Source organism: Gemmiger sp. An50, from assembly GCF_002161595.1.
Classification (GTDB): Bacteria; Bacillota; Clostridia; order Oscillospirales; family Ruminococcaceae; genus Allofournierella.
In genome coordinates, this window is record NZ_NFID01000001.1 from 281,776 (window position 1) to 338,850 (window position 57,075).

The window sequence follows — 57,075 nt, forward strand, 5'->3', positions numbered from 1 at the left end:
GGCAAAATGGATGAAGGCATACACCGAAAAGGGATATGCCTGCGCGGTTCATGTGCCGCATTTGAACGACTTTAACACCGACCTGGTGGAAATGCGGAAGGGGCGTTCTGTGGAGGATTTAGACCGTCAGCGTATGGCGGAGCTGGAAACCGCATTTGAACAGAGCGCCGAGGAAGAACCGGAACAAGGTATGGAGGTGTAAAATTGGCAAAAATCAAAACCTTTGAATTGGATCGCTGGAGTGAGCCGGATGAAAAGCGGCGTGTCCGGCACATCGGCATGGCCGACGCAAAAGAAACCTTTGACAGACTGCAAACGCACCTGGAACTGAAAGGTCTGCTCCCGGATGAGTATTTCCTGTTCTCCGATGAACTGACGGGCGAGCTGCCTGAATTTGACCAGGCGCTCTGTATTCCCAATTTTGGTGCCAGTGAAGGTATCTATCTGGACATTTCTCTGGCCTGCCGCGATAAGGACGGCAAACGCTGTTTTCAAAACTTTGCCACCGGCAAGACATTGGGAGAAACTGCGGACGACTATTACAGGATGTTCCGCATCGCTGCTGAATGTTCCCTGATGCTCAATGGCCGTGGAAATACCTATGAACAGAAAAAAGTGGACATCGTTCTGACCGAGCAAGAAGCAGAGGCCGTGGGAACTGTGGTGGATATGGAACTCTGCGGCCACCATCCGCCGGAGGCCGAGGCCATTTTGAACTCTGCGCTGGAGAAGATCGACCGGATCGCCTTTGCAAAAGTCCAGACTATCACCTGTCATGGGAAAGACGATTACTCTTTCTGGTCTGCGGAGATTCCCAAAGATATGCTGCACTCCATCCTGCACGAAGCCTGCGAACGGGTTGGAACCCTGGATGAACTGATGGGCGCAATGAACCCGAAGGACGGGTATGAAATGCGGCTGTTCATTCAGACACCGGGACGGCAGTTTGCGTTCTACCGTATCCCTGAACGGCTCTCCAATCTGGAGGACTACGCCAATGAGGGCTGCTCTGTCCGAGGAACAAAGGACGAAATCATGGCGGAGATTTTTACCGAGTGGGCGCCCGCCCAAGAAGATCTGGAAGATGACTTTGAGCTGTGACAGCCCGCACTTTTCTTTTCATCTGTACCTGCCCGCCCCCCCTGCGGGGGCGCCCCGCAACCGGAATCCGCAGGCCACGCCCTGCGGTTCTCGGTTAAGGCAGGAATAGCCGTCATACCTGACGGCGGGCTGACAGCTTGAAAGCAGTGCTTTCAACGGGTTTGCGGGTTTTTGAATCGGTATGACTTTCAAGTTCCGGTGTGATTTTTGTCACACCTCTCTTTTCAGCCATTCTACCCGCCGATTCTAACCATTCTAACGCCGAGAATGTGAGAAGTATTGGTTGGGGCCTGTTGTCTGGCACTCACTCATTTGAAAGGAGGATTGATTTGAAGGAATCGCCCATTAAAACAGAGCGCAAGACGCTCCATCTGCCGGAAGATACAGTTCGGGCGCTCAATAAACTGGCAGCCAAGAATGGGACGGACTTTTCCAAAGAAGTGCGCAGGGCGATTGACGAATATCTGGATTTGGAAACCACCGCCGAAAATATTGACATGATAAACGGGGTCATCCGGCAGGAACTCAGCGGGCAGCTCAAAGCCCTGGGAAACCGATTGGCCGGACTGATAAATCGCCTGACGATCATATCGGCTGCGGGCTATTATGCCAACATTGCCATTATTGCAGACCTCATTGACCAAGATCGCTATTCGTCTTTTGAAAAAATTGAGTCGGCGGCCCGAAAGCGGGCATTAGCATTTGCCAATCAGAAAAACGCGGATGCGCTGCGTACTTTCATGGATGACGAGGAAATGCAGAAAGCCATCCATGCCGTACAAGGAGGTTCCCGTGTCGATTCTGATTTATAAGCAGCGCCACCGGCACCCTAACTATAAGAAAACTCCAAAAGGCAACTATGCCCATATCGGCTACATTGCAACTCGTCCCGGTGCCGTGAAGAATGAGGGGATGCGCCACGGACTGTTTGGCAAGCTGGAGCCGGGGGCGGTCAAAGAGTTTGACACCTGGCAGGAAGCCGCCCGCCTGGTTCGGGAGCTTTCCTATCGTCGGGTCAATATGTATCGTGGTATTATCTCTTTTTCACCTGAAACGGCTGCTGAATTGGGACTGTCCGATCATAAAGCGTGGGAGGACTATATTGACCGCCACATTTTGACTCTGGCAAAGTTCAATGGAATCCGGGTGCAGGATTTGCAATGGGTGGCCGCCCACCATAACGAAAAAGGCCATCCCCACATCCATGTGGTGTTCTGGAATAAAAATCAGCGAACAATGATCCCTTTTGTGCATCCAAGCATCCCGGATAAAATCCGTAAGCAGCTCATTCGAGATACCTTTGCCGAGCGTATCAAAGAGTATTGCGAGGCCAAACAGCGGGCAAAGGAACACCTGTCGGCCATCACAGACGAAATGATTGACGAGTTTGAGAAGTACATGGAGCATCTTCACCCGCAGGAATATCGCCGCCTGCGTGAAGCGTTTGGGCGTATCACGGATGATGAGCTGGGGACTTCCCCTTTGGATAGCGTTGTTGGTGCAATGAAGATTGCCCCCTTTATCTCACGCCTGTTTGCGTTGAAGGAGAAAATGCCGAAAAAGGGGCGGCTGTATTACAAATTGCTTCCAGAGGATGTGAAGGCCGAATTGGATGCCTTTGTTGCCTTCTTAAAGGAAAACAACGAGTACATCCGCAATTTGGTACAGGACTACGCAGAGAGCAAGACCCGTCTTGCCATGCTCTATGACACCGACCCGGCGCACATCAAAGAACAGCAGGAAAAGGCTGTGGCGGAGGCCGATAAGCTGATTGCCAATAAAATTCTTGACGTGATCCGCACCATGCTGTGCAAAGACCGTGAGGTCCAGTCTTTTGAATATACAGAGGCCCGCAAAGCCTACTTCACCGAACAGATGATTTGCGAGATTCTGATTGCTTTGGAGCAGACTGCCATGAGCCTTGATATGGAATATGATGACCGGCAAAAGGCGATGAGTACAGATTTGTCAAAGGCAGCCCGAAAAGAGTGGTATCTGCGGCACAAAGATAAAGGTATGGAGCCATAGTGACCCGCAATCAAATATATTGTCGAAAAGTTTTGCGGTTATAAACCGCAAAAAAATTGACCACCTGCTTGTTTTGCGGTATAATAATTACAAATGGAGGTGGTCACAATGATTGATAGACCGTTATATGTGGATAAGATCATGGCCTATGTAGATACTCCCTTTGTAAAAATCCTTACAGGAGTGCGCCGCTGCGGAAAATCTACCATATTGAAAATGATTATGGAAAGGCTGAAAACGGAACGAAACATTCCAGAAGATCGCATTATAAGCTGTCGTTTTGATTCTATGGAATATGAGGATATGACGGCAAAGCAGATCTACACACTCTTGAAAGAAAAACTCTCCCCTGCGGGCAAGACCTATTTGTTTTTGGACGAGGTTCAAGAAATCAAGGGATGGGAAAAGATTGTTAATTCGCTGGCGTCCGATTTTGATGTTGACTTGTATATTACAGGCTCCAACTCCAGAATGATGTCCTCTGAAATAGCGACCTATCTTACTGGCAGATATGTTTCCTTCCGCATTTTCACCCTGTCTTTTGGCGAATATCTGATGTTCAAAAGCAAATTCGCCAATGTTGGGGAGCCGAAAACAGAACTTGCCAATTATGTCCGCTTGGGCGGGTTCCCAGCAACTCATTTACAGGCGTATTCTCAGGATGAAATCTATACGATTGTCCGGGATATATACAACTCCACAATTTTTTCGGATATTGTAAAACGAAATCAAGTTCGGAAGATCGACCAGTTGGAGCGTGTTGTAAAGTACACATTCAGCAATGTCGGTAACACCTTTTCCGCAAAGTCGATTGCGGATTACCTGAAATCAGAACGGCGATCCCTTGATAACGAAACCGTTTATAGCTATTTGGATAAGCTGGAAAAGGCGTATCTGCTTCACCGTTGTTCGAGATATGATTTACAGGGTAAGGAAATCCTGAAAACGCAGGAAAAATTCTATCTGGCTGATGTTGCCTTGCGGTACAGTGTTCTCGGCTATAACGCGGACAGCGTTGCTTCCAGTTTGGAAAATATCGTGTACTTGGAACTTTGCCGACGGGGATATACAGTCTATGTGGGGAAAACCAGTGATGGTGAGATTGATTTTGTAGCAGTCAGACAAAACGAAAAAATTTATGTTCAGGTTACGCAGGAAATCAACTCAGAAAAGACAGAAAAGCGAGAATATAACCGCCTGCTTGAAATACCCGACAATTATCCCAAATTTGTTCTCACAACAGACGAATTTGCCGGTGGGAACTATGAGGGAATCAAGACAATGCACATAGCGGATTTTCTGCTTAGTGTGGAGTATTGACATCTGAAAAAATTGATATTGCCATACAGAAAAGCAGTCCTGCGGGGCTGCTTTTTCTGTTTTCAAATGATTGTGGAAATCAAAAAGTGACCGGCCGCCCGGTTCCAGAAAGGAGAAAGGATGATAGCAGCGAACACTTCCTATAAGCAAAATGGTGTGCCGGTGTCGATTCCGAGCGGTTCGTATGGCATTGCCCATTTGACGGTTCACCAATATGAATACCCCAAAGGACATCCCTGCCATAACTGCCCTTATACCCTGCGCACCTCTGTCCCGTCCTGTATGTTCCCTGAACGAAGGGATGGCGGCTGTCTATGGTACGATCTGAAAAAACAGCGGCGCCCTCCGCTGCCTGCGGTTTACCCCAAAAATCAGGCGGCGGCAGAGCGCATTTTTGCTTTCATTGAAATTCTCAAAGATGTGATGAAGCGAAAAGGTTATCAGGAAAGGAGGAAACCGATTGCGAAGTAAAACCGATTTTTACAGGCTGTTCTTTGAGCAGCTTGCCCGGCGCGGCTTTGATGTAAAGCGGTCCCAATCTTCCGATTACATCGCTGATATTTATTTCAAGAACCAGCTTGTGGCCTATTTCTCCAAAGCCGATACGGTGATCCAGAACCCCTTTGTCACAGTCAAGGACAAACTCATTCGCCTTATCAACGATACGGCCCAGGACACAGCGAACAAAGCGGGTATCTGCCGCGACTGTCCTTATACTGACGCCAATGAGAAACTTCCCAATGGCTCTTATAAGCTGGCAGAATACAATGGCGTGACTCTCGCCTGCAAGGAACATCATCTGTTTGGCTATGTGTTCTCCACCTACCGCACCGCCCCGGATTCCGGCGAAATGATGGCCCGCCAGATTTTTTACAACAAGGAATTTGCAGGACAGGATTTTGCCAAACGGAGCGGTTTAGTGGATGAACGTGCGCTGTTCACCGAAGAAGAACTCCGGGTCCTTCATGCGGGTTTGGTCAAAATGAGCATACTCGATCAGGATGTTTCCAACGAAGCCCGTGAATCTGTGGAACGGATTCTTGACAAAATCGAGGACATTATCCCGGAGCTGCGGGAGCAGGAAATGGAGTTTGACTTTGATATGGAGTTCGGCCAGCAGGAAGAAATGGAGATTGGAGGATAGCAAGCATGAGCAGCAAGAGAAATCAGACCATCGCTATCGCCCGTTTCCTGATGTATAAATACGGGCTGAACCAGCAGCTTGAGGGCATGACGGACGAAGAATACCTGGCGCATCCCATTGGCTTGGATGTGGGGCAATATGTAGCCGACCTGATGAAATACTGCCCGGAGCATATCGTCGATCAGGTCATGGAACATCAGGATGCTCTTTTGCGGCGCCTGGGTACGGATTACCTCACCGTCATAGCTTATATGCCTTATGAGGAAGATGGAGGGACAAAGTATGCGTGATGGACGCCCGAATCCCGATATTTGGGGAAACATCATCACTTGCGGAGAAATCGCCGTGGGTATTTATGAGATCGTCGGCACAAAAAAACGAGGGCTGGAAGTGCCGAAGGCCGTTGCCGAAGAAATCTTGCCGGAGTCTGTGCTGGAACAGGCTGCGCAGGACGGTGAGAACCTTTGTTTTACCGACCCTGTTTCCAACGCCATCGTTGCGGACGCTCTGCTGGAACAGGAACTTGTTACTGATCCGCAGGCGGCGGCCCGCCTGGACGCAATCCGGCAGCTTGATGATGTGACCTATGATACGGCCTTTGAACCGCCTGTTTCAGACTATGAGCTGGACGGGCTGGACTTGGAAAGATAGGAGTTTGCAATGAAAATCCTGGATTTCGATCTGGAAGGAAGTCACTTCATCATCGAAGCAGACATTTCGCCGCGCCAAGAGGCGGATGATATGGAGTGTCAATGGCTCCGGTACGACTTTGATAACACGCAGGTTTATAAAGAAACGGATGGCGTTGTTTCGCCGTTCCAAATTACAGCCGTCGCCTGGGCTGGCTATCAACTGACTGCCGATCATGCGTTGAAAGATGTGATCGGACGAATTTCCCGCAATGAAACCGGTAAGCTGACCGTGCATTATGTCTGCCCTGAACTTCAAGAGTTTTTTGATGAACTCAAAAAGTATCCGGCAATCAACGGGGAACGAACGATTCCATATTTCATTTTTCACGACGGCGACATTGCAAGACTGGCCTATGCAACCAATGAGTTTCTGTATTACGAGGACAGTAACTATATGCCGCTGATGTTCCGTACCGTTGACGGTACTCTTGTTTCCGATAATGAATTTGCCGATATGGGCCTTTATGAATCCGAGGAAAATGTTGAGAACGGCACAGAACACATTTTGCCGTTCACAGATTACGGTTCCGATGCGGAAAGCGCCTGTGATTTAGAGGACGAGGAAGATCTGGAAATTTGAAGCTCAGAGGTTTGGGGCTATGTCCCGTCGCCGGTGGGCAGTTTTCAGCGACTTTTGCACCGTCCGTCTGTTGGGTGGATGGGCTTAATTGGGAAAGGTAGGTGTTACTTTGAGGCTGGTCTATATTTCTTCCCCTTTGCGGGGAGATATGGAAAAAAACATGGAAAAGGCAAAGGACTACTGTGCTTATGCGGCATCCTGCGGCGTGATTCCTTTGGCGCCGCACACGATTTTCACGCAATATCTGAATGACACAGTGCCGGAGCAGCGGGAACAGGGCCTGCGAATGGGTCACGAACTGCTGGAACGCTGCGATGAACTCTGGGTTATGGGTGATACCATCTCTCAGGGGATGAAGGACGAAATCGGTCTGGCTACTTTTCTGCAACTCCCGATTCTCTATGTATCTGACGATATGGTGAAGAATCAGACAATGATCCGCCAGTTGGATCGCCCTCTGGACATAAATGACTGCATCCCCGACAGTAGCCAGTACAACTACGAAAATCAATTTCTGGTTCTCAAGCCTGGGGTGAGCAGCAAGGGCGAGGACATGACTGCCGACGACTCCATCTGGTATGCCCGTGACGGTTTTGGATGTATTTATGGAGCCAGAGGTCAGGCCGTGTATGCAGAAAGCTTGTTGACCGGCAAATACATTCATTGGGAACGACATGACTTCTGTGGTATTGTCAAGCCGGAAAGTTTGAAAGAATGGCTTCTGGATAAGCCGGTCAGAAATGAGGCTGCCGAAGAACTCACCAAGTTTGTCACCCCTGAACTTATCAGCGCAGCCAAACAGAACCATACTGCCTGCGGCTATCCTTTTCTGATCGGGTATACCCCTACGGAGGGCGGCCTGCATGAAGCGTTCTGCCTGGACCCCGATCCGGTCAATCTTGCATCTTTTATTGTGAAAATGGGGAAAGAGCGCGGCGACCTGATGATTTGTACTCCGTTGGATACACCGTTTTTGAACACCTTCGGGACATTCATTGACCGCTGCGAGGATCAGGACTTTTTGCAAAAGCATCTATTGCCGGTCCTGGTTCCCATGCAGATGGGCGAAATGGAACCGCAGGAAATCAAGCTGACCGAGGATCAAGACAATGAAGCGTTTCTGGATGATTTTGCGGTTGAGGATGATATGGAATTATGAAAACAAAGCCTAAACTGATGGTATGTGCGCTGATCTTCGTTTCTGGCGCAATTCTCAATCTATTTTTCTCCACAGCGGTTCATGGCCTGCTGACAAGAGAGATTACCCGGCTGTCGCTTCTCCCTATCGGGGACTGCCTTGCCAGTCTGTTTTCCAACCGCCAGCACATGATGTTGTATCTGTGCCTGCAAGGGTTTGTGAGTGTGCTGGCGGTAATGTTCTTTCTTACCAACATGAGGCCGTATGAATCAGACCTGGACACGATCACCCCGGAGATTCAGACACCCAGAGCCGTGGGCCAATACCAGCACGGTTCGGCCCGGTGGATGACCGACTCCGAGAAGGACAAAGCATTTGATAGCTATATTCTTGACCCGCACAATCCAACGATCCGGCAGCTCTTAGATACCGGATACGATGGTTTGGATTTTCTCAAAGAAAAATAAGGAGGCGATAAATTGAAGTTGAACCTTCATCCCAAAGGTATTCCCAAGCAGGAACCTTTGGGAGCGGATACTCCGCTGAAAAAAGGCGGCGTGGTGGTAGGTATGCGAAAGGAGGGCGATAAAGAAAAAATCTATTTTGTCGGTGATGACTGCCACCTGCTCTGCGTTGGCGCCACTCGCTCCGGTAAATCAAGGTGTCTGGTTTTGGAAAGTATCTGCCTTTTGGGACTTGCTGGTGAATCCATCTTCTGCTCCGATCCCAAAGCCGAATTGTTCCACTACACCGCTGACTTCCTAAAAAAGTTGAGCTATGAGGTTTTGGTGCTGGACTTCAAAAACCCTGAAAAGAGTATGCGCTACAATCTGCTCCAGCCCATCATTGACGCCATCAACGAGGGCGACACCGACCGGGCAGAAATGCTGGCCTGGGACTTGACGAACAATCTGGTTGGTAAGCCGGAGGGCGAAAAGATTTGGACAAACGGCGAATGTTCCATCATAGCGGCCGCCATTCTTTGCGTGGTGTGTGATAACCAAAAACGACCGGAATTTCAGAACATGACCAATGTGTATTGGTTCATCTCGGAAATGTGCCGCACCATCGGAAATAAGATGCCGCTGTTGGAGTATGTCAAGAAACTCTCTCCATCCCACCCGGCACGGGCGCTTCTGTCCATTTCCGATGTGGCTCCGTCCCGCACCAGAGGCAGCTTCTACACCTCTGCTCTGACCACCCTGCGGCTGTTCACCTCGAAGTCCATCTATGCTATCACTCATACCAGCGATTTTACCCTTGCGGATATGGGCAGTAAAAAGCAGGCGTTGTTCGTAATCCTGCCCGACGAGAAAACCACCTTTTACCCCATTGCTTCTCTCATTGTGTCGCAGCAATATGAACTTTTGGCAGAGGCGGCAGACCGGCGCGGCGGGCGCCTGGAACGCCGTGTCAACTTCATCCTTGACGAGTATGGCAACTTTACTCCCATCAGTGACATGACCAACAAACTGACCGTGGCGGCTGGCCGTGGGATGCGATATGCGCTGTTTGTGCAGGGCTTTGACCAACTGAAAGAAAAGTACAGCGACAATATCGCCAACACAATCAAGGGCAACTGTCAGGTGTGGGCATACCTGCAAAGTGATGACCCGGAAACGCTGCGGGAGATGTCCGACAAACTCGGCAGCTACACCACATCCAGTTACCAGCTTTCGGCCAGTAACGGCAAATACACAACCCCCTCTAACTCCCAGAGCGTCAGTCTGACCGAGAGAAAACTGCTCAATACCGATGAGGTCCGGCGCGTCAAGCGTCCCCACCAAATCATCACCAGCCGCGACCACCCCGCTATGATGTATGCGCCCGACCTTTCTCAGTGGATATTCAACAAGATGTTGGGGTTGGGTGACATGGAGCATAACCGCAGGCTGCGGGAAAAACGGGAACAGAAACGGCCAATCATCACCGACACGAAACAGGAAATCGCATTGTGGAACATCTGGATTTACTACCAGAAAGACATCATGCGCCGCCTTGCACAGCAAAAGGGCGCTATGGGCGGCGGCCTTGATGATGATTAACTCATAGGAGGTCTTGAATGAAAGAGAAAATCAACCAGACGGCGGGCAGGCTGAAACAGACTGTCCGGGCGGCAGGTGCTGGAATCGCCACACTTGCCGCCTCTTTTTTTATGTCCGCACCGGCTTATGCGGCTGGGGTGCAGGACAGCCAGATCGTCAAGGGAACCGAGCAGTTGATCGGTGATGTGACAACTTGGTTGATGGTGCTGGCGCCGGTTGTGGCCGGTCTGCTTATCATCTATTTCTGTATCCGGCGCGGCATGGCTGACGAGATGGATCAGAAAAAGTGGAACAACCGCATTGTGGTGGCGGTGGTGTCCTGCATTGGCGCCGTACTCGGTTCCGCCACCCTGAACCTGATTCTCGGCTACTACCAGTAAGCTGGGATACATTCCGTAGTACAGGCGATTTCCGCGCCTTACTAAATAAATCACTTTATTAACAGGAGGAAAAAACTATGGCTAACTTCATCCGCAACACTCAGGTTAAGGCTATGACTTCTATCTGGACTGCCAAGCAGAAGGCCCGTGAGCTGGCCGACCGCACGGCGACGGCGCTGACCGACCGCACCGGTCAGGGAACGCTGGATGTGGCAATCACTGTGCTGATCTCTATCGTCCTGGGCGCCCTGATCCTGGCCGGTCTGTACCTGATCGTGGACGACACCGTGCTGCCCACCATCACCCAGCGCATCAAGGATATGTTCAACTACGGCGGCTGATCGGAACAAGCAGCGGCGGGGCCACCGGCCCCGCCCTAATTTTTAACAGGAGGTTTTTCAATGGAGTTCAAAGCGGAAATCAAAAAGACTTTTACCGGTCCCGACAAACTGCGGGCGGTGTGCAGCGTGATCCTGGATGACTGCTTTCTGGTGAAGAATGTGCGGGTTGTCGAGGGCGAAAAGGGGCTGTTCGTGTCCCTGCCCAGCCGCCGGAATGTCAAGGGCGAGTGGGTGGAGCATTGCTTCCCCATGACGAAGGAGCTGCGGGCGAAACTCTCCGCTGCCGTACTGGAAGCGTATGAGGCTGCCGTGCAGAACGAAGCCGCCGCCGTGTCCTGATTGCCCGCCATATTCCAATCCCTATTGGGGGCGGCCGAGTGCCGCCCCCAGAAAGGAGGTGGTTGCTGATTGGAATATATCTTAGTGCTGCTGATCGTGGCCCTGCTGAATGGAGCAATCGCCTATATTGATGGGCTGATGGAAGGGATTATCCCCCTTACCCTGTATGCAGAGCAGTATATGTCCACTTTGGCTGGGGTCGATCTATTTCAGTCCCTGTTCGACATTGTGTTCGGCTTTGGTGTGTCCCTGATTGTGCTGAAGTTCCTGAAAAAAGGCTTTGAAACCTATGTGCTGTGGTCAGACGGGGATGCCGACGAGGAGCCTATTGCCATTCTCACAAACTTCTTCAAGGCAATGGCCGTGGCAATCTGTTTTCCCACCATGTATGACTGGCTCGCCACGATTGTAGAGGAAATGAGCAACAAAATGTTGGAGGCTATCGGCCTTGCCACCGCTTACGATTGGGCGGGCTGGGTATCCGGCATTTCGACAATGGGACTTGTGACGGCTATCTTTGGCCTGGTATTTGTCATCGTCTATTTCATTCTTTATTTCCAATTCCTGATGCGCGGGCTTGAAATCCTGATTTTGCGAGTGGGTATTCCGTTGGCCTGCGTAGGTCTGATTGACAACGACAAAGGCGTGTTCAAGCCCTACATGAGCAAGTTCTTCCAGTCTGCGCTCTCTGTGGTGATTCAGGTTTCTCTTGCGAAATTGGGGGTTGGCCTGATGATGAATATGCACATTTTCTGGGGCGTGGCCTGTATGATTCTTGCGGTTCGGACACCGAAGTTCCTTCAGGACTTCCTCATTACGACCGGTGGCGGTGGCGGCGGTGCCATTGTCAACAACGCATACCATTCTGTGCGGCTGGTGCAGATGGTCAAGGGCATGGGAAAGTGAGGTGATGGCCGATGGTGACAATGGACGATATTTCAAATGCCATCATCCTGCTCGTGCGAGTTGGTGCGGTAGCCCGTTTTATCTACTGCCTGGTACGCTTGACCGCAGCCGAGGAACAGGCGGCGCAGTACAAAAAGCGCGCCCGTAACACGGTGATCTTCTACATCATCGCAGAATCCATCTGGCAGATCAAAGACATGATTCTGTACTACTATTCCTGACAGGAGGTGCAAATGGACGAAGATCTGAAACTTTACATTCCTCTGGGCGTAAAGCCGGAGGCCGAGCTGTTTACCGGTTTCGGGAAAAAGCAACTTTTTCAATCCATTGTGGGGTCCCTGGTGATGGGCGGCATAGCGGCGCTGGCCTGGCTCTTTACCGGGAATGTGACCACCACCGTTATCCTGGCTCTGGCCGGTATCTTTGGCTCTGTGATGATGACTACCAAAGACCAGAGCAATTTGTCCGTGGTGGATCAGGTGCAAAATCTGATCCGCTTTTTACGCGGACAGAAAATCTACCCGTATCGTTACGGGGATGAATGGGGGCTTGAGTGATGTACGCAACCATTCCGGTCTACTACCCCTCGCTGGAGGAAGCCGCCCGAAAGGATGAAGCGGCTCTCTGGTGTGACAGCTACAACATCAATATGTCCTGCCGCAACTTCATTCAGGATAAGGCCATGACTGCCTTCAATACCCGTGAACTGGACGCCTTTATCGAAGAATTAGTGCGCTGTTATGGAACAGAGCGGGCGATGTATGTGCTGTCCCGTACCATCCAGTTTTCCGATTGGGACGCGCGGTTCGATCAGGCCGTGCTTGACCGAGCGGGCAAAACGGACTTCCCCGACACAAGAGAGCCGAGGGAGGCACATCAGGTAGACCCGACCACCCGATATGTCACGGAGATTGATCCGTGTGTTGTAAATGCCGTCTTTGTGAAGCTGATGGAGCTTGAGGACGAACAGGAAGAAACCAACCACATGAATGAAATCGAGCAAGATGAGCTTGACGAGGATATGACGGCAGAACTGTGAGGCTGCCGATGGAGCAGATGACATTCCTGGATTTCTTCGCAGGCATCGGCGGTTTCCGCAAGGGCTTTGAGCTATGCGGGATGCGCTGTGTGGGGCATTGTGAGATTGATAAGTATGCCGACCGCAGTTACAGAGCCATTCATGATGTAAAGGAGGATGAATGGTATGCAGCCGACATCACAAAAGTCGCCCCCGCAGATCTCCCCAGAGCAGACCTGTGGGCAGGAGGATTCCCGTGTCAAGATATTTCGGTCGCTGGCCGCCAGCGAGGGCTTGACGGAGCAAGAAGTGGACTCTTTTTTACACTTGCTCAACTCATCAAAGGCCAAAGTCCTGAAAATCGACCCACATGGATTGTCCTTGAAAATGTTAAGAATCTCCTATCCATTCATGGAGGATGGGACTTTGCGACCGTTCTCGATACGCTGGCCTCACTCGGCTATCATGTCGAGTACGGACTGCTCAATACAAAGTATTTCGGCCCCCCTCAAAATCGTGAGCGAGTGTTCATTGTCGCTTGCCGACATCCTGGAGCCGGACGCAGACCCAAAATATTTCCTGTCCCCGCAGGCAGTGGCAAAGCTCTTATCCAACTCATAGGGGGGATACAAGGGAAACGGGTGTATGACACAACAGGTATCAGCTGCACATTGACCTCGGAAGGCGGCGGATTTGGGGTAAAGACTGGCCTGTACTTTATTGACCTCTGCAATGGCAATCCCAAACTGACCGATCATGCCCGTTGTATCAAAGCCAAGTATAACAGCGGCATTACCAACCGTGGCGGAGACAATTCCGGTGTTCTGATCTCTCCCGCAGGGATGGACAAGGATGCGATTTTGTCCTTTGTGGACATTTGCACTGGAAAGGCGAAACTTACCAAAGAAGCCCGTTGCATTCTCTCCGCCTATAACCGCACCATCAGTAATTGGGGCGGCAGTTCCGGGGTGTTCTATGGCTGCCGTGCTGTCGTGACCCCGGATCGGGAAGAAAAACGGCAAAACGGACGGAGAATCAAGAACTGCGGAGAGCCGTCCTTCACCATTACGGCGCAGGATCGGCATGGGGTGCTATTTCAGGACTGCGATGAGTGTCCCTACGGTATGCAGATTCGAGAAGCAACAAAGAAAGGCTATGATATTGCCCGCTGCGGCGACAGCATCAACCTCTCTTTCCCAGAGAGCAAGACACGGCGTGGACGGGTTGGCAAAGACCTTGCCACGACGCTGGAAACCTCTTGCAATCAAGGCACGGCGTTTGCCGGGTGCGGCCTGATCCGCAGGCTGACGCCCCGTGAGTGCTGGCGGCTGCAAGGCTTTACGGACGAGATGTTTGATAAGGCGCGGGCGGTCAACAGCGACAATCAACTATACCGGCAAGCCGGTAATTCCGTGACGGTTCCTGTAATCTACGCCATCGGGAAGCAAATCCTTGCTGCACAGAAGGCGTTGGAATGTGGAGAATAAAATGTTTCAGAAAAATTGGAACCCGTGGCCTATTATCATCGGCATGGCGGTCGCAATGACCGCCATCGCCGTATTCTATCGACAAATCCTGTGATGGAGGTGATTCATGCTGGAAACTGACACATTAAAAGAGAAACTGGAAATGGAAATCCATCGCTTTGCACGACCGCCGGAGGGACTTCCTTCCGGCGATCCGTATTTTGAGCAGCTTCAGACCATGCTCGCAATCCGAGATGAACTGGAAAATATTCCGCTGTGTGATATTCAGCGGAATATGCTGCTTTCGATGGAAAATGTATTGGAATCGGCATGGTCGTTCCGCAACACCCCCGTCCCGGATCGCTGCATGAACCCGAACAATATCAGCGAAGTGGTGTACTACTTCCTTCAGGACAAAGGCACCGAGTACCGGGGCGACCTGCTCTATGAACGGGCCAAAGCGGAATTTGACGCCCGTATGGAAGAACTCACCGCTCTGCCGCCCAAAGAAATTCTTGACCACGCTTACGAGAAAATCATCAAAGAAGATTTCCTCTGCCATCTGGAGGAAGGGTTGGACGAGTGGGAAACGGACGCTCTGTTGTCTTATCCGCAGCCTTTGGCGGCTCTCTACACAGAATGGATGGGAGCCGATTACTCCTGCCTGGACATAGACAGAATCCAAAGCACGGTCAAGCAAGTGGCGGGAAAACGGCTAAACGAACTTCGCCACCATGAGTTTGACATCAACGGTGAGCCACCTGCGGAATTGCGGTACTTCTATGATTTGCATAGCGAGATACTGGACAACCCGGATTTGGAGTGGGTTGGTGATATGGAGCCATGAATCCGCTGATTGTTAAAGGCGTGGTATTCGGGTTGCTGTTGGCTTGTGCTGCGCTCTGGGATATGAAAGAACGAGAAATTCCCAATCTGATTCCTGCCATGATTTTAGTCTGTGGCTTGATAGAGCTGCGCCCCGCCGCTTCTGTGGCGGGGCTTCTTGTTACGGGAGGCCCGTACCTGTTGGCCGCATTGCTGACACATGGGAAAGCCCTTGCCATTGGCGGCGGGGACATTAAGCTGATGGGGGCTTGCGGCTTTGTCCTGGGAGTGTGGCCTGGTCTGCTGCACAGCATTTTATCTCTGTTCCTGGCCGTGCTTACAGGGGTAATGCTGTTTGGGTTTCGCAGGCAGGACTTTTCTTCCATCCGGCTACCCCTTGCCCCGTTCTTCTGCATTGGCGGCGTAACTGCTTATTGGCTTGCGGCTGCGGCCGCTGTAATTTGAACAAATGGAGGTATCAACTTGAACAAGAATATTTTCAGGAACCGGACGATCATCGGTGCGGTTTGCATCCTGCTGGCCGTTCTGGTTTGTTTTGGCATCACGCCCCTTTTCAATGCGGGTTTGAAGGCCCAGACCGAAGCGGTACGGGTAAAAGCCGAGGTGATTCCCCGTGGTACTTATATCACGGCGGATATGGTTGAGGTCTACACCAGAGGCGCATCCGGTATGCCCGACAGCATTGCCACATCGCTTGACGAGGTAGTTGGCCGATATACCGATGTGGAACTTCGCAAGAATACGGATGTAAACACCGGCTGGCTTTCTTCTGAACCACTGACTCAGTACGAGTACCTGACCAAGCTGGACGGTTCCAAAGTGGCGATCTCCGTTACCATTCCCACCTTTGCCAAAGGTGGTTCCGGCAAGGTGGAAGCTGGTGACATCATCATGCTCTTTGCAACCGATAAGGACACAGGAGAAACCACCCAGCCCCCGGAACTCAAGTATGTAGAGGTCCTGGCCGCAACACAGAGTTCCGGCGCCGACAAGGAATATCAGGCGCCCCAGGATGACGAGGAAGAAAATCCCGAAGAATCGCTCCCGTCCACCATTACCCTGCTGGTAAATACCGAACAGGCACAACTCCTTGCGCATTTGGAGGAATCCAACAGTCTGCACCTGGCGTTTGTGTACCGTGGAACCCGTGAGAACGCCGAAAAGTTCCTGGCAGCTCAGGATCAGTTCTTTGTGGAGCCGGAGGAAGATACCGCAGCTCAGGATGGCGAACAGGGTGAGGTATCCGATGATAACAATGTGGCCGACAACACCGGTGATAATGCGGCCGGCAATGAACCCGCAGAGGAACAGGAGGTTGAGAATACCGATGGCGAATAAGCAGAAACAGATGCTTGCTGTGTGGGGCAGCCCTGGGGGCGGGAAAACCGTAACTGCGGTCAAACTGGCCCTGGAATTGTCCAAGCGGAAGAAAAATGTGGTGCTGGTGTTTACCGATGTGACGGCGCCCACGCTTCCGGCTGTGGTCAGCGAGAAGAAACTGCCGGATGTGTCCGTAGGCGAACTGCTGGCGGCTCCCGGAATGACGCAGGAACAGGTTCTCAAGACCTGTGTTCCCTGTGAGAAAAACCCCTATATCAGCTTTCTGGGCTACAAGGCCGGTGAAAATGTCTTTACCCATGCGGAGTACAGCAAGGAAAAGGCGGTGGATATGCTGGTTCTGCTGCGGCACATCGCAGACTATGTGATTGTGGACTGCACCAGCCTTTTGACCGGCAATGTGCTGGCGACCACCGCACTGGAGGTGGCGGATGATGTGCTGCGGGTGTGCAGCTGTGACCTGAAGGCCATCTCCTACTTCTCGTCCTATCTGTCGCTGGTTGCTGACAGAAAGTTCAAACCGGAACAGCACATCAAGGTGCTGTCCAACACGCGCCCTTATCAGGGTGGCAGCGAATACGAGAACTCCTTTGGCGGTGTGAAATACCGGCTGCCGTATCTTCCTTCGTTGGAGGAACAGGCGGCGACGCTGAAACTGCTGGAACCGCTTTCCGGTAAAGAGGCCAAGACCTATGAGCCGGTCATTGCCGCTATTGCCGGGGAGGTGTTCGGAGATGGCAAGTAATATTGACCTGTTCTTCAATACCAGCAGGAACAAGCGGACATTTCCCGAAGTGCTGGCGGAGATTCAGGAATATCTTGCCAGCAAGTATTCGACCCTGATTACCGACAACCCGGAGGAACAGCACCAGCAGATCACCGCATACATCGCAAAGTATCTCAACGATTACAGTCTGGGCGTTGAGGGCATGAGCCATGAGGAACTGATCGACAAACTCTATACGGAAATGGCTGAGTTCTCCTTCTTGACGCCCTATCTTTTCGCAAATGATGTGGAGGAAATTAACATCAATTCGTGGAAAGATGTGAAAATCACTTATGCGGACGGGCGTGTGGTTCCCACCAAAGATCGGTTCCAGACCCCACAGCACGCTGTTGATGTAATTCGCAGACTCCTTCATAAGTCCGGCATGATTCTGGATAACAGTCAGCCGGGTGTGGTGGGCCATCTCTCCAATAAAATCCGTATCACGGTTCTGGGCAATCCGCTCACGGACAAAGAAAAAGGTGTGGCTGCATCCATTCGTATCGTGAATCCCAAGAAGTTGAGCCGTGATGATTTCATTGGCTACGGGACAGCCACCGCCGAAATGCTGGACTTTCTGGCCGAAGTTCTCCGGTTCGGTTTGTCCATCTGTGTGACTGGTTCCACCGGCAGCGGTAAAACCACGCTGATGAGCTGGATTCTCTCCACCATTCCCAACGAAAAGAGAATCTTCACCATTGAAAATGGGTGCCGCGAATTTGACCTTGTGAAAGAGAACGCCGAAGGAAATGTCATCAACAATGTAGTCCATACCGTTACCCGTTTTTCTGACGATCCCAAGCAGAACTACGATCAGGAGCGCCTTTTGGAGTTTGCCCTGACCTGTAACCCGGACATTGTGTGTGTCGGTGAGATGAAATCGGCCGAGGCTTTCGCCGCACAGGAGGCGGCCCGCACCGGCCACGCAGTTATCACCACCACCCATGCCAATAGCTGCAAAGCAACCTATTACCGCATGGTGACGCTGTGTACTCAGAAATACGACATGGGCGATAAGACCCTGTATAACCTGGTGACAGAAGCGTTTCCTATCGTTCTGTTTGTGAAGAAGCTAGAGGACAACAGCCGCCGCGTCATGGAGATCACTGAATGTGAGATTCTGGAGGACGGCACCCGGCAGCTCCACACCCTCTACCGCTATCATGTGTCGGAAACCTCTATCCAAGATGGCAAGGTAAAGGTGCATGGCGAGTTTCAAAAGGTATCCACGATCTCGGCCAGCCTGCAAAAGCGGCTTTTGGAAAACGGTATGCCGCCCCGTCTGCTGGAGCGTATCGCTGGTGGCGGTGTAAAACTGGATACTGGAAAGGAGGAAACTGCGTGATTGTATTGATTTTGCTGGCCTTTGTCGGGATGCTGACCGGCATCTTCTTGATTCTGGGCATGACCCCCTTTACATTTGCGGAGGAACTGACCAAGCCGCTTTCTGGGCGGCAACAGCCGATTTCCAAGCGAATCCAGCAGGTCAACCACCCCAAAGAGCCGAAGGGCATCCGTAAAACCGTGCTGGAAGCACGGGAGATGTTGATTCTCACCGGAAAGGGTGGGAAGTTTGCCGCCATTTGTGCTTTCTCTCTGTTCCTGGCGGCAATGGGTGCTGTGATCTGTATTGTGATTCAGAACTACTTTATGCTGCCGGTTTTGGCGGCCGGGATGGGCTTGCTCCCGTTCTGGTATGTCCTGTTCACCTCTCACAGCTATAAAAAGCTGATGAACAACGAGATTGAAACCGGACTGTCTATCATCACAAGTTCCTATCTGCGCAGCGAGAGCATGATAACCGCTGTGGAAGAAAACATTCATTACCTGAACCCGCCTGTGGCAGATGTGTTCCGGGGCTTCTTGGCCGAAACCAATATGATAAGCGCCGATGTGAAACAGGCACTCTCCAACATGAAGCCCAAACTGGACAACTATGTGTTTCGGGAATGGGTGGATGCCGCTATCGCCTGTCAGGACGATAAGAGCCTGAAAAGCACGCTCACCCCGATCATCGGGAAACTCTCGGATATGCGGATTGTTGCGGCGGAACTGGACTACCTGCTTTATGAGCCTTTCAAGGAATTTATCACAATGGCGTTCCTGCTCATTGGCAACATCCCATTGTTATACTTCCTGAATAAAGACTGGTACGATGTGCTTGTAAATACGGGCTTTGGCAAAGGGATTCTGGCGGTGTGTCTGCTGGTGCTGCTGATCTCGTTTGCGGCGGTGATCCGGCTCACCAAGCCCGTAGAATACAAGCGTTGATCTCGTCAGGAGGTGATACCATCGAGAGTGCTACCGATCTCCCTGCGGGATGCCAATGCGTTTGTTCTGGCGCATCACCGGCACAGTGGGCAGGTGCGCGGCTGTAAATTCTGTGTAGCTGTCGTAGATGATTTGGACGCCGTTCATGGAGTTGCGATTGTTGGGCGCCCCGTTGCCCGCCGACTGGATGATGGGAAAACAGCGGAAGTGACCCGGCTTTGCACCGATGGTATTGCCAACGGGTGCAGCTTCCTTTACAGCCGGTGCGCCCGGATTGCGAAACTGATGGGCTATCAGAAAATCATCACCTACACCCTGGCAACCGAAAACGGAGCCAGCCTGCGAGCTTCCGGCTGGCAATGTGCGCCGGGACTGCGAGGCGGCGGGAACTGGAATGTGCCGGGGCGCCCCAGAGCCGACAGCCGCAACACCGGCCCCAAACGGCTCTATTACAAAGAATTGAGGTGACGCGAGTTTTGTATCTCATTTTGCTATGCTTTGGGACGCTCTTTGGCCTGGGAGCGTTCTTTTTGTTGGCCGGACTGCTCCGGCTGCCGACTTCCGCAAGCACAAAGGCGGTTCTGACCGTGACGAGCCGTGGAAAGTCACAGAAAGGCAGCATCAATGCTGTCCTGTTCGATATGGCCGCACGGCTCTCTCCGCTGGTACATCTGGACGGCTATAAGCGGAAGAAGCTGGAGGCACAGTTGAAATCCGCCGAAATTAAAATGTCCCCGGAAACCTATATTGCGGCGGCCTGGGTAAAGGCTGGTCTGATTGCTCTGCTGATAATTCCGGCCCTTCTGATTTTCCCGATCCTTGCGCCGGTCATTGTGTTTCTGGCGGTGGCAGTTTACTTCAAAGAGCAGAAACGAGCGGACGAGATCGTTCAACAGCGCCGGGAAGAAATCGAAGCCGAGCTGCCCAGATTTGTAAACACCATTGAACAGGAACTCAGGGCATCCCGTGATGTGCTGAACATCCTGAAATCCTACCAGAGAAACGCTGGTCATGCCATGAAGCGGGAACTGGAAATCACGATTGCGGATATGGCATCCGGCAACGAGGAAAACGCACTCACCCGCATGGAGAGCCGGATTGGAAGTACCATGCTGTCCGATGTGGTGCGCGGCTTGATCTCGGTCAAGCGCGGTGACAACGGTATCATGTATTTCCAGATGCTTTCTATGACCTTTAAGCAGTTGGAACTTCAAAAACTGAAACTGGAAGCCATGAAGCAGCCGGGAAAAATGCGTAAGTATTCCTTTATGCTGCTGGGCTGTTTCCTGCTGATGTATCTGGGTGTCCTGGGCTATGTGGTGTTGGAAGCCTTTGGCGAACTGTTCTAAAGGAGGTGGAGAAACCGTGAAACGACTTCTGAAGGACAAACGGGGCGAGGGCTTTGTGGATGTGTGTGTCCTGGTTCTGGCGATTGCAATGGTTCTGGCTTTGGTGGTCCGCATTGCACCGGTATTCGTGGCAAAGCAGAACCTTGATGTCTTTGCAGACGAATTAGTTCGGACAGCAGAAATCAATGGGCAGGTTGGCTCTGCCACAAACGCAAAAGCAGCGGATTTGCGGGAGCAAACCGGACTCGACCCCAATATCTCATGGAGCGACACCGGAAAAATCCAGCTCGGCAACGAGGTGGAAGTGACCCTCACAACCACCGTCAATATTGGGCTGTTCGGTGAGTTTGCATCCTTTCCTGTCACTCTGACGGCAAAGGCCAGCGGGACTTCGGAGGTGTATTGGAAGTGAAGAAAATTCAAGAAGTCCTGAAAAACAAATCCGGGCAAGGCGTACCGATGATTTTGGCCGTTGTCCTCTGCTGCCTGATTCTGGCCTGTGTGACCTTTGAGTATATGCGCTTGATGATCGTTGCGCAGGGGGTGCGTGATTCTGTCCAGTCCGCCATTGTAGATGTGGCCACCGAGAATTGGGATGAAGCCTATGCCGGTTTGCGTGAGGGTTACTCCGGTGGCTATCAACTTGCCGGTTCGTCCTGGTCACAGAATGTTACCAGCGGCAATGTATACGCCCGCCTGCAAGATGTTTTGGGCATTGAATACGAGGGCGGGCAGTATGTAAAGTACAGCGGCGAGAATTTGGAGTATCGACTGTACGACCTGCACCTGGATGTAGAAAATGCTCCGCTGGCCCCGTCTGTGCCGGATGGCATTACGCAGCTCAATGTCACAGGGACAATCACTGTTGATGTGCCGCTTTCCTTTGGGTTCGGGCATCTGCCCCCCATGCAGATCACCATGAAACTCAACGCCAAATATGTTCCCAGGTTTTAATTTTGTGTATTTCGCCCTGCCGCTTTTCCATAGCGCAAAAAAATATTTGGCAGGAATCACACCTGGACGCCGTATTTGTGCAAATGGTATAATGATGGCGAGAAATATCACCATCATTTTAATATAAAATCACCGTACAAGGAGGTTTTCAAATGAGTGCAAAAAACAAGAAGCTGTTGGCCGTTCTTGGCGCAGCCACCGTTGTGGTAATTGTGATTGCCGCAGTGCTGCTGGGCAAGGGAGGGCAGACCACAACCGTTGATCCGGCATCCACCCCCTCGGATGTATCTGCCGAGGATGTGGATAGCAGCAATACCCCGGACAGCAGCTCCAGCGAACCGCTGGTAGTGGTGCCGGACACCTCTAAACCCGAAGCGACTGACAGCCAGAACCAGACCGATGCTGTTTTGAATGTGGAGGAAGAAGATCAGGTAGACGTTAACCTGACCGACAGTGAAAAGAAACCCGAAACCACTCCGCCCCCGGCGCCTTCTCAGGAGGAACAGCAGGCGGCCAGCGAAAAGGATGAGCCGATTGTGCATGAGCCGGACAGCAACCAACCCCAGACCGGCGACACACAGGGCGGTTCCATCTATCTGGAGGGCTTTGGCTGGATCACCGACGAGGGCGGCGGCTCCGTCCAGCACAACATTGACTCTGATGGAGATATAAATAAACAGGTCGGCAACATGGGCTGATAACAAGCCCGGAGAGTACGGTAGCGATACCGTACTCTTTTTTTGTTCTCAACTAATTTGATTGGAGGTGCGTTTTTGAAGCGGATATTTGTGATACTGCTCACATTTGTGCTGCTGTTGGGTATCTGTCCTATGAGCGCCCTGGCAGAAACCGGAGGAAGCGGAAACGTGGATGGCGGTGGCGGCGATATGGGGCAAGGAACCTCGCAGAACTCCTGGAACCCTGGTATGGATGGTGTACGAATTACTGTGGTTGATGCAGAATCCGGTCAGCCTGTGTCGTCCTCTTTTGATCTGACTAATAAAACTCCATCTATCAAGATTCATTTTGGGAAAGTCAGTAAAATTCAATATGCAAATGGGGCAAGTATTTCTCCTACCACGGGGAATTACGACTACTACACCCCCGCAACCCCTATGCCGAGGATCGTCAGCAGTGGCAGCCAGAATGCCAGCATTGAAGCAATCAAGAAATACTTCTGCTCCGAGTATGCGGTAAAACTGGTGGCGCAGCAGACCGGAATCGCATACGAGGAACTGATTGGCGGACAGTACAAGCTGTTTTTGGAGCCAATCGCCTATTTTAAGCACAACGGAATTATGATGGCCATGACTGCCCATGAAGCCGCGCTCTATGATAATCAGGCAGGCGGGTCCTTGCGTAAGACAATGACGAGTTTGACCCATAAAAACCTGCCGCTGGCTATGTTCCTGGAATATGCGGATATGGGATTTCCGGCCTATACAGGGGCTACCAATAAGACCTGTTCCAACGATACTATTATCACCTATCTGGGTATGGGTATTGTATGGTTTACCGACCCGCCCGAACAGCCGGAGCCAACCGACTATGACTACGAGTATCGTGTGGATACAGATGTCATCACGCCGGTAACGCTTTATGCGGGATCGGAGATCAATCCTGATAGCCCTGCTACGGTATCCTTTAGTATCAACGGCAGCACCTACCGGATGAACAATATTGTGATTCCATCGGGAGATAGTCAGATTGCCTGGGTAAAGTGGCATACACCGTCGGAGCCGCAGGATATTACCATCTATGTCAGCACTAACAAAGGTTCGTTAAGCCAAAGCACCATTCACGCAAAGGTGGTAGATCTCTCCGGCAACGACCCGCCCGATCCGAAAGCCACCGATACAATGGGAAGCTGGTCGGCCAGCAGCATTCCCAGCCGAGAAACCAAGACCTATGCAGCATGGAGTGTCTGGTGGGCGAAATGGCACCCCTATTGGGTGTGGCACAGCACAGGGAAAAACACAGGATATTGGGTAGACGATGGATGGTATGATTACTTCCGGGACAATTACTCGGCCAGCATGACCGCCACCACCCGAATCGAGCCGGACGAAAAGGTTCCCACCGCTTCGGGCGATTTGATGAAATCAGGCTATGGCGTAACAAACACTGTAACGGCAACCGTCAGCACCTCTGCCCCGCTATCGCACTATACCTACGGGCAGACAGCCGTATCCTACTTCCCGGAGTTTGGCTATGGAACCTACTGGCGGCTGTTGGAGCGGCTCACCAGCGGAACAACGGCGCGGTTCCAGTTTGCCAAAAACATTTACAGCACCTATAACCAGCGGGTGCATTTTTCGCCGGTTTGGTTCCCGGACGGGAGCTACACAGTCAATACTCATGTGATGGATATTTGGACGCCTGCGGGGATGCTTGCCATGAATCTCACCGATGATGTAACGATCAGCGGCTCCCTCTATGATGATTGGCATATCGCACCGGGCAATCCGTAAAGAAAAGGAGAATGGATATGAACGACAACAGAATGATTCGGATTATGGTGTTTGAACCTGGGCGGGCGCCTTATACGACCATGCTGGAGGATTCTCTGGAACACCGGCAGGAACTTGTGGGCGGGGACATTGAGTGTATTCCTCTGCCCTGCGAAACGGTTCTCTGCTGCAATGCGTCCGGGAAACTGACAGGTCTGCCGGAGAACCGACAGTACGGGCCGGATATCCTTCACGGAACTTTTTTCCTCTATTGCGATACCCCGGAAGGACGGGGCGTTTCTTTGACCGATGAACAGATTGCCGTGTATCAGGAGTATTTTCCGCAGCCGGTCCCCGCAGCGGTATCCTTTGAAGTACGGTCCGCCGCCGACATGAAAGAGTTTATGAACCTCATGTTCGGCAAGGGATGGGACATGGACACCGGAGCCGGAGAGGATATGGAGGCAAGCCGATGAGCAAAATGTTTTCGGTGGTGACTCTGGATGCCTCCCACTCTCTGATGACGGAGCATTTTGTCCCCGGTAGCCCTGATGGGCTGGATGAACTGCTGGACTGTGATGAAATCTCTGAGGTTCTTGCCGAATGGCCCCCTGGGGGATACCATCGAAGCGAAAATTCAGACCTATCTCTATGGAGATGGCGAAACCGTGCGCGCTGACGAGGAGGATTTGGCTTTCTTCCGAGAGCATTTTGACGAGCTGGACGCCAGCGATGCCCTGGACTGCATCTCAGACCACAGCTTTTCTTTTGAATCGGACGAGTTGGATTTTGGGTACGGCGAAGAAAGCGAAGATGAAGAAGATTTGGAACTATAAGACACGGCTCTGCTGAAAAGCAGGGCCTATTTTTATGGCAAAGAAAGCGAGGTCGATAAATTGCTTTTGCCGATTATTATGATCTGCGTCTGTGCGCTGCTGGGCGGTGGGACGCTGATTTTTCTGAAGTTGTCGGCCAAACACAAAAAATCGAAGAACAAGGACAAGGAAGAACTGGCCCAGATCACCGCCAATGAGTTTGTGAATGTGAAAGATATTCGGGGGAACTTCCTCTATACCCGTGACAATCTGGCTCTGGCGTATCTGAAGATCTACCCGATCAGCACAGAACTGTTCAGCAAAAACGAAAAGCGGCTGATTGCCAAGCAGCTTACGGTGAGCCTGTCCAGCGCACAGTACCCGTTTCAGCTTCTTGCTGTATCCCGCCCGGTAGATATTTCTCCGCTGTTGTCGGAGCTGTCTGCCACACTCACTTCTTCTTCCGATGTGAAGCAAAAGGAACTGCTGAAGCAGGAAATCGTGGAAATGGGCGCCTTTGCTCTTTCCGGCGAGGTTGTGGAACGGCAATTCTACATCAAGATTTGGGATAGGGTAAGCGATGGCGTTGAGCGCGATCTGCTTCAGAAGCTCAAGCTGCTCGGCGGATATTTTTCGGACAGCGGCATTCAGACCGAGATTTTAGAGCAGCAGGATATTGTCCGGCTGTGCAACCTGGTCAACAACCCCGCCTATGTGCATTTGGAGGATTCCGGCATCAATGCTGCGATCCCGATTTTGGAAAGTGTAGGTGTTGCCTAAGTATGAAGCACACCCGGCAGGATTTGAAAATCATGCAGGGTTGGAGCCTCGAAAGAAAAATCAGAGTTACGCAGACGAGAATCATGGAATGGTATATGCGGTACGATGGGCAGGTCTTTATCAGCTTTTCGGGCGGTAAAGACTCCACCGTGCTGCTTGATCTGGCACGGCGGGTCTACCCTGATATTCCTGCTGTGTATGTTGACACGGGGTTGGAATACCCCGAACTGCGCGATTTCGTAAAAACGAAGGACAATGTTATTTGGCTTCGCCCGCGCTATCCGTTCACTCAGATTCTTGAGAAGTACGGCTATCCGATCATCTCCAAAGAGGTTTCGGATGTTATCAACGGCGCAAGAAAGGGACAACCTTACCGTCTGGCACGACTCAATGGAGAACTGCTGGACAAGAACGGAAAGAAGTCGATTTACAACTGCGAGAATTACAAATACCTTCTGGACGCTCCCTTCAAGATTTCGGCAAGGTGTTGTTACCACATGAAAAAAGCGCCGCTGAACAAATTTGAAAGGCAGTCCGGGCGGCACCCGATTACGGGTGTCCTGGCCTGCGAAAGCAAGCTGCGGGAGCAATCCTGGATCAAGTTTGGCTGCAACGGCTTCGAGCGCCAGCGGCCTCTCAGCCAGCCCCTTGCGTTCTGGCTGGAAGAAGATATTTTGCGGTATCTGAAAATGACCGGCATTCCCTATGCCCCCATCTATGGGGACATTGTTGAAAGCCGCAAGAAGAACGGCACCCCGATTCTGAAAACCACCGGTGTTTCCAGATCGGGGTGTATGTATTGTATGTACGGCGTTCATCTGGAGCATGAGCCGAACCGATTTCAGCTTATGCAGGTGACGCATCCCCAGCAGTATGATTACTGCATCAATAAATTGGGGTGCGGCGCTGTGCTGGACTACATTGGGGTGCCTTACCGCAATCAACAGTTGGAGGTGGATCATTGTTAGGTTCTAAGAAAAAAGAAGAAGCGTTTCCCGTCAATGAAGCGCTGCTAAATGTCATTACCCCGATGGGGCTGGAAATCAAGCGAAATAGTTTGGTCATCGGTGAAAATCTGGGTAAGGTGTACGGCGCCGTCCGCTATCCGCAGAAGGTGGATATGGGGTGGCTTTCCAAGATCACCAACATCCCCAGCACCATTGTTTCGGTGGGGATTACCCCCATTGACAATGGTTCGCTCATTTCCGCAATCTCCAAAAGCATTGTCCAACAGCGCGGCGCCGCTGACAGTGCCAAAGACCCGCTGACCCGGCAGCGCGCCGAGAAAGCCGCCGAGGACGGCGAGAAAATCATGCAGCGGATCGACCAAGAGGGCGAAACGGTTGCCATGATGTCGCTGACCGTGATGCCGATTGCACAGGATGAGGTCAACTTCACAAAGGTCTGCCGCCGTGTGGAGAGCGCCTTCAACATCCAGAAGTGCAAGGTGCGCACCCTCGCCAATCTCCAAAAGGAAGGGTTCCAGAGCATTTCTCCCACCTATCCGGCCAACTCCACGGTGGACAGCATTGTGTCCCGTATTATTCCCATGAGTACCTTTGTGGGCGGATTCCCGTTTGCCAGCTCCGGTTACAACGATGGTCGGGGCTATTATTTTGCAAAGGACAGCAACGGCGGCCTGGTGATTCTGGATACCTGGGAGCGCGGAAACGACCGCACCAATAGTAGCTTCGTGATTATGGGTGTGGCCGGTATCGGCAAGAGTACCGTTGTGAAGCACATCATGCTTTCGGAATACATGAAGGGGACGAAAATCCTGTGCATCGACCCGGAATCCGAATATAAGGATATGTGCCGGAACCTGAACGGAAGCTGGCTCAATGCTGGCGGCGGAAAAAACGGCCGCTCCAACCTTTTGCAGATCAGACCGGCGCCCCGTGACGATGACGATGAAACCGACAAACTCTATACCGATGAAGGAAACGGAATGTCTGATATGGCGCTGCACATGAAAACACTGGAGATTGAATTTTCCCTGTATCTGCCCAGCCTGACGGATATGCAGAAAGCAATCCTCAAGCAGACGATCATTGAACTCTACAATCAGTTCGGCATCTTCTGGGAAACGGATATTCGGCAGCTCAAGGCCACGGATTTTCCCATTCTGTCCGACCTTCACGCCCTGCTGGAAAAGAAAGCGGAGGCCAACAAGGAGAATCCGGTATATCGTGATCTGGCAATGCTGCTGTACGACGCCGCAGCGGGCAGCGACAGCTTTCTGTGGAACGGCCACACCACGCTGGAGGCTAATTCCCGGTTTATTTGCCTGGATACCCACGACCTGCAAAATGCGTCGGATAATGTCAAACGCACGCAGTATCTGAACCTGTTGAGCTGGTGCTGGGAGGAAATGAGCCGCGACCGGAATGAGCGTTGCCTGCTGGTATGTGACGAGGCATATCTGATGATTGACCCGCAGGTCCCGCAATCCCTGGTGTTCCTGCGTAATGTGGAGAAGCGGGCAAGAAAGTATGAAGCTGGACTGGCAATCATTTCTCATTCCGTGGTGGATTTCCTGGCCCCGGAGGTCAAAATGTACGGGCAGGCCCTTTTGGATATTCCGTGCTATAAAATCCTGATGGGCTGCGACGGCAAAAACCTTCAGGAAACCAAAGACCTCTACAACCTGACGGACGCGGAGCAGGAATTGTTGGAGAGCAAGCGGCGTGGACACGCGCTCTTTATCATTGGGTCCAAGCGGCTTCATGTAAACTTTGAGATTCCAGCTTACAAGTTTTCCTATATGGGCAAGGCTGGCGGCCGGTAATTCGGTGGCGGCCGGGAGCAATCCCGGTCGCCTTACTTATTCCACACAGGAGGTTTTCAGATGAATCATGCGGAACGATACGAATACCTGGTCAACAAGATGGCTGCCATACGTTGGAGGGGCAGTGATTTGGACGCTTCCTACCATGCCGCCCTTTTCCTGATGGCTTCCCATCCGGCTCTCTTTCAGAAGATGGATCGTTACCTCTGCCCGGAGGGAATCGACTTTACCAAGATGATGCGGAAAGAGGAGTTTGAATATGACTGGATGAAGATTACGGCGGATGCCGCCCGCAACCTCTTTTCCTGGAACAGCAAGTGTGCTGCTACTCCTTTTGAGATTTCGCGGATGCCTGCCCCGGCGATTCGGGCGCTCTTTACGGCCTGCTTCATCGCCAATGGGGACTACATGGTATCTGTCCGGAAAAATGACAAAGGAGAAAAGGTGTTTGAAATTGACGACAGCGCCGGTAAACGGCGGGAGGCGTTCAATCTGCAAATGGAGCAGATGATGGAAGCCCCCGGTATGGAACCGGACTGATTATGGAGGTGATTTTTTGGCTGTTGATCCGTTGACTGCAAAAATTCTGGCAAAGGTAGCTGTGCAGGCGGCTACCGACTCCGAGAGCCGGAAAAGAATCCTGTTTATGATCCTGGCCCCGGTTCTGGGGCTTTTGCTTTTAATTGCCTTCATCCTGTACCTCATTACCAGCCCCTTTTCCGTACTGTCCCAATGGTTGATTGGTGATGAGGTAAACGTGGTGGAGGATTTTCAGAAGCAATATGGTTACAACCAGCAGCTCGGCATTTATGAGAAAGACTATATAGATGGTAGTGGTCAGAGCTATGAGGGCATCATCTTTACGGATGGGGTGACCGAAGTCGTCTACTACAATCAGTTGGATGAGCGTTGGGCCGATCTTCCGTATGGAACCGATAATATCGGCGGTTATGGATGTGGCCCGACCTCTATGGCGATTGTGGTATCCAGCCTGACAGACCAGACTGTTGATCCCCCCACAATGGCAGAATGGGCGTATCAGAATGGCTATTGGTGTTCCGGCAACGGTTCCTATCACTCGTTGATACCGGGGGCTGCGGAGGGCTTTGGGCTTCAATGGGAAAGCATCAGCACCGATGACCCGCAGGCCGTGGTGGATGCTTTGGCATCCGGGAAATTGATTGTGGCACTTATGTCAAAAGGCCACTTCACATCCAGCGGTCACTTTATGGTGCTGCGTGGAGTGACCTCTGAAGGAAAAATCCTGGTGGCCGATCCTGCCAGTAAAAAACGAAGCGAACAGGAATGGGATATATCAATCATTCTGGATGAGGCCAGAAAGGGCGCCGCAGCAGGCGGTCCCTTGTGGGCGATCTACTAAAGGGGTGCGATATGAATAACCGAAACAAGCTGATTGAACTGTTTATCTACATCGTGATCGTAGTGGTGGGCATCGTCCTCTTGCTGACCGGTGGGGCGGATGACAAAACCAGTGCTGAAAATATGGGAGGTGAATCCTATGCTGTTGTACTTGACGAGTAACCAGAAAAGCAACCTGATCGACCCCGCCGTGCGGAATATGACTCTGCCCGCCAAGAAGCTGGTCGGCCGGTTCAGCCTGAAAAGTTTCGTTACCAAAGATATGCGCAATTATGCCAACGCCAAATTCTTTGTGGTGGATGCGGCGTGTATCGAGGAAAGCGGCAATGATTTCACCCTTGCCCTGCAATCCTTTCAGATGATGTTCTCCGCCCGGATCATCGTCATCCTCTCCGGCTACGAGGATGTGAACGACGAGGTACAACGGCTACTGTCCATCGGCGTTGTGAATCTGGTTACGGGTGAAACGATGGAGGACGCCCTGGACGAGCTGACAGAAGCGCTTTCCGAAGATGGGATGCAGCGGTATGTGGTAAAGGCTCCCGTCTACGAGCAGCCAGCTACTCAGCGTGAGAAGGCACCGGAGCCGGATGAGATTATTCCGTACCGCTGGAACGCCCGGAATATCCGTATTGCCGTGGCCGGTTCGCAGCGCAGGAGCGGCGTGACAGTGACGGCCTTTAACCTGGCATCTTGGCTGGCGGCCAGAGGTGCGGAGGTGGCGTATATCGAAGTCAATCAGAACCGCCACCTGCAGCTCCTGCTGAACATCTACGAAGCGGCGCCGGATGGGGAGCATTACACCATTGATGGGATCGACTGCTACCTGACCAACGAGCCGGATAAGGCGTATCAGTTTATCATCTATGATTGCGGCGTGATGCAGACGCCCACCTCTATTTTCCGTGACGCGGATCACCGGCTCCTGTGCGGGAGTGTCCTGCCCTATGAGATTCCGGTGTTCCACAAGGCATTGTCCGAGTGCGGCTCATTGGAGGTGCGCCCGGTAGCGATCTGTGTGCCGCAGGAAATTCAGGAATACTGTATGGAACTCTTTGGGGAAAATGTGCAGATTGCGGCGGCATCCCACGACCTGTTTGCGAAACGGGTCAATGGGCAGATCTACCGGCCGCTTGTGGAGAAGTATATTGCAGGAGAAAAGCGCCTGTAACAGTATGACATGATTGGGAGGATTGGAATATGGCAAAGTTTGAGTATATGCAGCGGGCATTTTCTTCTGAACTGAAGCCCAGAGCACGGCTTGTGCTGCAAGTCCTGGTTCTGCATTGCAACAAAGAGGGCGAGTGCTTCCCCTCTATCAAGACCATAGCCGCCAAGTGTGGCTATGGGGTGTCCACCGTAAAGCGAGCGCTGGATGAGCTGGTGAAGGCGGGATATATCGTCAAACAGGCCCGGTTTGACGAGCGTAAGAACGGCGGCCAGACCAGCAACCTCTATACTTTATGCTCTGACTTACTCTGCCCTGACGAGCCGGAAAACGCCCCTGTGCTGGAAGATGATGCGTCTGATGAATCCCCGGCAGTGCAGCCGGAAAGCGCCCCTGCGGATGCCTGTAATGCCTCTGATCCCACACCTGGGGAACAGTCTGCCACTTTGCCAACAGCGGATTCCTACTCCTTTGCAGATGGCTTTGAAACCAAAATCGGGCGGCAATTCTGCCGCCCGATTCGTATGTGGACTGGGGGGCAGTCCATTTTTATACCCCCTTGAACCGTACAGGTGAACAGATACTTACGGATGAAGAAAAAAGTAATAGTTAATCCAAAAATTGCAAAAATAGACGGCCAGGGGTCGAAACCCCCGCCGTCAGTCCTTGGATTGCAGTCGGTTAATAAAGCCAATTAGCATAATCAGATCTTCGTCCTTGAGTTTTCGCATTCCGTCCATCGCTTTACGGATTAACTGTGGATTGACCGCTTCTGCATCAAAAAACTGCAAAGGGGTAATCTCAAAGTAATCACAAATTTTTAAGAACTGAGCCATTGACGGAAGAGATCGACCGGATGAAATCCCCTGAATATAGCTCCGGTTCTGTCCTAAAGCCAAACTCATTTGATATTCTGATGCGCCTTTTTTCAAACGCAATTCGGTGATCCGATTGCGGATAAATTCTTCATCCATATCCTCACCTCGCTATATACAAGGATAACAGATGAAATGCCTGGATTATAAACATAGTATGTGTTATAATATTGAATATATTCCTATTTACGCCGTTTTATTTGCGTTATTTCATTTTTGTATGCGTGAGATTTGAAGTGGGGTGAAGTTTTTGGAAAAAACATACGCTTGTGCCATTACTGGGCACCGTCCAACTCGATTTAAGTTCAAGTATAATGAAGGGTATTCGTTGTGCAAAAAGATAAAAAAAGCAATGCTAAAAACATTTTGTCATTTGCATGATGAAGAAGGTATTTTCCGCTTTTATGTTGGAGGTGCATTAGGGGTAGATATGTGGGCAGCCGAACAACTCTTATATCTCAAAGAACAACCGGGATATCAAGATATTGAGTTAATTGTTGCACTTCCATTTGAAGGGCATGATTCGAAATGGGATGCAATGAGCAAACAGCGGTTGCAGATAATTATTCATAATGCCACAAAATGTATTGTTATAGGACAAAGTGGAACTACATCCGATTATAAAAAGAGAAATTATTATATGGTAGATCATGCAGATTTCTTGCTGGCAGTCTATGATAACAATCGTAAACTACGATCTGGGACAGGCCAAACAGTAAATTATGCTTTGAAACAAAATCTTCGTATAATTTTTCTCCATCCTGATACAGCAGAAATAAGTTAATGGTTTAGTTAGTTCATAAAAAATTTTCACATATACTATTGCATCGTTTTTGGTTGCCTTTTATAATATAAATACCATTTCCTTGTTTTGTATTTTATTGAAAGGGTGGCAGTGAACGATGGCACGAAAATCCTATTCAGATAAGGAACGCGAACAAGTGAAAGAAGCTCTCCTGATAACTGTTCTTGAAAGTATTGTAAATCAGGGACTTGTTCATAGTAGCATTGCTATTCTTTGTGAAAAAGTTGGAATTTCTAAAACTTTCTTTTACAGCTTTTTTTCTTCAAAAGAAGAACTTGTAATGCAGGCACTTCGATATCAGCAGCCTAAATTGCTACGCTATGCACAAGAACTGATGAATGACCCCAAACTCAGTTGGAGAGAAAGCGTCAAAACCTTCTTGAAAAATTGTTGTTATGGAGAAAAAGTTGGGTTTGCAGTCTTATCAATAGAGGAAGAACAGCAAGTATATCGCTGCCTTTCCAACGAAAATTTTCAAGCGTTTCGTAACGACCAGTTGTATTTATATCGCAACTTACTTACAATTTTTGGCGTTCCGATGGACAACATTGATCCACGGTTATTTGGTAATCTGTCCTTAACAATGATGATGAGTTATAAAGCTATTCCTGATACTATGCCTTTCCTGTTTCCCGAAGTAGCAGATGATATGGTAGAATTTCAAATCAACGCCCTGCTGGATGAAATGCAGCGAGCAAAAAAGGAAGCGATAAGGTGACGCGAGATGCACAGAGATAAACTTCCATGTTCTGTGGGATTACAGAGCAAACAAATACATTCAAAGACCAGAACAAGTCGGATTTTTGCAACCGGCTTTAGATTTGCGCGGCCTTTTTATGTCCTGCGTTCGTCTGCCCTTGTGGCAGTGCGGCGCAGGGCATTTTTTATTGTTCGGAAAGAGGTGGCCTGATATGAGTTTACCAAAACGAAATAGTGCGGACGGGCGCTGTTACTGGATGAAGCCCGAGGTGCAGGTGGAACTGCAACCGCTCTTTGACCAGTGTATCCAGGATGCCATTGACGGGAGAATCACGCGGCTTGATGATTCCCACTGGCCGCCGGTAGTGGTCAGCAGTCAAGGTGCACCCTTTGAGGTGTGGCAACTGCTTAGGGCATGGACCGAAATACAGCGGGCCGAGACCCTGGATGCGGAAAAGGCCATCGCCTTCAGCGAAAACCTGCGCCGCCAGAGCCGCTGGGGTGAAATTGACCACCATCTACTTGATATGCTGAAACGGGAGCTACAAGAGAAGTATTTTGTTGCAACAGGCGATGAAGATGATCGCTTCTGGGATCGGGAGTATTCCTTGAAACCAGGCATCCGTGCAGAGCAGATCCCGGAGCCGCTGCTGCGTTTCGCCTGCTATGTGGCGGTGAGCTATAAAGTGTATGGCTTGGACTTTCAGTATCTGGACGCCAATTACCTCTTTGGATTGGTGGAGAAAGTCCGTCCTGATATGGTGAAAAAGCTCCGGGAACACGGGACCGGCAGGCTGCCGCTCTCTCTGCAAAAGAGGAAAACAGAGCACTTCACCGCATCGGCCAACGATGCCTTTGCTGTGATCCGTATTACTGCCAGGGACAACACAGAGGAATGCTGCCACGAAGTGCTGGACTACCTGTGTGAGATTCTGGAGCAGGAGGACTTTCCCCGCAGCTATGCGGTGGAGTTCAAAGGGCCGGAAAAGAGCTATCTTCCCATCACAGGCCTGCCCAAAAAGGGAGTCAATCAGCTTTTTGCCTGTGCTGTGCAGTACCCCAGCCTCCACCCCCTGATGGAACGGTACGCCCGGCTTGCCATGCGGCAATATGAGCAGTACACCAATCTCAGCGATGAGCAGTGCGCTCTCCCTGGAAGTTTTGCCGTGTTCGCCCTGGGAATGCTGGGGCAAGCGTGGCGGCAGCTGGTATGGGATTATCTCGATCTCTGTGATGATGAGCACTCCCGCTTACAGGAAAAATTTCTCCGGGAATATGTGAAACAGTTCGGCTTTACCGCCGATACAGTCCCTATTTTTGTCCGGGGTTTGCTGTCCATGCAGAACATGAAGTATTCCAAGGACTATGCCGCGTGGATGGCAAACGCAGAAAGCCTGGACGCTCTGCTGGAGGCAAAAGTCCATCTGTCCGAGATCGTTCCAAGCGGTTTTTCCTCCGACGAGGATGATGAGGATGACGAGAATGAGGAGCCCACCCAGGAAACAGAAGCCAGCCCGGAGGAAGTGCTGCAATACGCATGGGAGACGGTCTGCTATGTGATCTGGGGCAAAGCCGGCGCCAAGGGTGGTCAAAAAGTGGTGGAAACAGCTTCGGAGGAACTGAAAGAGCGTTGCCGGCAGATTTTTATTCCAATAACGGAGAGCCTGGAAGAAAGAGGTAGCCTGCTATGAGTTTACCGAAACGAGACGGCGTACATGGCCGTTATTACCTGATTCATAAACCAGATACGGACCCCGAAGTGCTGGAACAAGCCGATCAATGCATTCAGGATGTGTTGGATGGAACCGCAAAAGAAAACCATTCCGGCTACCCGGTGGTTGTTCGGAATCAAAACGGAACACCCTTTCTTCCCAGCCAGCTGCTGGAGCGATACCTGTCCAAACTGCCATTGAAAGGATTTCCCTATGCGGATGCGGTCGCCTTCTGCGATGCCCTGCGGCGTCTGGCGGGCTGGAAGGAGATTGATTACACACTACGGCAGTACATCGAAAAGCAGGTGCAGGATCGGTACTTTGAGGTCGGAGAGCGGGAGGATGGTTTTACGGTTTTCCCGCCCTGCACTGTGTGGCCCGAGCTGCGGCCGGAGGATGTGGACGAAGGCCTGCTGCGCTTTGCCTGCTATGTGGCGGTCTGCTATACGGTGTATGGAGCCAGCTACGACTCTCTCACCACCGAGCACATTCTCGGCCTGGTTTCCCAGCTCCGCCCAGACATGGTGAAGCAGCTGAAAACGGACGGCAGCGGCAAATTGCCAACGGACATTCAGAAGCGGAAAACGGAGCGTTTTACCGCATCGGCCAATGATGCGTTTGCCACCATCCGCATCACCGCCAGGGACTCCACGGAGGAGTGCTATGGGAAAATCCTGGACTACCTGTGCGCGGTGCTGGAGCGGGAGGAATTTCCCCGCAGTTACTCGGTGGAGTTCCGTGGGCCGGAGAAGATTTACCTGTCCATTCCCGGCCTGCCCAAAAAGGGAGTCAATCAGCTCTTTGCCTGCGCTGTGCAGCATCCCAGTCTGCATCCGATTATGGAGCGATACGCTCGTCTGGCTATGCGGGAGTTTGAGTGGTACCAAAACCTCGCGGATGAAGCCTGCGCGATGCCCGGCACCTTTGCCGTGTTTGCTTTAGGGCTGGAGGGACCACAGTGGTGTTCGATGGTGTGCGACTATCTGGATCTATGTGATGATGAACATTCCTCTTTACAGGAGAAGTTCATCCACGCATTTTTCAAAAAATACGGATTTACCGTTCAGACACTCCCCGTATTGATCCACGGCGTCCAGTCTATGCAGGGTATGAAACCAGCTAAGGAGTTCCGTACTCTAATTGCCAATGAGGAGAGCCTGAACGCTCTGCTGGAGGTCAAGAGGCATTTAGAGGACTACCTGCCGGAAGAAAATTGCCAGGACAAAAGATCCCAGGACTTTCTCTGGCAAGATGTGCTCTGGGGCATTTGGGGGCAAGCTGCGCAAAATGGCGGCGGCAAGGTGATCAAAGCAGCACCGGCGGAACTGAGAGAACAGTATCAGAAAATTTTTCAATAGAATGTCAGGAGAATTCGGATGAGTGAAGTAAGCTATTCAAATGTACCACCTCTGATGGCTGCCATCCGAGGTGGCGACATTGAGACACTCCGTTCCCTGCTTCATGCGGGGCATTCTCCCAATGAGCCGCAGTGCTATCAGGTAACGATTGGAGCGTGGCCGCGGGAGGAGGAAACCTCTCCACTGGAACTGGCGGTGCTGGAAAAGCGGATGGACATGGTGCGGCTGCTGATCGAAGCCGGAGCGGATTTGACCCATAACCCGGAAGAATTGCTTTACGGTTCCCTGCGCAGTCGAGACCTGACCCTGTTTTCTTTTCTGATCCATGCGGGAGTCAGAATCCCCGCGAAACAAGAGAACATCTACCGGCTGTTTCTCCATCTGGAAAATCGGCGCGATCCTGATATACTCTCCATTTTGGACAGGCTGGGTATGGATTTGAAACAATATGGCGGAGAAGCCCTGCGCAGTGTGGCAAGCCAGGGGAATCAGATGCTGGCGGAGTATCTGATTCAAAACGGGGCGGACATCAACTACCACAAGCCGGACATGGTGTTCCCCTACGCTTCCACTCCTGTCATCGAAGCGGCACGGCACAACGATTTTTCGATGGTGCGCTGGCTCGTGGAGCAGGGCGCAGACATCACCATTTCCGATAAATACGGCGACCGACCCTACACCGTGGCAGTACAGAACAAAAATCAGGAAATGGCCGCCTACTTAAAAGCTCTGGAGCCGGAGGAATGGCACAACGAACAGGAAAAGGTGCGTCAGCTCATGCCTTACAAGCTGCCTGCCAAGCTGGTGGAATACTTAAAGACCGGCCCCTTGCGTTTGGAATTTCCGGAGCGGGAACTGGTGAAATGGGCGGAACTTTACCCCTACATGGATGTGCAGGAGATGACCTGGAAGCGGAAAAAACTGCTCTCCCTGATGGCGAAGATGGACAACTACAGCGACTATCTGCTGCTGTGGAGTCCCAGAGATAAAAAACTGTGGTATCTGGACATCGAGCATGAGGAGTTTCATCCGTTAGCCAGATGGGAGGAATTTATCGCTGACCCCGGAAAATATCTCAATGGAATGATCGAGGGCGAGTTTGAGGAATAAGGGGAGAACGCAATATGACTATGGAACAACTGCCCCCCAAGGGGGTCAAGCGAGAACAGGCCATTTTGGAGTTGGGCAAGGCTGAAGCCAACGGCGAACTGCTTCTCCAGCTTGTGAATATGGAAAAGGGCAAGTGCAAGACGGCTGCTCAGAAGGCTCTGGCGCAGCTGGAGTATGCCCCCGCCGCCCCACTGTGGGCCAAGCTGGTCAAGGGTAAATGGATGGGCAGCCATATCATGGCGGACGCCTGTTCCGACTGCGTGTCGGAGCAGATCGCCCCGGCCATCTTAAAGACCCTCTCCCGGCTGCTGGACGAGGGGGACACAAAGCCCCTGGAAATCGAACAGTTGAACTTCTGTCTCCATCTGATGATGGGGAAAGCCTCGCTCAAAATGCTGGAGGTCTACCGCTTCCTGGCAGAAAACGCCCAGCGGCTCGCCCGGCTTAAACGCGCGCCTGTTTATCCGGATGACGACTGCACCTCTTGGTGGATTACGGACGGACTTCGCATTTGGGATGCCACACCCAGGGAAAAAGAGAAAATTCCCGCTGTGGTGCTGACCGCCTCCCTGATCCGCAACCCGGATGAGCGGCTGCAGGCATTGGCGGATGAGCTGAACGAACGCTGCGGCGGCAGCTGGCTGATCCCGGTCTTTATGAAGGCGATTCTCACCCAGCCCAAGGAGCAGGTGTATGAGACCTATTCGCCCCTTTTGGGGACTCCAAAGGCGAGCTATCTGTTGAACGCCCTGGGGCTGCTGGATTACCGCAGCTATCCGGAGGACTGGGCCTTTGAACGCTCGGGTCCCGACGGGCTGCGCGCCCTGATTTTCTGGGGTGATTACAGCTATGGGACCTATGACACAAGGTTTACGATTGAACGCTATGTGGAGCTGGATGAGCGGTGGCTCTTTGCTCTGGCAAAAGACCCGGAGGGCAAAAAGCCCGCGGTGACATGGCAGACCTATAACCGGGGCGGTGTGCTATACGGGAGCTACGACGAAATGCTCATCAGCCTGCTGCCCCGCAAAGTGGAGAACCCAGAACTCAGGCGCGCCCTGCGGGACTACTTCCGTATTCGCAGCGAAAAAGTGAGCGTGGAAGAAAGTATTACTGTTTACAAAGACGCTGCTGAGCGGTTTGGCGGTGAGTGAGAAAAAAATATCAAGAAGGCAAGTGCCTGAACTGTGAACTACGAAGAAAGGAAGACACAAAATGAAAACCTTTGATCCCGATTACAAACTGCTGGACGAGATGTATCAGGATGATTACTATCCAGTTTTTCTGGTAGACAAGGTAAAGGACGAACTCCAGAAGGTCATCGACCTGCTGGAGAGCGGCGAAACCGACACCGAAGTGGTGCAGGAAAAGCTGGACGAAGCAGTTTGCGGCATCAATGACCTCCAGGACGAATTTTACGAGAACAACAGTGAGATTGAAACGGTAGCCCGGGACTGCATCGGCGTCACTGTAGACTACATTTTGAAGTGGTTTGGCATTCCGATTGACATGGAGGAGGCTATCCGGGAACGGGACTGGTGACTTTTATGAAAATGGAGCCCTCTTTTTGCACGGCGGTCTTTTGGCGTGGCGGAGAAAAGATTGATCTGAATGGGCGAAAGCCGGATGCGGTACGGTGTCTGTCTGTGACGGGAGAGCGGAAGGTGAATCTGTCCTTCCTGCGAGATTATCCCAATCTGGAGGAACTGACCCTGATGGAAAAGTGTGAGGGTGTAGAAGTTCTCTCCGAGCTAAAGCAGCTTCATACACTGTCCCTATGGCTGTCGGCCCCTGTTTCCTGGGACAATGTTTCTCTCCCCGGCCTGCGTGTTCTCCACCTGCGTGGAGAAAAGAATGGCGACATCACCCCACTTCTCACCAGCATTACCTATCTCCATTTGGAGGAAATGCGGAAAACGGAAGATCTTGCCCCTTTCCTGACTCCGGCGACCCGGCTTCAGAAACTCTATCTCCAGTCACTCCCAGCTGTGCAGGAACTACCGGCTCTGGATGGGCTTCCTTCCCTTTATGCCCTGAAACTCTATGAGCTGCATAAACTAAACGATTTGTCCGCCCTCTCCCACAGCCATTTGCGCTGCTTTGCCGCCTCTCTGATCGGGGATAAACTCTCCGCCCAGGCGCTGGCAGATGCTGTGATGGCGATTCCCAATCTGGAGGCAGCCGCGCTCCAGCTGGCGGATCGCTCCGAGCGGCGCTATGGCGGCATCCAAAAAGCCTTTGCCGCCGCTGGGAAATCCGCATTGCTGCGGGAGGAAATCAGTGCTTTGACCACATGGCTGTCGCTGTAACCTGGGGATTGGGGCAAGAATGATATGGAACAGTTTTTTGAACATTCCGATTTGGGATTGGGAGCACTGACCTTTCAGAAAGGACCAGGGACCATCCACTGCTGGACTGGAAGAATCGCAGACACAGAGATCCTGTTTTCCATTATTTTGAACACATCTGAACTCCGGTCGGCAAACCTGGATTTTATCCGTTCTGTGCTTCAAAACTGGCGGGAGTATCTTTCAAAAGCGGAGCATGAGATTCAGGCGCAGATTGGTAAAAGCCCTGAGAAGTTTGGATTGCAGCGCGCTCCATTCCCTGAAACGGAGATTCCCGCCGAGCAGCCGCAATTTCTGTTTTATGATGAGACAGAATGGGGCCTGCACTTTGAGATTTGTACCCTTCCTGTGGGGGAGCCATTTGGACTTATGGTTGAGTTTTCAGGGGACACGCCAACGGATGTATATGGCTTGTCGGAAGCGGAAGAAATAGAAGCGGACATGGAATGATATAAAGGAGCCGATCAGATTGTGTGGGAATGCGAAAATTCTTTGTCCTTACTGTTTGACGAGAGAAATTGACCCGGCACAGGCGATATGCTCTGCTTGTTATTCAAAAGAGGATAAATGGGAGCGAGGCAGTTGGGATGACCTACGCAAGCGCAAGAATGCCGATGAAATCCAGATGTTTACCATAGCCAAAAAAGTAGATGAAGCGTTCCAGATACCAGAAAATGAAGCTTATGCCTGTATAGAGAAACACGAAATGATTCAGGCTAAGGCCTTGGAACGGGAAATGGAGGCTTTTCACCGGCGGCGCATCCTTTGTATGGTGGAGATATTTTCCAAGATTGATTGCGGCATCCTCTTTTCTGGCTATGTAGAACTGGATACCTATTTCAAGAATGTGTGGGATTATGCCCATCAGCGCATTGCCGCAGAACAGCTCAGAGAGGTTCAGGAGTATCTGCGGTCACAGATTCCATGGAAATCCCTATCCAGTCAGCGGATGGATCTGGGGGCAGAACTTCTCAACTTTTGGTGCGGAGAAGATGAGTTGGATTGGGGCTATTCTCAATATTTTGAGATTGCAGCAGGTAATCTCAAGCCGTTTCTTGCAATGACCTTATTCACAGAGATTCTGTGTAAGCATTTTCCAGATGTAATGTCTGCGCCAGTCAAGCGGCTGAGCAGCAAACTTTGAGGCACTAAAAAGGGGGTACTTTCATGCCAGACTGGTCGCAAATCATATCCGATGCGCTGGACATTCTAAAATTTGACGGAGCCGTACAGGACACTCTGGCGGAACTTCGAGGGAAATGGGGCGCGCAGGTCCCGGCGCTGCTGGATGAACGCTTTGATGCCGTTGGCGTTCAGTATATGAAGCTATCCCATGAAAAAGGGGCGGCGGCATTGGGGCAGGAGCTGTCTGCCTTCGGCTGGGCGCTGTATAACCTGGATGATGAGGACGAGTATCTGTTTGCCTTGATCCCAGAGGAAGAACGCAGCGAATGGGAACGCTACTGCAAAAAGCAGGGGCAATATTGCCACCTGATGAAACAGCAAGGGCGAAAATGGGGCGACCATGCCAAGGAGCAGAACCCTGGGAAGCTGATGCCCTGCGAGGAATACATACTTCAGGATGAGTACGATTATTTCTTCAACTCCCTGGCGGGTGATTTTGCAGCGGGCGAATGGAAAAACCAGGATGCAGAAGAATGGAAAAACGGCTGTGTGGCCGATCTGCGCCAGCGTCCGCCCCAGGTGACCCGCGCCCACAGTTTGCCGCACCTTGGGTGCCTCACTTATTCCGCAGAAAATGGACTCTATGCCGCGTCCAGAGCCGCTGGCAGCGGGACTATTGGGCGGGCATTACTGAGCAAGAATCCGGCTACCCTCAACTGGTTCGAGCCGTCCCCCATTGGATATGACGGTCCGCCCCGGACCCTGTGCTGGGCTGACCATTCCCTCTGGGTGGGTGATCCCACCAACGCTACACGGATTGAACTGACAGACCGGGGCGCCTGCCAGGATGTGAAAAACTGGACTCTGCCGGAAGATGGATGGAGCACCAAATACCATTGCGGCATTACGACAGACGGTCTGGGCCGGGTCTACTTTTCCAACGAGTGGTACAAGGGGCAGATTTACCGCTGGGAAAACGGCAAGGTAACAAAACACACCTTCTCTCTGGACGGATACGACCATCTCTCCGAGGCCGTTCCCGTTCCCGGCACAGGCCGCATTACCATGATCCACGCAGTCAGTGGCAAGGGGCGGATGGAAGAATGCCTGCTGGAACTGGACATGGACACCAGGCGGTGCCGCATCGCCCCCCTGCCCGGAATGGGCGAGGGGCTGAAACTACGCTGGTTTACCGGGGACTGGCTGCTGGTGCAGGGAAACGGCGAAATCCTCTCCGATGACTTTGCTCAGCTCATAAATAGGAACACCCGTGAAGTGCTGCGTATCCGTCCGGGAATGTTCGGCGGGGAGAAAATGCAGCACATTGGAATACTCACCGATGGCACGGTGGTCATCGTCACCCGGCGGGATAGGGTTGGGCCGGTATTTCGTTATCCCATCGACTTCTGGGGCTTCCTGCGGACGGCAAACAAGCCCAAAAAGCTGGAATGGCTGGAGTACAAAGAAATGTACCCAAATCTGCCCATCTTCCTACCGCCCAAGGCCACAGAGCGAAAAATCATTCTCAAAAAAGACAGCCTGACCATCCTGGGGTCGGTATTTACGCCGCCGTTTACCCTTTCGCAGCTTTCGGAAAAGCTGGGGCCCGCCCGCATTGTCCTGCAAAATGGAACACGGAAAAGCCCCATTACAGGCCGAGAGAGTCCCTATACCCAGGCCCTTGCTTTGTGGGACGAACTTGGACTCCAGGGCTGGTTGGATGAAGATGAGCAGATTATCAAAACCCTTGGTGTCCGGGTAGCGGCACTGGGAGAGTATGCGGTTCGGCAGACATTTGACGGAGCGGTTTGGATCGGGTCCAAGGACTACCGGGAGGCCAGCTGGAAGGATTTCGCCGGATTTGCCCATACCCTCAAATTAGGCGGCTTTACCGTTTATACCCGCTTGCCGGGTCCTGTTTCAGAGGAGCAGTCAGCGCAGAAAGCAAAGCTGGAGACCCTCTCCGCCATGGTGCAGATCAGCTGGAAAGAGCCAGAGCAAAAGGCAGCGAAAGCGCAGAAATACAAGTTATCCAAGCCGACTGAACCAGTGCTCACCTTTACCAGCTTCAACTTCAAGCTGGCGGTCATGGAAGTCCTGATGTACGAGAAAGGCTTACTGGCTCCTGAACTGGATGCCCATGAGTTTGCCAGAGAGTATAGCCGACGCAAGATCGACATTGGCGCGGAAGGGTATGAACCCATCCCAGAGATTCGGAAGTGGCTGGAAAAATACCCGGTTCCGGCGCGGCTGGCTCCAGAGATCACAGAGATCGAGATGGATGGCGGCAGCGAGATTTATACCCAGCTCTGTCCGTTCTGGGATGGCGAGGATGGAGCCTTTGATCTTAATACCATTACTGAGGCGGAACTGCGCCAGTTCCCCAATCTCAAACATATTACTCTCATGTCCTCCAAGCCGGAACAGGTGCTGCCGGTTCTGGAACGGTGCAGTATCAAGGTAGACTTGCTGTGAGGTAAAAGTATGAAAGCGAAACTAAACGTGATAAAGAACTGGGAGTTCGAGGAATTTGAACTGACGGGAACTTCCTTCAAATACAGCCCGACTGGATGCAAGGGTATGGTAGCCCGCGGTGAGGATGAAATTGTGTTTTGGACCTATCATCTCTCGCAAAAGTGCAGCGGCGTTTTGTGGGTCAAAGGCGAAGTTTCCAGGTGGATTCCCAGCCCAGAGCCGAAAGAGCAGCAAGATGTTTGGGAAGTTCCTGTCTTGCTCTCATGCGACAGAGGAATACTATTGGTTTGCCCGGCCAGTAAATCCCTTTGGTGGATGCCGCAGATGGATGGAGAGTGGATTCCGATCTCCATGGATAACTGGTGTGCCCAGGGTATTCCCAAGCCGGTGGCAGTCACCGGAAGCCAGGGCGTTTTCCCTATTGTGTGCCGAGTGGACAACTCCGCTGATGCGACCAACAGTTTTACCAGCCTGACGGTAGACTTTGAAACCATGACTGCACACTGGGCAGAAAGCGGCTCTTGCGTATACAGCAAAGCAGGAACCCGACAGACCCATTTGGCGGCGGTAGAGCGAGCTGGCGGCAATTTTGCCCAGGCAGACTTTCACTACAACTATCCTATGATTGGCTCCATACTGGAACAGAATGGACAGTTTTATGCCTTTTTGGAAAGCAGCACTATCAATCCGGCGGGTCTTTCTCTCATGGGCTACTATTGGTATCTGGAACTGGAGGAAAACGGACTATTCAAAAAGAAACTGTGGGGTAAAGATAATTTAAGCCGCCTGCCCGGAAAACACGGGATGCGCGGAAAATTCTCCGGTGGCAGGACTTACCTGATCCTATCTCCCATTTTTAAGAATGATGACTGGAAGGGTAAACAAAAGCTGCTGCGCCTTTCGGATTTGGTGCTGATCGACCTTGCCATGCCCCGTGGATACGCTTCCTTTCATGTGCTGGATGTATGGGGGAACCGGGCATTTCTCAGCGATGAGAAAGACAAGCTGGTTCTTTGTGAAATGACCTTGGAGCAGTTATGAGGGCTGAGTATGCTTTTCAAGAAAAAGATTGTATTTACGGAAGGAATGAATGAAACCCTTTGTTCTTTCGGTGAAATACCCTGGTTTTCCTGTTGTGGAGTTCCGTATGATAAACCATCGTATTACCCATATCTTCAGGAAAAGGACCCAAAACGAGCAGAAAAACTACTGCTGCATACAAAGAACTACTCAGGAACCGTCTGCCTTACGAATTTGTTCAAAGAAGGCATTTGTCGTGCAGATACCTTTATTCTGCAAACGGCTGGGTGGAAGTTTTACCAGAATGAATTCATGCCATGTGTGGAGGCCAGTTGGCGCACTTATGAAAAAAGAGTATCGAAGGCAAATGGCCTCGATCTGAACTCGGCGGAAAAAAGATTCCTGCGTGATTGTGGCTTTCCTGACAGCATAGATCTTCAGTTGTGCCGAATGGTGCAATATTTACTGGTTGAACAATACTTCCTTGAAAGGTTTCCTCAGTTCCCTCTATTTTTCAGCCGGATCATTGATATTTACAAGGATGGGCATATCGTGCTCGGCTGGAATGGAAGATTTGCATCGCATGAGACGAATCTGGAAAATGAAAACGGAACCCCAATCTTACCGACAGACGGAAGTTTGATTATATGGTAGGAAAAGAAGAATTTAATTGCTGTGAGACGAGGGAAAATGATATGGCATTACAGGAAAAGAAAATAATGCCTCCCCCTTGGCTGGCTCACCGGGAGATCGAGCGATACTCTATTGGCTGGCGCATGGGCTACGGGGAGGATTACATATACCGATTTGGCGATTGGATGGACACCCTCTCCCCGGATGAGCGGACGGAATACCGCACCCTCTTTCCCGAGCCGGTGACCTGGAAGGGTTGGTGGGATGACGAAGATAGCAGCGAAGTGCTGGAACATGGGGATTTCTGGGTGAATGCGTGGCAGCCGGAAGGAAGCCCTAAGTACACTCGCCAGTGGCTCCAGCAGGAATTTTCCATGGGGAGAAAGCGGGAACTGTGTCTGTTCTGGGGCCATCAGCCTGCCGAGGACGGCCAGCTGACAAAAAGCTGCCTCAGCCAGTGGTGGATGGAGGATTTCTGGTCCGTTACCAATACCTATCTTTGTATGGAGTAGTATATGATGGCAGGCAAGGCGGAACTGTTCAGCGATCAGGAGATTCGGGAGCAAATTTTGAAATGCAGCGACCCGAAACAGATCAAGGCCCTGGGCCGCAAGGTGCGGAGGTTTGACCAGAAGGTATGGGACAAGTTCAAATACGCCATTGTATTGAATGGCAACTGGTGCAAATTCAGCCAGAACCGCAACCTGCGGGAATTTCTCCTCTCCACCGGAGATAGTGTGCTGGCGGAGGCCAGTCCCTACGATAACATCTGGGGCATTCGGCTTTCAGCCAACTCCCTGGAGGCGCAGGACCCGATGAAGTGGCGGGGGCAAAACCTGCTGGGTTTTGCTCTAATGGAGGTACGGGACGAACTGCGCCGGGTCACGCAGAATGAAATGTTGTGCGACTGGAACGCAGTCTGAGGTAAAATGATGGAATTATTTGCAAAAAGAATGACTTGGGAGCTGGACAATGATAAAGGGCTGTCCTGCCTGTTCTTTGAATGGGAGGATGGTTACTTTACACTCTCCCGCAAGACCGGCGCGGACGCACTCCGCTTGGAAATGAATGATCCAGCCAATGGTCAGTTGATTGACCCGGACTGTTTTGAATATGCCCTTGATAATACCAGGTTTCGTCTAAATATCGTGCGGAACAACCGAAAGGTTCTGCGGTATCTGGAAGAACACCACATCAACACGGAGTTGTATGGAGAAATCGTCCTTCACTACACTCCTCTCAGCAAGCCACAGCTTGAAACATTATCTGCCGTGGTTCTTAGACTGTTTTTCGGTGAACTACTTTTTTAGGCGGAAACAGAAGTGTCGTTGGCAGAAATCATGCGAGGGGATAACTATGGTTAAAATTTATCGTATTTGGTTCAATACGGAGAGAATGGACAGAGAGGATCACTACAGAATCACATTATTCAGTCGCCCTCGTGTATCTATTCATGTGGACGAGTACATTTGGAGTTTCATCGAAGAAAACATTGTGAAGCCACACAAGCTTATGCGCAGTGAGAAGCATGGGTATCTGTTGAACATTTCGTTTGACCAGTTTGACCCGGCAAAGCACCGATATTTTCCGCTTTCCCCATACAACGGTCCGCTTCGGGAAGGGGTCGAGATGGAAAGCTCAAAAAGCAGCTATTTCCGCGAGGATTTTGCAGACGCTGAGGAACGCACCACCTGGTTCTCTCCCAATAAAATCTGGACAAACTGCGGCGACAAAGTTTTGAATGTGGATGTCAAGGCCGCCAATGTGAGCGAGAACATCACTCCCAGAGAATACGCGGACTTGCTGTTCGATGGCATTGGAGCGGCGCTGGTGTTCAACTTCAAAAGGCTCAAACGGGAGGAGTTTGATGGGCTGAAGCCCAAGATTGATTGGGGTATCGTCGAAAGTTTTCCCTTTCCCGCGCCCTTTGAGGAGCAGCGGTACATTGGGGATGGTGGCAAAATTCATGTATATTCCTGGGATGGCCGACAGAAAAAGACTCTTGTAGGCCCCTATTCCGTGCGAGAGTTATATCTGGAGCATTTCGGAGAATCGTGAGGAGGAATTTTGCTGTGCAAAGCTGGTCCAGAATGGATTTTGGCACTGGAAAGATCATCTTTCTGGATATCACACAAAAAGAAGATATGCTGCAAGTGGAATATCCGAACTGCTTTCTGCTGGATATGGGCTGGTATCAGGACCGGTACATCATTTCTGTTATTCATAATTTTGATTGGACGCATCCAGTCCAGCAGTATGAAACAGCAGAAAGGAATCAGCTCCCCAAGCTGTTGACGGAGGCGGTTCGCCTTGTGGAAAAGGAATCACAGTCTGCCGGAGCAAATTGAAAGAGGTCTTGTTATGAACGAGAATTTATTTCGACCACAATTTGATACATTGAAACTGTCCGATAAGCTCCGGCTGATGCAGACGCTGGCGACTCGTTATAATTTGACATTCAAGGAGCTATACGCCTTTTCCCGCTGGGGGCAGAGTTGCACCACCGGCGTTTTTGAAAAAAGCGGCCGGGAGTTTGTCTTTGTCCCGGGCGATACCGTAACGCTTGGCTGGGAGGGCTTTACCCAAGGGATGGACAAGGCCAACCGAGAAGAACTGGCGGATATTTTTGCGGAAATCGAATATGAGGGCACTGCGGAGGAATTTCTCCGGCAAGGTATGACCCCGGTACGCCAGGTGACTATTGGCCCCATGTTCGTGGGCAGGAAACTGGAGGAGATCGGCTGGGAAAGTGTACCCATGAACGACCCCCGCATCACCGCCCATCCCGACTGGCTGGAGAACTTGCAGAAGTGGGCCAACCAAAACAGCCAGAGCTTTGAAATCAACCAAACGGTCCGCTTTGAACGCAATGGTGATAGCTGGCGGGCGTGGCTGTGCCATCCAATGACCTACCCGGAGTTTCAGCGGTCCCTATTGTGGGAGCTGACAGCCACACTTCCTACACCGGATGAGTGGGCCTATCTGTGCGGGGGCGGATGCCGCACCCTGTTTCCCTGGGGCGATGGGCTGGACTATACCATGAAACTGTACCACTTTGAAGGCCCAGAGAATCAGGGCAAGCCCTACGACATGGAGCAGGCTAACTTCTTTGGCCTGTCTATTGCCTACGACCCCTATAAGCGGGAGCTGGTAGACGGGAAAACATTGACCACCTGCGGCGGCGACGGCGGCTGCAATATCTGCGGTGGCATGGGTCCTTTGCTTGGATATTTACCCTGTTCCCCTCACTGTAAACCGGAGGTTCGGGAAGATAATGAGATTCACAATGACTATGACTTTTTCCGTCCTGTTATCCGGGTGCAGACATCTGGGTGGAAAATGGTATCATCCAAAAATGAGAGGTAATATTCGCAAATGATCGAAGCAATTACAAGAATCTATACAAATTCTTCATCGGTAACATTTGATTGTAGCGGTGTTACAATTATTGGAAACGGTGAGTTTTGGGCTTCATCAGGAAAGGTGGATGGGTTTATTCTGTATGCCGACACCTTGCACTATGAAAACGGAGCAAAGCTCTCACAGAATGAACAGAAAAATTTGAAATGTTTATATCAGCACTTTATATTGAACCATGAAGATTTCATAGACTGGGATATTTGAAAAGAGATTTTCGCATGAAATGGTAACAGTATAGAGCGCAGGAGTAAGGAGGTAAACTATGGAATGGCCAAAACGAGCACGAACAGTGGATTGGGAAAACGGTGTCCTAACCTTAGATGGAGAAAAGAAATTTGATATTCCGGAGCTGACCGCAGAGATCATGGAGCAGCTGGTCGGTTACACCCTGGTGGGCTTCCATGTGAAAGGGTATCCGGTGACGGATGAACTGCTTACCCCCTTCGCTGGACACAAAAGCATGGCCAACTTTGGCGTGGAGGACGGGGCGCTCACCGATGCCTGCTTCCCCGTCTTTTCCGCTATGCCCAAACTGCGGATCCTGCTGCTGACTGGGAACGCCGGGATCGACGGAAGCGGCCTTTCCGCTATGCAAAGCTGTAAGCTGGACCTGTTGGCCCTTGACCACACCGGGCTGGATGATGCCGGACTGCTTCAGGCGGCTTCCATCCCCAAGCTCTCCCACATCCAGCTCGACCACACCGCCGTTACCTACGAGGGCCTGCTGGCCATCGCCGATAACAGTCACATCGAGCCGGTGGCCCATGAGCAATTCACTAAAGAGCAAATGGAACACTTCTCCCAGCTTCAGCGGGAGAAGGCCAAAAAGCCCGTCCAGCTGGATGAACAAGCGGCGGAGGAATGCCGCAGAGTGCTGTCTGCTTTCTTTGCCGAGATGACAGAATGGGAGCAGTATATGGGGCAGGCCGGGTTTGAGGACGCCCAGGCTGTACCCCGTCTGCTGGCGATCTGGGAGAAGTATGTGAGCGAAAAGCCCCGTCCGGGTTACCGGCCCCTGGGCCTCTCGTACAGCGCCCAAGGCACCTACAAAGGGGAACAGTTCCTTGACGCGGAGCAGATTACCCGGAACAAGCTCTACATCTACACCAGAGAGGAAGCAACCGGCTTTGGCCGCCGCTTCCTCATGAAGCGTGTGGGCGAGGGCTGGAAGATTGACGGGGTACAGGAGCGGCTGGACGGCTGGCAGCGAACAGGATTATAAGGGAGGCATAATGGATGATATATAAGTTTACGGAAGTATTAAACGATCTTGTTAATTATTTTCTCCTTGGTGACATTTTGTTGCTGGAGGACTGGAAGCAGGCAAATCATCTTTCAGATGATTTAGCGATGGAGTTTACCACAAACGAAAGCGGCGACAGGATATTTGCCGAAGGAATTGTAATCCCAATGACCGGTATTGAAAACTATCCCTATACCATATTGTTCAATCTCTCTGGTGATAGACCGGAGCTGTGCAAAGAAAGAAACCGATTGCAGCTTAGAAAAAGTGGCTATTCCCTCAAAGTAGATCATAATATGCTGATGCTTTTTACATGGCCAATATTGGAACAGTTTACGCCTGAAAAGGTGAAAGATCTGATTTCTTACTATAGAGTGCATAAGAAGCCGATGATTGAGCTTGCAAATGGCTGGTATCATATCGAGATTTTGGGTGGAGAAACCTTGCAGGATGGGGACTATGAACCTACATTTGAATTTGTGATACAACCAGCCACAAACGAAGAAGCAACCATAAATACAGATATGAATTTTAGTTTTGAAATTACAAGCTCTGCTTATTAGTGAAACCTATCCCTACCGAAGATGGAAAAGGAGATCATGATATGGATTTATTGAAACAATGCCAGCAATGGTTTGAACAGGATGAAGCGCAGAAGGTAATCGACACCCTGGAAGCGATTCCTGCCGAGGAGCGCACCCCGGAACTGGACAGCGAACTGGCCAAGGCATACATCGCCATTGCAGAAATCGGAGAGGCAGGACGGACACTGTATGAAAAAGCTCTGAAGCTTCTGGCTCCCCATGAGGAGTATTTTGCAGGCGATCACTGCTGGAATTACCGGATCGCTTCCGCTTATTATTTTCTGGATGAGGAAGGCCCCGCCCTGCGTTACTTTGAAAAGGCCCTGAAAGCCCGCCCCGGAGACCAAGATACCCAGGAGTACATAGACGATTGCCGCCGTCGTTTGTCCCTGCCCCGCTTTGAAAAGAACTTCCGTGAAAGGACGCAGGAAGCATGGGCAGCCTTTTCTCAGATTGAGGCAGAACTGCGTCAAATCATGGATACCGACGAAACCCACCAGCGCGGCGAAGAACTGGTTGAAAAATGCGGGAATGCACTCAAGACGGCCCTGCGTGATACTTCCTTTGAGCTGGGCTTCAATGGCGAAAAGCATGAATTGATCCTCAGTCCAGAGGGGCTTCGCTCCCGCCTGTTCCCGTTGGTGTACTTCCAGAAGCAGGCCCCGGAATCGGTGCTTGAGCATTGGAATATCTGGGTAGGCCGCCAGCCCTGTGAGGGGTTCGAGCTGCGGGCTGGAGACATCGAAGTTCGGGCTGATGATGTGCAGATGTGGGCAGAGGAAACAGAGGATCAGCGAGTGAGCCTGATCCTTTGCTGTGAAAAGCTGACGCCAATCTTAAAAGAGGACACAGACAAGGTCTGGTGGGCACTCTCTATGCTGGTGGATCAAACCATTGGAGAAGTTTCCGCTATCGCCTTTGTTGCCGGGTTTGATGTTTATGCTCAGCCGCAAGAGGAACCGGCTATGCTCCTTTCCCAGCTGCCGGAACTGCTGCAAAGCATGGGACTCTCCCTCTGGCGGGACGGCAGTGACTACCTGGAAAACAGTTACCTTGCCTATGAACTGGAACCGGTAGAAGACTCGGAGGCCGACTGGCGGCTGGATGTCTATACCGGTACCTGCCGTCTCCCGGTAATCATCAACGACTACATGACTGCCCGCAGTGATGCGGTGGACGAATACCACAAGGACGGCATTGCGGTGGGGTTCCTCTGCTACCCATTAGAAGGTTTTACTGGTGATGAGCGGAGCAACGGCATTCTGGACTTCCGGGATGACCTGCGGGATGCCATCCTGCGGGATGCGGGAGCGGAAGCAGTGACCTTCCTGGGTGGGGCCACTGGCCTGTATTGCGGGTATCTGGATTTCATCGCCTGGGATCTGCCCGCCGTACTGACCGCGGCACAGGCATTCTTTGAGGGAAGCGACCTGCCCTATGCTCACTTCCACGCATTCCGGCGGGATGTGGGCGGTGTGCCGCTACTGGACGAGAAAGAACCGGAGCCTGATATTCATGAGGAAACTGGCTCCCTGCTCTCGGCAGAGGACATTGCAATGCTGGAATCCTTTGACGAAGGGACTTCCGGCTACTTCTGGAGAATGCTGCAATGGCTGGAAGATTTCATCAAAAACGGCGTGGAAGAAGGAAAATTCACTGAAAAGCAGGCGCACCAGGATTTACAGATCGCCCTCTGGTACGCCTTTGCCTGCAATAACATTGATGACTATATCCACTACTACCAAGCGGTTGAGTGGATGAAGGCTTCCGAGAAAAACGCCGCAGGCTGCGCTACCTGGTACTACCGGTATTCTGTGGCGTTGATGTATTGCGGCAGGCTGGAAGAAGCGCTGGAATATGCGGAGCGGGGCGCAAAAGAGGAGCCAGACTACCCCTGGATTTGGTTGCAAGTGGGCAAGCTGCGGGCGCATTTTGGTGATAAAACCGGTGCGCTGGATGCCGTCAAGCAAGGATTAAAGCTGGAACCGGGCGATTATGAGTTCCTGACTTTGCAGCAGGAGATCAAAGCCGGAGCCACCCTGGAACAGATGGAGTACCATTGGATCAATCCTGATGCCGACCAAACGCTCCAGCAGGGACTGGACGAGAATGCGGATGATAAACAACGCGCCCTGGCCTGTATTCGGGTGGACGAAGCGGGGCTTGCCGAATTTTATGAGCTGTTCCGCCCAGAACGGTATGGCTATGAGAAAAATTCCCCCTTCTGTGAATTCCAATACCCGGTGAAGGAACATCTTGTGGAGCTTTCCTTCCGCATGAACGAAGCCGGACTCTCCAAGATGGGAACGGACTGGCTGCGGCAGCTCAGGGACCGTCTGGACAGCGGGGAATGGCTGACCCACACCCCTGAAGGAGAACCGGAGGGCGTCCTGATAGCGGTGTTTGTGGAGCAGGCCCGCCGCGTCAGCCTTGTTTATCAACAGCCGGGAGACGATCAGTATTTTCAGATTTTTCTGAATTCAGACGGAACAAAGGCGGATGCCATCTGGTCCTCAACGGGAAACAGTGAGCCGGAGGTTTATACGGAGGATGAGATGTCTGCGATAGAGCAGCACATCAAAAACACCTTTGGTGAGTTTGAGAATGTGTTCCATGAGCTGGTTTCCCCCGACATCCATGTGGACATCTGCGTTGTTCCGCCTTCTAAGGAGCGGGACTATTACACACTGGTGACCATGGGCATGGGTGCTCACCGGATGAATGTGCCGGAGGAACTGGCAGAATACAAGCTGGAGCGAGCGGAGCTGGCTATCGCTCTGCCGAAGGACTGGAAACTGGATGAGGAATCCATGAAGGATGAGCGGTGGTACTGGCCTATTGGTCTCTTGAAAGTGTTGGCACGCCTGCCTATTTCCAACGATACCTGGCTGGGCTTTGGCCACACAATGGATAAGCAATCGCCGTTTGCAGAGGATACGGAACTCTGCGCCGCACTTCTGGTAGGTCCGCAGGATGTTGTCTGGAACGGAGGCGAAGTCTGCACTTTGCCGAGCGGCGAGGTGGTCAACTTCTATCAGGTGATCCCGCTCTATCGGAATGAGATGGAGTATAAGATGGAGCATGATGCGGACGCTCTGCTAAAAAAAATGGCAGGCATCAGTTTTGTGGTTAATCCCACCCGCCAGAATGCCATCACCAGAGGAACGCTTGCAGAGGAAGAATTCACCGGCGATATGGACGATGCCGCCCGGCACCTGGAATCCATTCAGGAAAAGGGCCTGCCGGTGAATGAGATCAATGCCTACAACCACATGGCAATCTATCTGCGCTGGTGCATAGAGCATGATCTGATGAGCGCAGAATTTATGGAGCGGTACTGGGAGCAGGTGCAGCCGTTTATGGCAGATCTAAGCCGCGCCGATCTGCGTGGCTTTATCCGGGACCAGCTGAAAGGACAGCTCTTTGGGGCGCTGTTCAACAAGGAGGGCGCAGCCTTTGCTGGATATTACTATGGCGAGGCGGACAGCCCGTACTTCCCCAGCGACATTGATAACTATGCTTTGGAGTATTTCGGTTCAGAGCAATATTATTCCGATAAGTTCCAAGATGAAGCCTATCTGTTCATCCCATTTGATGAAAACTATTATCAGGCTATGGCAAAAGTCATGGAAAAGCGGTTCGCCAACTGGCAGGGGCAGAGTTTCGATGAGGCCACTCTGGAGCCTTCAGACCTTGCGGAAGCCATGATGGAATATCTGGACTGTGAATGTACCTATTTCCCCTCAATGACGGATGATGACCCCATCATGTCGGCATACAACTATGCCAAACGGGAAAGTATCAAAGAGGGCTTTGTGCCGGTTCTGATTAAGGCGGATGACGAAATCCTGTGGGAATGCCTGATTATGAATTCTGACCCGGACAGCGATGGCGAGGACGACTTTGCTTTCGCCCCGGACAAAGTTGCCGAATACCGGAAGAAAATGCTCTCCGCCCCTGTCGAGAACAGTAAGGCAGTCCTGGAGGAAATGATTGGGCAGCGCAAGGAAGAAGCCGAGGATGACGATATGGACTGGGATGAGGAGATCCTGGGCGAGATGGAGGGCGGATATGATAACCGTCGTTTTTCAAGCTATTGGAATTCCGATAATAATATGACCTATCCTCTCATTCTGGCTAAAATCCCCGTGAAGAATCCTTGGGAGATTTTTGCCTATCTGCCCTTTGGTGGCTGGAATGAATGTCCTAACACGCCGGAGTTAATGGCAGTTGCGAAATACTGGTTTGAACAGCATGGGGCGGTGCCCGCTGCCATGAGCCACGACGAGTTGGAGTTCCTGCTCCCGGCTCCCGTTCCCGAGGAGAAGGCTATGGATGCAGCAGTGGAACTGTATGGCTTCTGTCCCGATGTGATTGACCAGGGGCCGGAGGACGCCACCGTGGGCGCTCTGGCCGATGTGCTGCGGCAGTCCACTGTTTGGTACTTCTGGTGGGATTGACGGGAGGCTACTCAAATGACAACACAGTTGTATCTTCAAAAAGCAGAAATGCAGTTATCAAGAGGACTTGAGGAAAAAGCCCTGGAAAGTTTGTTGTCGGCGCTTGCCTGTCAAAACAGAGATACCGTCAGCGAAACTCAAACGCGCTGCCTTTTGGGTGAATATCAGTTCGTCCATCAGCAGTATGTTCAGGCGCAGGAGCAGTTTAGCTGGATTTCTGACCGGGCTGAGCAGCTGGAACATGACTATGATGACCTACTCAATGAGGAGATTCGTGAAGCTGAGGTGCTGTTAGGGATCATGCAGAGATTTGGATTATGTTCTGAGCGATGAAGAAGGAGGTATTGTCCCAAAAGTGTTGCGTGATGGACTTGTGTTCAAAGATGAGGATGGTCAGGTCATATTCAACCAGTACAGCTTCTGCGAACTGGTGAAGCACCTGCTGGTGGAGCTGGTGGGGATCTCTTATGAGGAAGCCTCCCAGATAGTGGAACGCTCACCGTTGGCAGCGCCAGTGGACAATGCCATGGATGTGGCGATATTCAGCCATGACCTGCCTTATTACTGGGCTATGTTTTCCTACTATGGGAACGGTTATTGGTGGGGGGACAAGGGTATTCCAGCGCAGCCAGAGGATATGGATGCCTATTTCGCTTTAGAAAAGCAAATCATGGAAAAACACCACTTAAAAGAGCCTTTTGAGTGGGAGTGAAAGGACGGATTTAGTGGGATACGATGTGAGTTTTCACCCGATTTCACCAGAGGAAATGCGGGAATGGTATTTTACTCCCTTAACCTGGATACAGCAGGGACAGGAGGAAAAAGTGCTGGCCCTTGCCGCGCAGTATGGGATGGAGGATTTCTATGCCGAAAAATATCTGAATACCTTGCGGGTTGGGGCTGAAACGGAAGCTGACGAGCTGTTTGACAAAAGCCACGGCTTCTATATTGCAGTAATCCAAGGATTTTTCCGAGATTACTATTACACCAGAGGCAGTGCCTTTTCTTTCCTGGTGGAAGAAAAGCCGGAATATAGGCGGTATTTCACACCATGGACACAGGTGGCGCCGCCCGCCCTTCCTAATCCGGCAGAGAATCAGATCATCGAAAATTACAGCTCCGGTGTTTACCTGTCTCCAGAGCAGGTCACGCAGCTTCTCAAAGATATGGAGCAGGACCCCAAAGTGCTTGAAGATCTGGAGGGGCGTTGGAGCAATGGGCAGCTTGCGGTGCTGAAAAAAGCACTTTCTGCTGCTGCAAAGTCAGGAGTCGGTCTGTTGGAGGCCACTGAAGTGGTAGAGCCCAACCCCATCAGCCCGAATGAGAGCACAAGCTACTCTAACCTGTACCACTGTGATCGGGACGGGGTATATCTCTACATAGATGCCGTCAGTGGTCAATTAGCGGATGCGATTGGGAAAAACGAAGGATAGATTCTCTCTATGAAAATGTGTGGGCATCTGTGGGAAGAACCAAAATAGGCAGCTACCCACAATATTGATTATCGCAGAAAAGCTCACCGTTTCGGTGAGCTTTTCTGCAATATTTCATAATTTTTTTATTGCTACCACTGGTTGCCGAATTGACATAGGTGGGGTGGTAGAGTGGCTACCACAGAAAAAATAGAATGAAAGTGAGGAGGTTCACTATGAAGTTACCTGAAAAGATTCAAAGGGAACGAAAAAAGATGGGACTGTCCCAGGAGAAACTCGCAGAAAAAATAGGAGTATCAAGGCAGGCCATCACAAAATGGGAGAACGGCTTGGCATCCCCTGAACTGGAAAAAATCGTCTCATTAAGTGAAT

At 51.5% G+C, this 57,075-nt stretch carries 69 protein-coding genes and 1 pseudogene (2 of these 70 cut by a window edge); 69 read left to right on the plus strand and 1 reads right to left on the minus strand.

Annotated elements, in window-relative coordinates; genetic code table 11:
* The 43 genes from B5G03_RS01335 to B5G03_RS01540 form a co-directional block, all read left to right on the plus strand.
* Positions 1–202, plus strand: the final stretch of a protein-coding gene (locus tag B5G03_RS01335; RefSeq protein WP_242962246.1) for a DUF3991 domain-containing protein. 794 nt of this gene lie to the left of the window's left edge; the window shows 202 of its 996 coding nt (coding positions 795–996); its start codon lies beyond the left edge, outside the window; the stop codon is at positions 200–202.
* Positions 203–204: 2 nt separating this feature from the next.
* Positions 205–1,101 (plus strand): hypothetical protein, encoded by an 897-nt coding sequence (locus B5G03_RS01340; protein WP_087180012.1) that lies wholly within the window; start codon positions 205–207, stop codon positions 1,099–1,101.
* A 329-nt stretch (positions 1,102–1,430) separates the two neighbouring features.
* Entirely contained in the window at positions 1,431–1,913 is a 483-nt protein-coding gene (locus B5G03_RS01345) for a ribbon-helix-helix domain-containing protein (RefSeq protein WP_006354114.1), read from the plus strand.
* Complete coding sequence (gene mobP3 / locus B5G03_RS01350) at positions 1,894–3,129, plus strand: MobP3 family relaxase (protein WP_242962247.1); 1,236 nt, start codon at positions 1,894–1,896, stop codon at positions 3,127–3,129. The genes B5G03_RS01345 and mobP3 overlap by 20 nt, the downstream gene beginning before the upstream one ends.
* A 108-nt stretch (positions 3,130–3,237) precedes the next feature.
* Complete coding sequence (locus B5G03_RS01355; RefSeq protein ID WP_087180014.1) at positions 3,238–4,449, plus strand: ATP-binding protein; 1,212 nt, start codon at positions 3,238–3,240, stop codon at positions 4,447–4,449.
* A 120-nt stretch (positions 4,450–4,569) separates the two neighbouring features.
* Entirely contained in the window at positions 4,570–4,920 is a 351-nt protein-coding gene (locus B5G03_RS01360) for a hypothetical protein (protein ID WP_087180015.1), read from the plus strand.
* The gene (locus B5G03_RS01365; RefSeq protein ID WP_055180676.1) at positions 4,910–5,593 is read left to right on the plus strand and encodes a hypothetical protein; all 684 of its coding nucleotides are present in this window, start codon (positions 4,910–4,912) and stop codon (positions 5,591–5,593) included. Before B5G03_RS01360 ends, B5G03_RS01365 begins: the two co-directional genes overlap by 11 nt.
* Before the next feature lie 5 nt (positions 5,594–5,598).
* Complete coding sequence (locus tag B5G03_RS01370) at positions 5,599–5,883, plus strand: aldo-keto reductase family protein (RefSeq protein ID WP_087180016.1); 285 nt, start codon at positions 5,599–5,601, stop codon at positions 5,881–5,883.
* Positions 5,876–6,244 (plus strand): hypothetical protein, encoded by a 369-nt coding sequence (locus B5G03_RS01375; protein WP_087180017.1) that lies wholly within the window; start codon positions 5,876–5,878, stop codon positions 6,242–6,244. Before B5G03_RS01370 ends, B5G03_RS01375 begins: the two co-directional genes overlap by 8 nt.
* Positions 6,245–6,253: 9 nt before the next feature.
* Entirely contained in the window at positions 6,254–6,865 is a 612-nt protein-coding gene (locus tag B5G03_RS01380) for a hypothetical protein (RefSeq protein ID WP_087180018.1), read from the plus strand.
* Between the two features lie 109 nt (positions 6,866–6,974).
* Positions 6,975–8,024 (plus strand): DUF7768 domain-containing protein, encoded by a 1,050-nt coding sequence (locus B5G03_RS01385; RefSeq protein ID WP_087180019.1) that lies wholly within the window; start codon positions 6,975–6,977, stop codon positions 8,022–8,024.
* A complete protein-coding gene (locus tag B5G03_RS01390) occupies positions 8,021–8,470 on the plus strand; it encodes a hypothetical protein (protein ID WP_025544408.1) in 450 nt (149 codons plus the stop codon). The genes B5G03_RS01385 and B5G03_RS01390 overlap by 4 nt, the downstream gene beginning before the upstream one ends.
* A 12-nt stretch (positions 8,471–8,482) precedes the next feature.
* Entirely contained in the window at positions 8,483–10,048 is a 1,566-nt protein-coding gene (locus B5G03_RS01395) for a VirD4-like conjugal transfer protein, CD1115 family (protein ID WP_087180020.1), read from the plus strand.
* Between the two features lie 17 nt (positions 10,049–10,065).
* On the plus strand, positions 10,066–10,428 hold the full coding sequence (locus tag B5G03_RS01400) for an Mbov_0395 family pilin-like conjugal transfer protein (protein WP_087180021.1): 363 nt from the start codon (positions 10,066–10,068) through the stop codon (positions 10,426–10,428).
* Between the two features lie 77 nt (positions 10,429–10,505).
* On the plus strand, positions 10,506–10,769 hold the full coding sequence (locus tag B5G03_RS01405; protein ID WP_021632266.1) for a DUF6133 family protein: 264 nt from the start codon (positions 10,506–10,508) through the stop codon (positions 10,767–10,769).
* Positions 10,770–10,829: 60 nt separating this feature from the next.
* Positions 10,830–11,108 carry a SpoVG family protein gene (locus tag B5G03_RS01410; RefSeq protein WP_021632267.1) on the plus strand — a complete coding sequence of 93 codons (279 nt, stop codon included), beginning with the start codon at positions 10,830–10,832 and terminating at the stop codon, positions 11,106–11,108.
* 69 nt (positions 11,109–11,177) lie between these two features.
* A complete protein-coding gene (locus B5G03_RS01415) occupies positions 11,178–12,014 on the plus strand; it encodes a conjugal transfer protein TrbL family protein (protein WP_021632268.1) in 837 nt (278 codons plus the stop codon).
* 11 nt (positions 12,015–12,025) lie between these two features.
* Positions 12,026–12,235 carry a mercury transporter gene (locus B5G03_RS01420; protein ID WP_087180022.1) on the plus strand — a complete coding sequence of 70 codons (210 nt, stop codon included), beginning with the start codon at positions 12,026–12,028 and terminating at the stop codon, positions 12,233–12,235.
* A 12-nt stretch (positions 12,236–12,247) separates the two neighbouring features.
* The gene (locus B5G03_RS01425) at positions 12,248–12,571 is read left to right on the plus strand and encodes a hypothetical protein (RefSeq protein ID WP_006354129.1); all 324 of its coding nucleotides are present in this window, start codon (positions 12,248–12,250) and stop codon (positions 12,569–12,571) included.
* Positions 12,571–13,053, plus strand: coding sequence for a DUF3849 domain-containing protein (locus tag B5G03_RS01430; RefSeq protein WP_025544401.1), 483 nt, complete (start codon positions 12,571–12,573; stop codon positions 13,051–13,053). The genes B5G03_RS01425 and B5G03_RS01430 overlap by 1 nt, the downstream gene beginning before the upstream one ends.
* A gap of 8 nt (positions 13,054–13,061) precedes the next feature.
* Positions 13,062–14,519, plus strand: coding sequence for a DNA cytosine methyltransferase (locus B5G03_RS01435; protein WP_087180023.1), 1,458 nt, complete (start codon positions 13,062–13,064; stop codon positions 14,517–14,519).
* A 106-nt stretch (positions 14,520–14,625) separates the two neighbouring features.
* Entirely contained in the window at positions 14,626–15,345 is a 720-nt protein-coding gene (locus B5G03_RS01440; protein WP_087180024.1) for a DUF3848 domain-containing protein, read from the plus strand.
* Positions 15,342–15,788: a prepilin peptidase gene (locus B5G03_RS01445; RefSeq protein WP_087180025.1), complete on the plus strand. Its 447-nt coding sequence runs from the start codon at positions 15,342–15,344 to the stop codon at positions 15,786–15,788. The genes B5G03_RS01440 and B5G03_RS01445 overlap by 4 nt, the downstream gene beginning before the upstream one ends.
* An 18-nt stretch (positions 15,789–15,806) precedes the next feature.
* The gene (gene cpaB, locus B5G03_RS01450; protein WP_087180026.1) at positions 15,807–16,682 is read left to right on the plus strand and encodes a Flp pilus assembly protein CpaB; all 876 of its coding nucleotides are present in this window, start codon (positions 15,807–15,809) and stop codon (positions 16,680–16,682) included.
* Entirely contained in the window at positions 16,672–17,427 is a 756-nt protein-coding gene (locus B5G03_RS01455) for an AAA family ATPase (RefSeq protein WP_025544398.1), read from the plus strand. The genes cpaB and B5G03_RS01455 overlap by 11 nt, the downstream gene beginning before the upstream one ends.
* Positions 17,417–18,793 carry a CpaF/VirB11 family protein gene (locus B5G03_RS01460; RefSeq protein ID WP_087180027.1) on the plus strand — a complete coding sequence of 459 codons (1,377 nt, stop codon included), beginning with the start codon at positions 17,417–17,419 and terminating at the stop codon, positions 18,791–18,793. Before B5G03_RS01455 ends, B5G03_RS01460 begins: the two co-directional genes overlap by 11 nt.
* Positions 18,790–19,719 carry a type II secretion system F family protein gene (locus tag B5G03_RS01465; RefSeq protein ID WP_006354137.1) on the plus strand — a complete coding sequence of 310 codons (930 nt, stop codon included), beginning with the start codon at positions 18,790–18,792 and terminating at the stop codon, positions 19,717–19,719. The genes B5G03_RS01460 and B5G03_RS01465 overlap by 4 nt, the downstream gene beginning before the upstream one ends.
* Positions 19,720–19,746: 27 nt before the next feature.
* Complete coding sequence (locus B5G03_RS18060) at positions 19,747–20,187, plus strand: XF1762 family protein (protein WP_006354138.1); 441 nt, start codon at positions 19,747–19,749, stop codon at positions 20,185–20,187.
* 8 nt (positions 20,188–20,195) lie between these two features.
* Positions 20,196–21,068: a type II secretion system F family protein gene (locus B5G03_RS01475; protein WP_025543792.1), complete on the plus strand. Its 873-nt coding sequence runs from the start codon at positions 20,196–20,198 to the stop codon at positions 21,066–21,068.
* Positions 21,069–21,084: 16 nt separating this feature from the next.
* On the plus strand, positions 21,085–21,480 hold the full coding sequence (locus tag B5G03_RS01480) for a DUF4320 family protein (protein ID WP_025543793.1): 396 nt from the start codon (positions 21,085–21,087) through the stop codon (positions 21,478–21,480).
* Positions 21,477–22,022 (plus strand): hypothetical protein, encoded by a 546-nt coding sequence (locus tag B5G03_RS01485; RefSeq protein WP_055180701.1) that lies wholly within the window; start codon positions 21,477–21,479, stop codon positions 22,020–22,022. The genes B5G03_RS01480 and B5G03_RS01485 overlap by 4 nt, the downstream gene beginning before the upstream one ends.
* 152 nt (positions 22,023–22,174) lie before the next feature.
* On the plus strand, positions 22,175–22,720 hold the full coding sequence (locus B5G03_RS01490; RefSeq protein ID WP_087180028.1) for a DUF6550 family protein: 546 nt from the start codon (positions 22,175–22,177) through the stop codon (positions 22,718–22,720).
* 75 nt (positions 22,721–22,795) lie between these two features.
* Entirely contained in the window at positions 22,796–24,493 is a 1,698-nt protein-coding gene (locus tag B5G03_RS01495; protein WP_087180029.1) for a DUF8193 domain-containing protein, read from the plus strand.
* Between the two features lie 17 nt (positions 24,494–24,510).
* On the plus strand, positions 24,511–24,948 hold the full coding sequence (locus B5G03_RS01500) for a DUF3846 domain-containing protein (protein ID WP_242962249.1): 438 nt from the start codon (positions 24,511–24,513) through the stop codon (positions 24,946–24,948).
* Between the two features lie 120 nt (positions 24,949–25,068).
* The gene (locus tag B5G03_RS01505) at positions 25,069–25,308 is read left to right on the plus strand and encodes a hypothetical protein (RefSeq protein WP_140401612.1); all 240 of its coding nucleotides are present in this window, start codon (positions 25,069–25,071) and stop codon (positions 25,306–25,308) included.
* A gap of 60 nt (positions 25,309–25,368) precedes the next feature.
* Positions 25,369–26,067 carry a hypothetical protein gene (locus B5G03_RS01510; RefSeq protein ID WP_025543798.1) on the plus strand — a complete coding sequence of 233 codons (699 nt, stop codon included), beginning with the start codon at positions 25,369–25,371 and terminating at the stop codon, positions 26,065–26,067.
* Between the two features lie 2 nt (positions 26,068–26,069).
* Entirely contained in the window at positions 26,070–27,035 is a 966-nt protein-coding gene (locus tag B5G03_RS01515; protein WP_025543799.1) for a phosphoadenosine phosphosulfate reductase family protein, read from the plus strand.
* The gene (locus B5G03_RS01520) at positions 27,029–28,855 is read left to right on the plus strand and encodes a VirB4 family type IV secretion system protein (RefSeq protein WP_025543800.1); all 1,827 of its coding nucleotides are present in this window, start codon (positions 27,029–27,031) and stop codon (positions 28,853–28,855) included. Before B5G03_RS01515 ends, B5G03_RS01520 begins: the two co-directional genes overlap by 7 nt.
* Positions 28,856–28,915: 60 nt before the next feature.
* On the plus strand, positions 28,916–29,395 hold the full coding sequence (locus tag B5G03_RS01525; protein ID WP_006354150.1) for a hypothetical protein: 480 nt from the start codon (positions 28,916–28,918) through the stop codon (positions 29,393–29,395).
* Between the two features lie 16 nt (positions 29,396–29,411).
* A complete protein-coding gene (locus B5G03_RS01530; RefSeq protein ID WP_087180032.1) occupies positions 29,412–30,236 on the plus strand; it encodes a C39 family peptidase in 825 nt (274 codons plus the stop codon).
* Between the two features lie 11 nt (positions 30,237–30,247).
* Complete coding sequence (locus B5G03_RS17555; RefSeq protein WP_006354152.1) at positions 30,248–30,397, plus strand: hypothetical protein; 150 nt, start codon at positions 30,248–30,250, stop codon at positions 30,395–30,397.
* On the plus strand, positions 30,375–31,406 hold the full coding sequence (locus B5G03_RS01535) for a hypothetical protein (RefSeq protein WP_087180033.1): 1,032 nt from the start codon (positions 30,375–30,377) through the stop codon (positions 31,404–31,406). The genes B5G03_RS17555 and B5G03_RS01535 overlap by 23 nt, the downstream gene beginning before the upstream one ends.
* 29 nt (positions 31,407–31,435) lie before the next feature.
* Entirely contained in the window at positions 31,436–31,966 is a 531-nt protein-coding gene (locus B5G03_RS01540) for a helix-turn-helix domain-containing protein (protein WP_006354154.1), read from the plus strand.
* A gap of 96 nt (positions 31,967–32,062) precedes the next feature.
* On the opposite strand, the gene B5G03_RS01545 is transcribed toward B5G03_RS01540, so the two are convergent.
* Positions 32,063–32,377, minus strand: a complete 315-nt coding sequence (locus B5G03_RS01545) for a helix-turn-helix transcriptional regulator (RefSeq protein WP_006354155.1) — start codon at positions 32,375–32,377, stop codon at positions 32,063–32,065.
* A 142-nt stretch (positions 32,378–32,519) separates the two neighbouring features.
* Between B5G03_RS01545 and B5G03_RS01550 the strand changes: the two genes are divergently transcribed.
* From B5G03_RS01550 to B5G03_RS01675, 26 genes and pseudogenes are all read left to right on the plus strand, one after another.
* Positions 32,520–33,062: an SLOG family protein gene (locus tag B5G03_RS01550; RefSeq protein ID WP_006354156.1), complete on the plus strand. Its 543-nt coding sequence runs from the start codon at positions 32,520–32,522 to the stop codon at positions 33,060–33,062.
* A 118-nt stretch (positions 33,063–33,180) separates the two neighbouring features.
* Positions 33,181–33,801 carry a TetR/AcrR family transcriptional regulator gene (locus tag B5G03_RS01555; protein WP_025543803.1) on the plus strand — a complete coding sequence of 207 codons (621 nt, stop codon included), beginning with the start codon at positions 33,181–33,183 and terminating at the stop codon, positions 33,799–33,801.
* A gap of 238 nt (positions 33,802–34,039) precedes the next feature.
* Positions 34,040–35,473, plus strand: coding sequence for a DUF6138 family protein (locus B5G03_RS01560; protein ID WP_087180034.1), 1,434 nt, complete (start codon positions 34,040–34,042; stop codon positions 35,471–35,473).
* The gene (locus B5G03_RS01565) at positions 35,470–36,852 is read left to right on the plus strand and encodes a DUF6138 family protein (RefSeq protein WP_087180035.1); all 1,383 of its coding nucleotides are present in this window, start codon (positions 35,470–35,472) and stop codon (positions 36,850–36,852) included. Before B5G03_RS01560 ends, B5G03_RS01565 begins: the two co-directional genes overlap by 4 nt.
* Positions 36,853–36,870: 18 nt before the next feature.
* On the plus strand, positions 36,871–37,962 hold the full coding sequence (locus B5G03_RS01570; protein ID WP_206423587.1) for an ankyrin repeat domain-containing protein: 1,092 nt from the start codon (positions 36,871–36,873) through the stop codon (positions 37,960–37,962).
* A 14-nt stretch (positions 37,963–37,976) separates the two neighbouring features.
* Positions 37,977–39,116 carry a hypothetical protein gene (locus tag B5G03_RS01575; RefSeq protein WP_006354162.1) on the plus strand — a complete coding sequence of 380 codons (1,140 nt, stop codon included), beginning with the start codon at positions 37,977–37,979 and terminating at the stop codon, positions 39,114–39,116.
* A 61-nt stretch (positions 39,117–39,177) separates the two neighbouring features.
* On the plus strand, positions 39,178–39,504 hold the full coding sequence (locus tag B5G03_RS01580) for a DUF5713 family protein (protein ID WP_006354163.1): 327 nt from the start codon (positions 39,178–39,180) through the stop codon (positions 39,502–39,504).
* 122 nt (positions 39,505–39,626) lie between these two features.
* Positions 39,627–40,271: a hypothetical protein gene (locus tag B5G03_RS01585; protein ID WP_242962250.1), complete on the plus strand. Its 645-nt coding sequence runs from the start codon at positions 39,627–39,629 to the stop codon at positions 40,269–40,271.
* A gap of 24 nt (positions 40,272–40,295) precedes the next feature.
* Complete coding sequence (locus tag B5G03_RS01590; protein WP_025543807.1) at positions 40,296–40,760, plus strand: hypothetical protein; 465 nt, start codon at positions 40,296–40,298, stop codon at positions 40,758–40,760.
* Positions 40,761–40,779: 19 nt separating this feature from the next.
* Positions 40,780–41,454, plus strand: a complete 675-nt coding sequence (locus tag B5G03_RS01595; RefSeq protein WP_242962251.1) for a hypothetical protein — start codon at positions 40,780–40,782, stop codon at positions 41,452–41,454.
* Positions 41,455–41,477: 23 nt separating this feature from the next.
* A complete protein-coding gene (locus B5G03_RS01600) occupies positions 41,478–43,910 on the plus strand; it encodes a DUF6892 domain-containing protein (protein ID WP_087180036.1) in 2,433 nt (810 codons plus the stop codon).
* A 9-nt stretch (positions 43,911–43,919) separates the two neighbouring features.
* A complete protein-coding gene (locus B5G03_RS01605) occupies positions 43,920–44,951 on the plus strand; it encodes a hypothetical protein (RefSeq protein ID WP_087180037.1) in 1,032 nt (343 codons plus the stop codon).
* 9 nt (positions 44,952–44,960) lie between these two features.
* The gene (locus B5G03_RS01610; protein ID WP_140401613.1) at positions 44,961–45,584 is read left to right on the plus strand and encodes a hypothetical protein; all 624 of its coding nucleotides are present in this window, start codon (positions 44,961–44,963) and stop codon (positions 45,582–45,584) included.
* Positions 45,585–45,625: 41 nt separating this feature from the next.
* Positions 45,626–46,486, plus strand: a pseudogene (locus B5G03_RS01615) (NADAR family protein).
* 6 nt (positions 46,487–46,492) lie between these two features.
* The gene (locus tag B5G03_RS01620) at positions 46,493–46,873 is read left to right on the plus strand and encodes a hypothetical protein (protein ID WP_087180039.1); all 381 of its coding nucleotides are present in this window, start codon (positions 46,493–46,495) and stop codon (positions 46,871–46,873) included.
* A gap of 46 nt (positions 46,874–46,919) precedes the next feature.
* Complete coding sequence (locus B5G03_RS01625; protein ID WP_087180040.1) at positions 46,920–47,621, plus strand: hypothetical protein; 702 nt, start codon at positions 46,920–46,922, stop codon at positions 47,619–47,621.
* A 14-nt stretch (positions 47,622–47,635) separates the two neighbouring features.
* On the plus strand, positions 47,636–47,911 hold the full coding sequence (locus B5G03_RS01630) for a hypothetical protein (RefSeq protein WP_242962252.1): 276 nt from the start codon (positions 47,636–47,638) through the stop codon (positions 47,909–47,911).
* 13 nt (positions 47,912–47,924) lie between these two features.
* The gene (locus B5G03_RS01635; protein WP_087180041.1) at positions 47,925–48,929 is read left to right on the plus strand and encodes a hypothetical protein; all 1,005 of its coding nucleotides are present in this window, start codon (positions 47,925–47,927) and stop codon (positions 48,927–48,929) included.
* Positions 48,930–48,938: 9 nt separating this feature from the next.
* A complete protein-coding gene (locus B5G03_RS01640) occupies positions 48,939–49,187 on the plus strand; it encodes a hypothetical protein (protein WP_087180042.1) in 249 nt (82 codons plus the stop codon).
* Between the two features lie 58 nt (positions 49,188–49,245).
* A complete protein-coding gene (locus tag B5G03_RS01645) occupies positions 49,246–50,205 on the plus strand; it encodes an NTF2 fold immunity protein (protein WP_087180043.1) in 960 nt (319 codons plus the stop codon).
* Positions 50,206–50,219: 14 nt separating this feature from the next.
* The gene (locus tag B5G03_RS01650) at positions 50,220–50,789 is read left to right on the plus strand and encodes a hypothetical protein (RefSeq protein WP_087180044.1); all 570 of its coding nucleotides are present in this window, start codon (positions 50,220–50,222) and stop codon (positions 50,787–50,789) included.
* Positions 50,790–50,830: 41 nt separating this feature from the next.
* Positions 50,831–55,270 carry a suppressor of fused domain protein gene (locus B5G03_RS01655; protein ID WP_087180045.1) on the plus strand — a complete coding sequence of 1,480 codons (4,440 nt, stop codon included), beginning with the start codon at positions 50,831–50,833 and terminating at the stop codon, positions 55,268–55,270.
* 15 nt (positions 55,271–55,285) lie between these two features.
* Positions 55,286–55,603 carry a hypothetical protein gene (locus B5G03_RS01660; protein ID WP_087180046.1) on the plus strand — a complete coding sequence of 106 codons (318 nt, stop codon included), beginning with the start codon at positions 55,286–55,288 and terminating at the stop codon, positions 55,601–55,603.
* Complete coding sequence (locus B5G03_RS01665) at positions 55,581–55,982, plus strand: hypothetical protein (protein WP_206671251.1); 402 nt, start codon at positions 55,581–55,583, stop codon at positions 55,980–55,982. The genes B5G03_RS01660 and B5G03_RS01665 overlap by 23 nt, the downstream gene beginning before the upstream one ends.
* 13 nt (positions 55,983–55,995) lie before the next feature.
* A complete protein-coding gene (locus B5G03_RS01670) occupies positions 55,996–56,703 on the plus strand; it encodes a hypothetical protein (RefSeq protein WP_140401614.1) in 708 nt (235 codons plus the stop codon).
* Positions 56,704–56,918: 215 nt separating this feature from the next.
* On the plus strand, positions 56,919–57,075 hold the beginning of the coding sequence (locus tag B5G03_RS01675; RefSeq protein WP_025543819.1) for a helix-turn-helix domain-containing protein. The gene runs 341 nt beyond the window's last position; only the first 157 of its 498 coding nucleotides appear in the window; its start codon is at positions 56,919–56,921; the stop codon falls past the right edge of the window.

Bases quoted from the DNA above. Each gene is read 5' to 3' on its own strand.
- B5G03_RS01525 (WP_006354150.1), top strand. From the start codon at position 28,916: ATGAATCATGCGGAACGATACGAATACCTGGTCAACAAGATGGCTGCC.
- B5G03_RS01660 (WP_087180046.1), top strand. From the start codon at position 55,286: ATGACAACACAGTTGTATCTTCAAAAAGCAGAAATGCAGTTATCAAGA.
- B5G03_RS01440 (WP_087180024.1), top strand. From the start codon at position 14,626: ATGCTGGAAACTGACACATTAAAAGAGAAACTGGAAATGGAAATCCAT.
- B5G03_RS01565 (WP_087180035.1), top strand. From the start codon at position 35,470: ATGAGTTTACCGAAACGAGACGGCGTACATGGCCGTTATTACCTGATT.
- B5G03_RS01490 (WP_087180028.1), top strand. From the start codon at position 22,175: ATGAGTGCAAAAAACAAGAAGCTGTTGGCCGTTCTTGGCGCAGCCACC.
- B5G03_RS01560 (WP_087180034.1), top strand. From the start codon at position 34,040: ATGAAGCCCGAGGTGCAGGTGGAACTGCAACCGCTCTTTGACCAGTGT.
- B5G03_RS01455 (WP_025544398.1), top strand. From the start codon at position 16,672: ATGGCGAATAAGCAGAAACAGATGCTTGCTGTGTGGGGCAGCCCTGGG.
- B5G03_RS01360 (WP_087180015.1), top strand. From the start codon at position 4,570: ATGATAGCAGCGAACACTTCCTATAAGCAAAATGGTGTGCCGGTGTCG.
- B5G03_RS01570 (WP_206423587.1), top strand. From the start codon at position 36,871: ATGAGTGAAGTAAGCTATTCAAATGTACCACCTCTGATGGCTGCCATC.
- B5G03_RS01420 (WP_087180022.1), top strand. From the start codon at position 12,026: ATGGTGACAATGGACGATATTTCAAATGCCATCATCCTGCTCGTGCGA.
- B5G03_RS01430 (WP_025544401.1), top strand. From the start codon at position 12,571: ATGTACGCAACCATTCCGGTCTACTACCCCTCGCTGGAGGAAGCCGCC.
- B5G03_RS01575 (WP_006354162.1), top strand. From the start codon at position 37,977: ATGACTATGGAACAACTGCCCCCCAAGGGGGTCAAGCGAGAACAGGCC.
- B5G03_RS01580 (WP_006354163.1), top strand. From the start codon at position 39,178: ATGAAAACCTTTGATCCCGATTACAAACTGCTGGACGAGATGTATCAG.
- B5G03_RS01425 (WP_006354129.1), top strand. From the start codon at position 12,248: ATGGACGAAGATCTGAAACTTTACATTCCTCTGGGCGTAAAGCCGGAG.
- B5G03_RS01380 (WP_087180018.1), top strand. From the start codon at position 6,254: ATGAAAATCCTGGATTTCGATCTGGAAGGAAGTCACTTCATCATCGAA.
- B5G03_RS01435 (WP_087180023.1), top strand. From the start codon at position 13,062: ATGGAGCAGATGACATTCCTGGATTTCTTCGCAGGCATCGGCGGTTTC.
- B5G03_RS01605 (WP_087180037.1), top strand. From the start codon at position 43,920: ATGAAAGCGAAACTAAACGTGATAAAGAACTGGGAGTTCGAGGAATTT.
- B5G03_RS01445 (WP_087180025.1), top strand. From the start codon at position 15,342: ATGAATCCGCTGATTGTTAAAGGCGTGGTATTCGGGTTGCTGTTGGCT.
- B5G03_RS01405 (WP_021632266.1), top strand. From the start codon at position 10,506: ATGGCTAACTTCATCCGCAACACTCAGGTTAAGGCTATGACTTCTATC.
- B5G03_RS01535 (WP_087180033.1), top strand. From the start codon at position 30,375: ATGCTGTTGTACTTGACGAGTAACCAGAAAAGCAACCTGATCGACCCC.
- B5G03_RS01620 (WP_087180039.1), top strand. From the start codon at position 46,493: ATGATGGAATTATTTGCAAAAAGAATGACTTGGGAGCTGGACAATGAT.
- B5G03_RS01460 (WP_087180027.1), top strand. From the start codon at position 17,417: ATGGCAAGTAATATTGACCTGTTCTTCAATACCAGCAGGAACAAGCGG.
- B5G03_RS01655 (WP_087180045.1), top strand. From the start codon at position 50,831: ATGGATTTATTGAAACAATGCCAGCAATGGTTTGAACAGGATGAAGCG.
- B5G03_RS01625 (WP_087180040.1), top strand. From the start codon at position 46,920: ATGGTTAAAATTTATCGTATTTGGTTCAATACGGAGAGAATGGACAGA.
- B5G03_RS01500 (WP_242962249.1), top strand. From the start codon at position 24,511: ATGAACGACAACAGAATGATTCGGATTATGGTGTTTGAACCTGGGCGG.
- B5G03_RS01410 (WP_021632267.1), top strand. From the start codon at position 10,830: ATGGAGTTCAAAGCGGAAATCAAAAAGACTTTTACCGGTCCCGACAAA.
- B5G03_RS01650 (WP_087180044.1), top strand. From the start codon at position 50,220: ATGATATATAAGTTTACGGAAGTATTAAACGATCTTGTTAATTATTTT.
- B5G03_RS01515 (WP_025543799.1), top strand. From the start codon at position 26,070: ATGAAGCACACCCGGCAGGATTTGAAAATCATGCAGGGTTGGAGCCTC.
- B5G03_RS01645 (WP_087180043.1), top strand. From the start codon at position 49,246: ATGGAATGGCCAAAACGAGCACGAACAGTGGATTGGGAAAACGGTGTC.
- B5G03_RS01640 (WP_087180042.1), top strand. From the start codon at position 48,939: ATGATCGAAGCAATTACAAGAATCTATACAAATTCTTCATCGGTAACA.
- B5G03_RS01400 (WP_087180021.1), top strand. From the start codon at position 10,066: ATGAAAGAGAAAATCAACCAGACGGCGGGCAGGCTGAAACAGACTGTC.
- B5G03_RS01590 (WP_025543807.1), top strand. From the start codon at position 40,296: ATGGAACAGTTTTTTGAACATTCCGATTTGGGATTGGGAGCACTGACC.
- B5G03_RS01555 (WP_025543803.1), top strand. From the start codon at position 33,181: ATGGCACGAAAATCCTATTCAGATAAGGAACGCGAACAAGTGAAAGAA.
- B5G03_RS17555 (WP_006354152.1), top strand. From the start codon at position 30,248: ATGAATAACCGAAACAAGCTGATTGAACTGTTTATCTACATCGTGATC.
- B5G03_RS01610 (WP_140401613.1), top strand. From the start codon at position 44,961: ATGCTTTTCAAGAAAAAGATTGTATTTACGGAAGGAATGAATGAAACC.
- B5G03_RS01370 (WP_087180016.1), top strand. From the start codon at position 5,599: ATGAGCAGCAAGAGAAATCAGACCATCGCTATCGCCCGTTTCCTGATG.
- B5G03_RS01355 (WP_087180014.1), top strand. From the start codon at position 3,238: ATGATTGATAGACCGTTATATGTGGATAAGATCATGGCCTATGTAGAT.
- B5G03_RS01545 (WP_006354155.1), bottom strand. From the start codon at position 32,377: ATGGATGAAGAATTTATCCGCAATCGGATCACCGAATTGCGTTTGAAA.
- B5G03_RS01540 (WP_006354154.1), top strand. From the start codon at position 31,436: ATGGCAAAGTTTGAGTATATGCAGCGGGCATTTTCTTCTGAACTGAAG.
- B5G03_RS01375 (WP_087180017.1), top strand. From the start codon at position 5,876: ATGCGTGATGGACGCCCGAATCCCGATATTTGGGGAAACATCATCACT.
- B5G03_RS01600 (WP_087180036.1), top strand. From the start codon at position 41,478: ATGCCAGACTGGTCGCAAATCATATCCGATGCGCTGGACATTCTAAAA.
- B5G03_RS01390 (WP_025544408.1), top strand. From the start codon at position 8,021: ATGAAAACAAAGCCTAAACTGATGGTATGTGCGCTGATCTTCGTTTCT.
- B5G03_RS01635 (WP_087180041.1), top strand. From the start codon at position 47,925: ATGAACGAGAATTTATTTCGACCACAATTTGATACATTGAAACTGTCC.